Origin of the sequence: Acinetobacter sp. 826659, assembly GCF_000588515.1 — a bacterium.
GTDB lineage: Bacteria > Pseudomonadota > Gammaproteobacteria > Pseudomonadales > Moraxellaceae > Acinetobacter > Acinetobacter pittii.
Map to the genome: position 1 here is coordinate 288,356 of NZ_JFYD01000001.1, position 57,671 is coordinate 346,026.

Consider the following 57,671-nt stretch of genomic DNA (forward strand, 5'->3'; position numbering starts at 1 on the left):
ATCCGTACAGATAAACTGCGAACTGGCTTCTTTTCTCTACCAGAACCATTTATTGTCTAAGGATGATCATGATGAAGCTCTTGATCAGTAACACCTTCATCCATCGTTTGCACTAGCCCCACACCATCCTTAATTTCAGCCGAATAATTTCCCTTCTCGGTAAAAATTTGCATGATCGTATAATGGTCTTTTTGACTTTGAGTAATGGTAAAGAAATTTTGGTTCGGATCGCCCTGATCAAATTTTCCAGTCCACCGAACAATATCTTGGTCAACAGGTTCGATCTCTACAATTTTTCCTGTGCGATTAATGCCATATTCCAACATTTGGAACTTAACAGTGTCGCCCACTTTTTTAAGTTCAATCACATTTGGATCATATTTAATGACCATACCTTCTGCATTTTTAATTAGTGGAAAATTAACATTAGAAGGCAGTTGATCCTTTTCTATTTCATTAAAAACAATCTGTTGCTGAGACAATCTTTCTTTTTCGGACGGACTCAAATTCAGTATATTTTGACGAGCAAATTCATTCTGATTATCTGCCAGTTTTTGCCCAGTCCCTTGCCCATTTTCTGAAGACGACGTTAAAGCAGAAGAGCTTTGCTGTGAAAAGGCAAACCAGAGTAAAACTGCTAACGCCACGCAAGCGATAGCAGTTCCTATTAACAATTTATTTTTCTTCATTATTTACAGCTAAAAATAGAGATTAGTTATATAGAGAAATTTTCTGCGCATTCAGGTTAATGACACTGACAGCATCAATTTTTCCTTCTTCCCCTAAACGTACACCATATTTAGGGTTATACAGATATGGACTCGAATAGAAATTAATATTATTGCCACCCATTGCAGTACTTCCTAACGGATGGGCAAAACCTGAGCCAATATTAGTTGAACCATTATGGTACAGACCAAGATTGTGCCCGACTTCATGACGCATGGCCGCGAAAGAACAACCTGCAATATCATTTGCGCCAATCATGTTATATGCAGAAGCATTAATCCAAGCCCAACCACAACCGCCATCACCTGGTTCATTACCTTGATAATAGATACCATCTGCCAATACACGTTTTCGCTCATTTTGTACCGTCGTGTCATCTCGTCCAGTAGAGATTGCTTCTTTTAAAGTGGCAGCAGGAATTTTGTAAGTTAGGTAACCTACATCTCTTAAGTAAAAACGTGCATTCGAATTTTCAGCAGTTAAATTCGTTAAATTTACGCCTTCAATCATTCTAAGTTTTGCAGCGCTTTCTCCTAAAATTGAGTTTACCTCCGGGCTAGAAACCAACAACATATCAATTGTATAACTATCTACTGTCCAGCCTTGAGCGGTGTATATAAAACGGCGATTTTCACCATTTTTAATTGTAGTAGACAAGCCATTAGGGGCATTAATATAAGTGTCTGCCGATGCATTTGACACAATAACCACCTTATCCCCGACTTGAGCTTTAGCGGGTAGCTGCAAGGTCGGCTGCCAATTTGATGTAGACAGTTTCACCTTTAAAGTAGGCTGAGTCATATTTGGTAAAGTTGCAGGGATTGTTGCGGCTGAATCAATCACCTTTGTAGGTGAAGAGATCAGTTGCCAATATCCTTTGTCGCTTACATACATAAACTCATATTGATCGCCTGTTTTAAGCGTTAAAGTCGCTTGGCTATTAATATTAGTATTATTAATTTTTGCAGACCAAGTTGCAGTAGACTTGATAATAATTCTATCTCGATCACTTGCAGTGGTAGGCAAAGTGAAATTGGAAACCCAGTTTCCATCTCCAAATGAAATTTCTGTAAGTGGACTATTAACTGTCGCTAATGACGTTCCAATTTGCTGAACATTTAGCTTCTGTGGTTTTATATACTCTGGAACCCATTTTCCTAAAGCAGAATAATATTTAAACCAATATTCAGAGCCATTTTTTAATATAAAACTGCTCGGGAATAGTAAGTTTGTTTTATCAATGTCCGAACTTGCACTTGCTGTAGAAACAACTTGTACGGTTGTTCCATCACGTACATCACTCGGTAATGCTATGGTTTGTGCCCATTTGTCATTTTGAATAAGTACTTTTTGCATTGATGCAGTTGTTAATGGAACGACTTCATAGGTCGCACCATTAGTAGGACTCACTGTCGCTAATTGAGCGATCCATTTATTTTGACTACTATTAAAGATGAATTGGTAAACATCACCACTATTTATCTTTAAAACCTCTAACGGAATATTGGTATTAGAAATATCTAGATAACTACTATAGGCAGCACTAGAACGAATTGTAATTTTGTCCAAATTATTAGCGCTTGTGGGTAAAGTGAGGTTTTTGACCCAATTCCCATTTGCTAGATTAAATTCTAAATCTGAATAACCGGATGGAATTGATCCACTATTATTATTCTGATTTGGTGAAAGTACAGTTGCGGCATATACAAGTGAAGACGCAACAATTGCTCCAATAATGAGTGATGTTTTTAATTTAAAATTCACAGCAGCCTCTTTTATTTGTTTTTAGATTTTTCGAATAGCAGGTTAGCAAACCATTTTTACGCAGTCAATTTCACAATAATTATTTTTTCATTAAATTTCAATTACATGACCACTGAATCATTTTGAAATAAAAATATGAACCTTTTTAAAGAATAGTTTATTTATGAGAATTAAATAACCAATTTTTAATATGTAGAAAATATTAAAAAGATATTTAAGGATAAAAAGAAAGGTAGCCTCTCTTTTTATCCTTTAGTTTTAATTTACTTTCTTTGGAAAGCTCAACCAGACAAATACAGTTAAAAGGAAGAAACAAATAGCTGAAATGGTAAGCACCCAACTATGGGCATAGCTAAAAGCTTGCTGCGCAACTGCAATTAATTGCCCTCCCAAAGGATTTTCAAGGTTAGACGCTAATTGTATGGTTTCTCCAATCGAGATACTCGCTTTTTCAATTAAGTCCGTTGGGAGCTGTTCTGGCAAAATAATTGAACGACTATAAAACCAAGATAACATTAACCCAAATATAGCAACGCCCAAACCAGCCCCAAGCTCGTAAGCCATCCCTTCAATGGCACCTGCTGCACTCGCCTTTTGCGGAGGTACAGATGACATAATCGCAGCAGTTGAAGCAAGTAAAGCAATCTCAATGCTAAAGCCTAAAAAGACCATACACGTCCATGCTAAAAAGTGGTCGGTCGAGAAGTTGAGTTGGGCAAGTCCCCATAGACTAAATCCACTTATTAAAATACCAACAGTAGATACAAGTCTAAGTCCCCACTTATTCAAGCAAATTCCAGCTAATGGACCTCCTAAACTAATCGCAATCATGAATGGAATAATAAACATGGCTGCCTGTAATGGTGAAAACCCATGTACAAACTGCAATTCTTGAGACAAAAGTAATTCAAAACCAACCAAAGCAATCATAGAAACAACTGCCATAACAATGCTGGTAGAAATCACTGGATGTTTAAACAATTCCAGATCAATCATTGGCGTCATAGCTCTTTTTTGGCTTCGAATGAAGTGGATTAAAGTACTTATACCAATTACAAACATCACGACTGTAAGTATCGACAAGCTGTACATAGCCGATTTGATTGAATAGATCAGGCTTAAAATGGCTACAACCAAAATTAAAGCTTGCCCTAAATTAATTGGCTGATCAGTCTTCTCTTGTTGTTTAGGGATAATCATCACAATCATGACCAGAACCACTAAAATAATCGGGATATTGATAAGAAATACAGCTCCCCAATGGAAGTGTTCTAGTACAAAACCACCGACTAATGGACCAAAAGCTGCTCCACCACCACCCACTGTAGACCAAAGACCAAGTGCAAAATTTCTCTGTTTTTCTTCGGTAAAGGCATTACGGATGCCGGATAAAGTGGCTGGAATAAGCATGGCTGCCCCTAAACCTAAAACAGCGCGGGAAGCAATTAACGCGTAAGCTGTTGGAGAAAAGGCAGCAGCTAGAGAACCGACACCAAAAACTGCGGTTCCAATAAATAATAATTTTTTAAAGCCAATACGATCACCGAGTGCGCCCATTGGCAAAATCAAACCCGCCATAATCAGTGAATAAATATCAATAACCCATAAAAGCTGATTGGCAGTTAAATTCAATGCTGCACTTAAAGATGGTGTTGCAACATGCATCACCGTTGCATCAATTGTAACCGGTAAATAAATAAGGACGATAATTGTCAGGATTAACCATTTTTTTTGCATAACGCTCTTCAATATCCAAAACTTGGACATGTGTTCAAATCATGGTTATTATATACACAATTGGACACTTGTCCAACTTTTAGTTTTAATGTAATTTGTGTCGAATTCAGTCAGGTGAAAGAAACATGGCCTATCTTAATCGCGATCAACGTAGAGAAATGATTCTGCAAGCTGCCATGCAAGTCGCTTTGGCTGAAGGTTTTACAGCCATGACGGTACGCCGAATCGCAACAGAAGCGCAAACCTCTACCGGACAAGTTCACCACCACTTTTCTTCGGCATCTCATTTAAAAGCTGAAGCTTTTTTAAAGCTGATGGAACAGCTCGATGAAATTGAACAAACTCTCCAAACAACCAGCCAATTTCAAAGACTCTTCATCCTATTGGGTGCAGAAAATATCGACAAACTTCAGCCCTACTTACGTTTATGGAATGAAGCTGAACTCTTGATTGAGCAAGATATTGAAATACAAAAGGCTTATAACCTTGCTATGCAAAGTTGGCATCAAACAATTGTGCAAGCGATTGAGTGTGGCCAAAAAGAAGGCGAATTTAAAAACAGATCAAATTCCACAGACATTGCATGGCGACTCATTGCCTTTGTTTGCGGCTTAGAAGGTATTTATAAACTTGGTTTACAAGGTTTAGCTGAAGAAGACTTCAAGCGCCATACCGAAGCGATTATTCGCCTAGAATTATTATAAATATAGAAGCTGGCATTGATTAGAATGCCAGCTTTAAAATACTAAAATTAGAACCAGCCTTTACGACCTTTTAAAATTTGGTCGGTGCAACGTAAGGCTTCTTGAGTCAGTCCCCACAAACGATAATCACCTGTGATTGAACCAATCTGGAAGTTATGGGTATAAGCAAAGCTGAGGTCACGCTCAGGATCACACCACGCTCCTGAACCATTGTAACCAATATGCCCAAACCCATTTTTAGCGCGTTTACCCATGGTAATAATGCGGTGATAGCCTAAACGCCAATTCATCGGAATTGGCATAACACGATCACGTGCATAACTTTGGATGATGCTGAGCTCTTTAAATACTTCTGGGCGAATAATTTGATGTCCATCCCATTCACCTTGATTTGCTAGCATCGCATAAATTTTAGCAAGACTATTTGCAGTAAATGTGCCGTTTGCTGCTGGAATGACTGCTTGCAACCCCTCGTCACTAAAGAAACTAAGATGTTTCATTCCTTTTGGAATCATGGCATCTTGAAAGTCTTGAGGGTTTTGACCCGTCCACGTAATCATTTTTTCAGAGAGTGAACTCTTGCGTGCTTGAGGCTTTTTAGTTTTTTCAACTTGGGGAGCCGCTGGTTTTTCAGGTTTTTGTTGAATAATTAAACGTGCTACACGATCCAACTCATTTGCAGGCGTCCCAAAATAAGCGCCGTCTAACTGCAACGGTTCAACCAGATATTTTTGCATGAGCTGATCTAAAGATTGACCAGTTGCTTTTTCAAGTACACCACCGACAAGCCAACCAAATGTTAAAGCTTGATAAGCATTACCCTCTCCTGCAAGGAATCTTGGCTTAGTCGCCGCGACCACATCTAACATGTGTGACCAGTCGAGCATTTCTCGCGCACTTTCGATGATATTTCGCACATCAAACATGCCACTTTGATGGCTTAGCACATGACGCAATGTCATTTGCTCTTTTCCATTTTGAGCAAACTCAGGCCAATAAGTCGCAATCGGTTTGTCGTATTCTAAAAAACCTTCACTTACTAAAATATGCGCTAAAGTTGCAAGTATGCCCTTACCTGTAGAATAACAAACTGCCAATGTGTCAGGTTGCCAAGCTTCGGTTTGTGATTTTAGACCCGTGTAGATATCTACAACTTTCTGACCTCTAAAATAAACCGCTAAAGCAGCTCCACCTTGTCCTGTTCTAGCATCTTGAAGACGGCTAAACTGGTGAGCTAAATCAATAAAACGTTCATCTAAAATACCGTGATAGTTATGGGTATCGGCCAGTAAAATCTCTTTAATCACATGAAGTTCCTTGCATTTTTTGTTATTTTGCTCAAAAGCAGCCCAAACCTCTGTTCAGGCTGCTGATATTTTTATAATGCTTTTACTGTTCCTGCAACATGCGGTTTTTGGGATTTCGCATTACGAATTAAGAAATCAGTCTTTTTATCTGTATTGGCAGTTAAAAACTCAACTTTTGACGGTAAGAACATTGGCAGCTTAAACCATACATCTGCTTCATAAGCATTTGGTAATTCAAGGTTTGCTAATGCTTTAGCTTTGCTCCACATACCATGTGCAATGGCTTGCTTAAAGCCAAATGCTTTTGCAGTAATGGCATGAATGTGAATTAAGTTAAAATCACCAGACACTTTCGCATAACGGCGACCTGTGTTTTCTAAAATATTCCACTCTGCCTTTGGAACATAAGCTGGTGCTTGTTCTTCTTTGGCTTTCTCACCTACTCTTTTCTCAACTTTTTGGCGAGATAAATAAGTCGTTAAGCCTTCCATCACCACTTCATTGCCAACTTTTGCCGTGGTAATAAAGTCGAACTGAACACCTTTATCATGCGGTTTTAGTTCCCCAAATTTACATGACAAAGTTAATTTTTCAGTCACAGCAATTGGTCTGGTCTGTTTAATCTGGTTACGAATATGGACTAAACCTAAAATTGGAAATGGAAAGGCTTCTGCCGTCATCATGTGCATTTGCAAACTTTGAGAAAGTACAGCCAAATAAATTGCTGGTACAAAGCCATTATTTTGAAAGCCACATACTTCGTTATAAGCTTTGAGGTGGTTCTGATCAATTTCTAAAGTATCTACCACATATTCAACTTGCGGTAATATTTTTGGACCTTTCGGCTTTTTAAAAATTAAACCTTGCACTACTTTTGGATAAGCCAATGCCGCTTTTGGTAGCTGGCTAAAATGACGAGTATTCATACCTAACCTTTTATAATTTATAGATTCTTGAATAAAAAAGGGATGCACAAGCACCCCCTATTTAGCTAAAAGTGCTTAAGCGCCCAACAAGCTTTGACCACACACTCGTACAACGTTGCCGTTTACGCCTGTAGAAGCAGTTGATGCAAACCATGCAATAGTTTCCGCTACATCAACAGGTAAACCACCTTGTTGCATCGAGTTCATACGGCGACCAGCTTCGCGAATTGCAAATGGAATCGCAGCAGTCATTTGAGTCTCGATAAAGCCAGGTGCTACTGCGTTAATGGTAATACCATTTTTTAAGATAGGCGCAGTAAATTTCACTAGACCAATCACACCTGCTTTCGACGCAGCATAGTTTGTTTGACCAAGGTTACCAGCAATACCGCTAATTGATGATACACAAACAATACGGCCATTTGCATTTAGACCATCGTTTTCTAACAAGTAGTCATTTACGCGTTCAGCAGCAGACAAGTTAATATTAATTACCAAATCCCAAAGCTCTGGCTTCATGTTTGCCAAAGTTTTGTCACGTGTAATACCTGCGTTATGAACAATAATATCTAAACCGCCTTGTTTTGCAGCAGCAGTTTTAATTTTTTCACCCGCATCAGCAGCCGTAATGTCAATTGCCAATGTAGAACCGCCAATATCAGCCGCTACACGGTCAAGGTCAGCTTGTTGTTGTGGTACATCTAGACAAATAACATGCGCGCCGTCACGTGCCAATACATGCGCAATGGCTTCACCGATACCACGGCTCGCACCTGTTACCAACGCAGTTTTACCAGCAAGCGGTTTTGCCCAATCAACATCAACTACATCTGCTTTAGATACACGAATCACTTGACCAGATACATAAGCCGAACGCGGAGAAAGTAAGAAACGTAAAGTTGATTCAAGGTTTGCAGCAGCACCTTCGTCTACATAGACAACTTGAGCAGTAATACCCTTTTTAAATTCTTTACCTACAGATTTGATAAAGCCTTCAAGTGCGCGCTGAGCGATTGCTTGTTTTACAGTTTTTGCAGTTTCAGGAGCTGTACCAATCACAATCACTCGACCAGAAGTCGCAACTTGACGTGCAATTGGGTTAAAGAATTTATAAAGTTCATTTAACTGTTCTGAGTTTTGGATACCAGATGCATCAAATACAACTGCTTTGAATTTTGATTCTTTATCGCCTGCATTGAATGGACGTAAATTTAAACCAACTTTTGCAGCTTCTTGTTGCAAAGCAACGTTATTGCCTACATAGCTATCTGCATGAACATTGCTAAGTACTTGTGCAATCGCACCAGATAATACACTTGACGGCGCTGCGCCAACCAATACTGCACCATTCACTACTGGCTGAGCACTTTCAAAACGCTCTAATACAACTGGCGATGGTAAACCCAGATTTTTAACAACGAATTTACCAATAGGAGATTGTGTAAATGCTTGGTATTGATCAGTCATGATTATTATCTCTCAAAGAAATGAATTTTCTACGACAGGCTTCATTATGTTATGAGATGAATAGCAACAATATGAAAGCAGTCGTTCATTAGAGTTACTCCAAATCATACTTGACTTCATCTTTGGATGTCTTGACCTGAATGCTATCTACAATGTCATTCTAGTCAATACAGGTCTATTTGAATTGTGTTAAGGTAGCTTACAAGAATATCGTTATTATGCTTGGAAAAGCCTTATGAGCAAAACAACTCAAGAAAATCCAGCAGTCGAGAATTCTGCTCAGGAAAAAGTGTCAAATACATCAAAGTCGGCTTCTAACACGGCTAAGCGTAACAACACTACTCCTAAAGCAGCAACTAATACATCAAAAACGACACGTACTCGTTCAACGACTGCACCTGCACGTAGCCCTCGCACTAAGAGCACGGCTACAGCAACTACTTCTACATCTTCAAATGTAGCTACAGCACCAAAAGCAACAAAAACCAAAACTTCTGTTCAACAGGATAAAACCATGAGCCAAAACACTGTTCGCCGCGTTGCAATTATTGGTGGCAACCGTATTCCATTTGCACGTTCAAATACTGCTTATTTCAAAGCGTCTAATTCTGACATGCTGACAGCAGCATTAAACGGTTTGGTTGAGCGCTTTAACTTACAAGGTAAGCGTATTGGTGAAGTCGTTGCTGGTGCTGTTTTAAAACATAGTCGTGACTTTAATATGACTCGTGAAGTTGTATTGAGCACAGATCTTGCTCCTGAAACTCCAGCTTATGACATTCAAATTGCTTGTGGTACAGGTTTACAAGCAGCTTTTGTTGTTGCAAACAAAATTGCACTTGGTCAAATTGACGTAGGTATTGCAGGTGGTGTAGACACCACTTCTGATGCACCAATTGCTGTAGGTGATGGTTTACGTAAAGTTTTACTTGAACTCAATGTAGCTAAAACTGGTAAAGACCGTCTTAAAGCTTTAACAAAAATTGATTTTAAAAAGCTTCTTGATGCACCAAGCAATGGTGAACCACGTACTGGCCTTTCAATGGGTGAGCACCAAGCCATCACTGCTTTAGAATGGGGTATCACTCGCGAAGCACAAGATGAGTTAGCTGCTAGCAGCCATCAAAAACTTGCTGCTGCTTATGAGCGTGGTTTCTTTGATGACTTAATGACTCCATTCTTAGGTCTTAACCGTGACAACAACTTACGCGCAGACAGCACAGTTGAAAAACTTGCTAAATTGAAGCCAGTTTTCGGTAAAGGCGAAACTGCGACAATGACAGCTGGTAACTCAACTCCGTTAACTGACGGTGCTTCTGTTGTCTTGCTTGCTTCTGAAGAGTGGGCAAAAGAAAACGGTCATGAAGTTTTAGCTTACCTTTCTTTCTCTGAAACAGCAGCTGTTGACTTTATTGGTAAGAACGGTCCTAAAGAAGGTTTGTTAATGGCCCCTGCTTATGCGGTGCCTCGCATGCTTAAGCGTGCAAACCTTAAACTTCAAGACTTCGATTTCTATGAAATCCATGAAGCATTCGCATCTCAAGTGTTATCTACTTTGAAAGCTTGGGAAGATGAAAAATTCTGTAAAGAGCGTCTTGGTTTAGATGCACCTTTGGGTTCAATTGACCGTTCTAAACTGAACGTAAATGGTTCATCTTTAGGTGCAGGCCATCCATTTGCTGCAACTGGTGGTCGTATCTTAGCAACTGCTGCTAAATTGATTAATCAAAAAGGTTCAGGCCGCGCATTAATCTCGATCTGTACAGCAGGTGGTGAAGGTGTGGTTGCGATTGTAGAAAAATAATTTCTATAACGACCTAACAAAATAAGCACCCATTTGGGTGCTTATTTCATTTCAATAGATTAGCTTAATGAAGTGATGCAGCTTTGGCATCTGGGAAAAATTTATCTTCAATATGGTCATAGCACCACTGGAAAATAAAGGTATAAACCAAAATACATAAGGTTAAACCAATATCTAAAATAAGTGCATCAATGACACTCATCTGAAGCATATATGCAATCATTGGTACAGTTGCAATCAGCAAACCACCTTCAAAACCAATCGCATGTAAAATCCGCACAGGGATCGTTCTTTCCCAATTATATTTATGCTCTACTTTTTCAAAATAGTGGTTAAAAATCATGTTCCAGAAAACTGAAACCACTGCCATAAACACACCGAGTGTACCGGTTACGTCCATTGGCATATCAAAAATAAAACTTAATGCAATCGCAATGATGACCAATAAAATTCCTTCATAACTGATTGCATGAATGAGCCTTCTCTTGGAAATCAACATTTTTAAATACTCAATAATAACTTGGATAATGTGCATTTTATTTTTATAATATTGATTAATCCAATCAGGTTCTTTCAATTTTTTTGACAGATGAATATTAATCAAGAACAACTACTCATGTTTCAGGCCGTGATTGAGACCGGCTCTTTTTCTGCAGCAGCCCGTAAACTTGGCAAAGTTCCTTCGGCTGTAAGTATGTCTATTGCCAACTTAGAAATTGATCTGGACTTAACTTTATTTGACCGTAAAGGCCGTGAACCTATCCCCACTGACGAAGCACGGGTGTTATACGAAAAGACCTCTCAGCTTTTGATTGAGATGAATCAATGGAAACAGCATGCTCACGCGTTAAGTACAGGGTTAGAAGCTAATTTAACTATTGTGATTGTGTCTGAACTTTTACACACCAATTGGACCGACTATATTTGTCTTTTAGAAAGTCGTTTTCCAGACTTACAAATTAATATTGTGTCTGCCCCTCAAGAAGATGCACTCCAAATGTTATTAGATGGGTCGGCCCAACTTGCACTGATGTTTGAACGTGAGCATCTAGATAACAGAGAACAATTCGTAGAGCTAAAACGTGAGGCTCTAATTCCGGTTATTTCAAACAACCATCCTCTCGCAAGCCAAAATCAGGTTTCTTATGAGCAGATCCTTACTACACGACAAATTGTAGTTGCAAGCCGAGATGAGACTTTAAAACCCGAATTATTATTTTCAAAACATTACTGGCGTACAGATAACCACCACTCTGCTTGTTTAATGATCTTGCGCAATTTGGGTTGGGGTGTTCTTCCTCAAGAAATGTTTAAAGAAAATCCTGAATTAAAAAATAAACTTAAAGTATTGGATTTATTAGATTTCACTCCCCGATTTGAATATTATGTCGACTTGGTATGGAGCCGGGAAAGTGAGCTTGGTGCCGCTGCTAGATTTTTGATTGAACATATCCGTAAGCAACGAATGCAACCGCTGCCTTAAAAATATTTCAAATTTGATGCAGAACCTAAACGTTTTTCTTTGAAATATAACAATTGATATATCGACAGCATGAATAGACTTTGTGCTATAAAGAAAACATAAGATTTATTACTGAAGATGTTGAATATCAATGACTCATACAGCACTTGACCAATTAAAAACATTAACGACCGTTGTTGCCGACAGTAGTGACCTTGATGCAATTCGTAAATTCCGTCCATTAGACGCAACGACTAATCCTTCATTGATTACGGCAGCAGCAGAACAACCAGAAAGTAAAGAGCTCATTGAAGATGCTTATTATCAAGCCAAAGAAGAAGGCTATAGCAACGATGAGTTAATCGAAAGAACCATTGATATTTTAACCGTAAAATTTGGTGTAGAAATTTTAAAACTGATTGAAGGCCGAGTTTCAACAGAAGTTGATGCTGCTCTTTCATATGACACTGAAGCAACCATTCAAAAAGCACATGAATTATGTCAACTTTACAAAGGTTATGGGATTGATCAGTCACGTATTCTGATTAAAATTGCTTCGACTTGGGAAGGGATTCAAGCTGCTAAAGTGTTAGAAGCTGAAGGTATTGCTTGTAACCTCACCCTCCTTTTCGGTTTACATCAAGCTCAAGCATGTGCAGATGCAAAAGTAACTTTAATTTCGCCGTTTGTAGGCCGTATCTTAGATTGGTACAAAAAAGCTGAAGGTGTAGACGCTTACCCTATCGAAAAAGATCCAGGTGTGGTTTCAGTTAAGAAAATCTATACCTATTACAAACAACAAAACATTCCAACTCAAGTGATGGGTGCAAGCTTCCGTAGCATCGACCAAGTACTTGGTCTAGCTGGATGTGATTTGCTAACCATCTCGCCAAGCTTACTAACGCAGCTTGAGCAAGATACGCGTACAGTTGATGCGGCACTTGATGCCTCTCAAGCAAAACAAGCAGAAGCGATTGTTCGACCAGCTCAAGATGAACAAAGTTTTAAAGATGAACTTAACCATGACTTAATGGCATTCCAGCTTTTACAAGGCGGTGTTGATGGCTTTATCAAAGCACGTGACCAATTAAGCCTTTTGTTACGTCAGTCTTTTGGAATTGATGCGGAAATAAAATCTTAAAAAACTGCACTTTTCATACAAAATCACCGATTTTTGTTATCATGACAAAAATCGGTTTTTTATTGGGTTTCTCGTGTTCGGCATAACAGATTTAACGACATATATTATTGGTACATTCCTAATTGTGTTATTGCCCGGACCCAATTCTCTTTATGTGATGTCAATTGCTTCACGTTACGGCATTAAAACCGGATATATGGGGGCATTCGGTATTTTTACCGGTGACCTTATTTTAATGCTGTGTACAGTGCTTGGTGCTGCGTCTTTACTTAAAGCATTTCCATGGGTATTTGTTATTCTTAAATTAACAGGTGCACTTTACCTATCTTATTTAGGCTTTAAACTGTTACAAGGCAGTATTCAACGCTGGAAACAACGTAATCAAACTCAACCAGAAATGGCCGATTTACCCGCTTTAGATAAAATTCATCCTTATAAAACAGCACTTAGTATCAGTTTACTCAACCCTAAAGCGATTTTATTTTTCCTCTCTTTCTTTGTTCAGTTTGTTGAACCCGACTATGCCTACCCAGCTTTAAGCTTTTTAATTTTAGCGGTTATTTTACAGATCATTAGCTTTAGTTATTTAACTGCATTAATCTTCTCTGGAATTAAACTTTCAGCATTTTTTAAAGAGAACCATAAAATTGCAGCGAGCGGAATCTTTCTAGTAGGAATTCTATTTTTTGGGTTTGGTTTAAAACTAGCAACCTCTACAATTTAATTATTTTAATCTGATAAGTTTTGCATTAGAAAGTTAAAATATAATGAACTGCTAAAAGTCCAGCATGCCATCTGTTTTAACTTCATTAAGTACAAAAAAAGTTCTGACTTGTCTTACTCCGGGTAAGGCAATAATCTTTTCACTATGAAATCGGTTAAACGCAGCTAAATCTTTAACACGAATTTTTAGAAAATAATCGACTTCTCCCGCCACCAGATAACACTCTAAAACATTTTCCAAATCACCCGATGCTTGTTCAAATGCTTGAAAGCTGTCAGGGGTTGAACGGTCCAAAACCACACCAACTAACACCACAGTACCACGTTGAACCGTATTGGGATTGATCCGAGCACGAACATCCAAGATTGCTCCAATCTTAAAAAGACGCTGAGTATGATTCCAACAAGATGATGTACTAATACCTACAAGTTTAGCCAATTCAGCATTACTTAAACGCCCATTTTCCTGTAAGGCACGCATAATTTTCAGCTCTAATGGGGTCAAATTTTCAGCCTTATCATCCATAAAATAATATTCTTGATCCATTGTTATTTATGAAATAAATAATAGCATTATTTAATAATTTAAAAAGATTATTTATTTTTTAACCTAAAAATAGAAAGCACCTTCTTAAAAAAAATTGTTAAATTCACCCCAACTGGAAGCAATGGCAGAAGCCTATTAATTTTTCTTGGATTTAGAACACGTATCATGCAAAAAATTCTTCAAGATTTTTCAATTCCAGCAGTATTTGCTGGTTTTATTACCTTTCTTATTGGTATTAGTGTTTCGGCTATTTTAGTGATTCAGGCTGCTCAAGCTTTAGGTGCGTCATCTGAACAAATCACCTCATGGTTTTGGGCTTTAGGCTTAGGTATTGGTTTATCAGGACTCATCCTTTCTTGGAAATTTAAATATCCCGTAGCAACAGCTTGGTCAACTGCGGGCCTCGCTTTAATTATGGCAACAGGTAGTGGATATAGTTTAAATGAAGCGATTGGTGCTTTCTTAGTTGGTGGTTTACTAACAGCGATTTTAGGCTTTTCAGGTATTTTTCAAAAAGCGCTGTCATACATTCCTCAAAGTTTAACAAGTGCCATGCTGGCAGGCGTCCTACTCAAATTTGGTATTTCACTTTTCGCAAGTTTACAAAATGATTGGGCGTTTGTTTTGTCCTTACTTAGCATTTATGTCATTACAAAAAGATTATGGCCGCGTTATAGCATTGTATTTACCGTAATTTCAGGTATTGCCCTATGCCCTATCTTTTTAGAATTTCATATGCCTACAATTCAGTGGTCTTTAGCAAAACCTGTTTGGATTAGTCCTGACTTTAGCTGGTCAGCACTTTTGGGCTTAGCACTGCCACTGTTTGTAATTAGTATGGCTTCTCAATATTTACCGGGTATTGCCATGATCAAAAGTTATGGCTACAAACCACATGTGAATCAACTTATTGGCTGGACAGGTTTAACCCAAGTTGTGCTTGCACCGTTTGGCTGTTATAGCGTCAATATTGCTGCGATTAGTGCTGCCGTAAGCTTAGATGATCAAGTTCATCCTGACCCAAGCAAACGCTATATTGCAGGTATAAGCTGTGGTTTTTTCTACATCTTAATGGGTTTGTTTGCTGCAACACTCACAAGTTTATTGATGTCTTTTCCTCATATTTTTATTGTAGCTTTGGCTGGAATTGCATTACTTGGTACGATCAGCCACAACATTGCGATTGCTTTTGCTCAAATTGAAGAACGTGAAGCTGCATTATTTACCTTTTTATGTAGCGCTTCGGGTATTCAATTCTTCGGGATCGGCTCAGCATTTTGGGGATTGGTTGTCGGAATTATTGTATTTGTTGTGCTCAAATTTAAAGCCAAAAAAAGCTAATAAAAAAAGCGTTCATAGCTCCCTATTTTCAATGCTATGAACGCTTTTCAGTATGGTTTATTATAACTCTCTTACTACGACTGATTTTGCCATTTTGTCGTGCCAGCCTTGTTTTTTAGCGTCAAATGCCACCCAAAAAAGACCAATACCAAATACTAAAATTGATGGAATATAGCCAATATATCGAATAATGCTCTGCATGACTGTGAGCTTATTACCTGTTTTTTCATCTAAAACTTTTAAGCGCATCAAACGTTTGCCGGGTGTACCTGCAAAATACAACCAACATAAAACTGAATATAAAAAAGGAAATGCATAGTTCACAATCAGGTCAAACCAATAGTTTTGTGGCTGACTACTTAAGCCTGTAGCAAATACTAAGTCGTAATCTCCCCGATAAAAAATCCATGCGGCTGGAATAATTGCTAAACAAAGAATAAGACTATCAATAATCATTGCGCCAAATCTTAACCAGAACCCTGCATACTCATACTTATAAGTCATGCCTACCTCACTTTGTTATTGTTTAATAGCTAAAATGGTCTTACTACTTTACTTTTATCCTAATTGAAACTTTTTTATTTTTAAATACTTAAATAAATTTTAAATTTCTTACTTTTATATTTTATTGTAATTATTTTGATCAAAAAACATCATTAACCACATATCTCTACAAAAATTTAATTTAATCTTTTAAAAACTGACATATTTTATGTCAGTTATATCGAAATACGTTTATAAATAAATTAAATTACAAATAAATATTATATTTATTGCCAAAATAAAATATCTATTTTAAATTCTTTTTTTAATAAAAGTGCTGCAAATAATAGAGCCAATCCGATTGTAATTAAAAAAACACTTAAACTGATTAATCCATAAACAATTGTTATACTGCCTAATATAGCTAAAATATAAAAAATAATTACACTGATTGTTGGCATTTCAATTTATTCCACTACTTAAAATAAAAGCAATTTATTCTATCGAGTTTATAAACGATTGCTGTTTTCAAATGTTGATTACACTATTAATTTGTATCATCACACATTAATAATGTTATTAAACTTATTTAATGTTAATTTAGTTTAATAGACAGTGATAAAGTTCACATAAGTTTTATTTAATTTCAAAATAATGCTTTTCAGTCACAAGTTTAATTTTTAAGTTTTTATATAAGCGTTCTTTTGAGTCTTCTAGTGAAGGAACAACTTTTTCCGCAAATTTATCTTCAGTCATCAGTCTTGCATAAGTTTTGTAGCCAATGATTAATTTTTGAGGTTCTTTACCTGTTTGACTAAACTCTTCAATGAGTTTATTGACTTTCTTTGCTGTTAAATCTGCCATCTTTCTTAGCCCCCCTTTAATTTACTATTTTGTTATACGGCTTCTTTATGACAGAAATATGAACCGTAATTTTTTGTAATTTTCATGTAAATATTAACAATTATTGGTCTACAGCTTACTTATCAGTTCAAAATCAGCAAAGCAATCAATTCAATTATTTGATTTATATATAATTTATTTAATTTCAATTACTTTTAATTGAATAGATATCTCCATAGAATGAAATATGTTAATCTTTAATTAATAAAAGCTTCATACATATAACAACTGTAAATAAGAGGAATAACATCATGAATTACCAACATATTATTGTACCAGTAGATGGTTCTGAGATTTCTTTAGCAGCAGCTCGACAAGCAGCTCACATTGCAAAAGCATTTGGTAGTAAATTGACCGCCATTAGTTTGGTTGCGGTAGATCCTTTTAGTGGCGTAGATTTTTATTACATCTCACCTGTTGTAAAAGATTATTTTGTTGAAGCACGTGCTAATGCAGAAAAAACTCTCGCAAAAGTTAAAGCTTTATGTGCTGAAGAAGGCATTGATGCAGAGACTCAAATCATCCAAGGTGAAATTTCTTCAGATGGTATTTTGAAAGCCGTAGAAGACTTAGGTTCTGATTTGATTGTGATTGGTTCGCATGGTCGTAAAGGTTTCCAAAAACTAATTTTGGGTAGCTTTGCTCAAGATGTTTTAAATAGCACCAAGATTCAAGTTTTAGTCGTAAAAGAGTAAAATACTTGAAAGATAAAAGCCCAATCTAATAATTGGGCTTTTTAATAAAATAACTTATAGAAATTTTACACCCACTAAAAAACCCTATAGAATAGTTCACTATTCCATCAATTTCGTGAGTCACGCCAATGAAGTAAGTCTTTTTTCTCATCAATTTTTTCTTTTTTTGATGTGCAAAATAGACTATTTTTGTGATTTACCGTCTCTATTAAAAATTATCATTCTCCTATTTTGTACATCCTGTATTTATGAGGTTTTTTATGACTCAGCAGGCATGTGTAATATCGCAACTTACCTTAGAGTTCCCTTCAAAGGTAATGTTTAAGCATTTAAATTTTAGTCTTGAATCGAATCAGATCTCTGCCCTAATTGGTCGTAACGGTCAAGGCAAATCTTTGCTTATGCAATTGTTAAATGTGACGCTTGCATTAGATTCAGTTGTTACATCAGGGCAAATATCTTGGCATGTAAAACATGCGTATTTACCTCAATTGCATCGTTTGACAGCACTGACGATTGCTGAAGCTTTAGATATCTTAGATATTTACGGAGCTTTTAAAAGAGTTGAACAAGGTAGTGCCGACTTCAATGATTATGATTTATTAGAAGGTAAATGGGACCTGCCCACTTTATGGAACAACCTCTTAGAATCTGCTGGTCTACCAATAGATTTAGATTTCCCAGTTAAAAATTTAAGTGAAGGTCAAAAAACCAAATTGGCTCTAAGCTGTTTATTTTTAAAATCAGACCACTATCTATTACTTGATGAGCCTAGTAATCATCTAGATCAGGAATCTAGACAATGGTTAATCGATCATTTAAAAAAACACCCAGCAGGTAGTCTTATCATTAGCCATGATCGGACTTTATTAAATGAAGTCGACCATATTTATCATTTAAATGAACATGGTCTACATCACACCACCGGAAATTATGAAAAATTTTATGGGCAGTATCAAACCAATATTGCAGCTCTAGAGCAATCTATTCAACAGAGCCAACGTGAAGTTAAGCACATGAAGCAAAAGCAACATGATGTATTAATGAAAGCTCAAAAACGTGAGCGTGCTGGAAATAAATTAAGAGAATCAAATTCTCAAGCCAAAATTTTGCTCGACTTTAAAAAGGAACAAGCAGGCCAAAGCATTGCTGCTATACAGTCTCAACACCAACGTCAGATTTCGAACAGTCAAAATGATTTAAAAGATAAGAAATTGCTTCTCGAAACGGTTAAACCTCAACAGTTTTTCTTCCCGTCTTTTCATAAGAAATCTGGTGAAATTCTGCGGATTAAAAAATTGAAACTGAAACATGGTACTCAAAAACCCATCGATCTAGCTGTACAAGCAGCTCAAAAAATTCATATAACAGGACAAAATGGTATTGGAAAATCAACTTTACTTAAGGCAATTCATGCACACAACAATCGACCCTGTGACAGCATTCACTTATCTGTAGAGTGTTTCTATCTCGACCAGAACTTTAGCTTTTTGTGTGATGAAATGACTGTTATTGAAAATTTATCTCACATGAATAATGAACTTTCAGAACTCGAATGGAGAAATTTGCTAGGTCAACTTCGAATTCGTGGGGATAAAGGTACCCAACTATTGTCTCAGCTTAGTGGTGGCGAAAAATTAAAAGTAGCTTTATTGGCGCTTAGCCGAATAAGCCCTACTCCTGAACTTCTATTACTAGATGAACCGGAAAACCATTTAGATATTGAATCTAGAGAGCTACTTGCTAATGCTATTCAGAGTTATGAAGGTGCGGTATTGCTCGTTTCACATGATCAACTGTTTGTTGAAAGCTCAGGCATTCATGAGTCATTTTCTTTAATGTAATCGTTAGTAATATACCAATTTTCAAATTTACTAGTTCTCATTTGAGAGCTAGTAAATTTCATCAGTTATTATTTTTTCACTTTGTTTAATAACTCGAGGTCTAAAGTATATTTGACAGTTTTATTTTTACGAGCACTATTACGCATTTGATAAACTTGAATAATATAATCACCGTCAACTGGTAAAGTAAGCTCTCCCTTAAAACCAGAGCTAGAACCAATTAATAATGCATTATCTTTACCTGGCTTCTTACCAGGTGCAAAAATATTAATGTAGGCTAAATTCCCCAGACTATTGATATCAAATTTTAATATTTGGCCTTTTTTTGCATAAACTCTATACCTTACATCATCGTAGCCCTGAAATTTTCCAGTTAAAGTGGTATGTGGTGAACTTTGTAAAAAATTAACTTTTTGCTCAGTATTTTTGGCATAGACAGTGAACGAAGTAGCTGAAATGAGCGTTGATAGTAATAATATTTTAATGAATTTTCTCAACTTATTAACCCTCAAAATTATTTTTAAAGTAATTATATTAAAAATGATTTTTATCAAATTTTATTTTATGTATGAGTTTGATGAGTAGTAGTTGCTTTTTATAAATAGTAACAAGTAAGGTATCTCAAAGACTTAATATTATTAATTTTGAGATACCTTTTTTAAAACTTAAAATCGATATCCTACCCCTAAATAGGTAATCAACGGATCAATATCAACTTTGGTGGTTGCATGTATTAAGCGAGTTCCCGTATTTTGATTGACTACATCAATTTGTGCTTTGTTGTTTAGTTTTGCATAAGATACAGAAGCAACCGTGTACCATGAGTCATTAAAATCATAGGTAAAACCAGCAGTAAAAATAGGGGCTATTGTATCATCTGCATCGACATTAACCACCATTTTTCCGCTTGACTCTTTTCGATCTAAAGCCGCTCCAGCTTTGCCATCCAATACATTTTGAATCATATGACCAGCAGAGACTAAATCAGAGTGAATTCCATCATTAAGTTTAATGTCATTAAAATGAGCATACATTAAGCCCGCACCAATATAAGGTCTAAACTTATTTACTCCACTTCTACCAAATTGATATTGTGCTTCTATCGTTGGTGTCCACGCTCGAATAGATGCAGCTTTAGATTTATTTCCTAAGTTAGTAATTGGAATCGCTTGACCGAGCGTAAAGCCGTCAGGGAATAGATATTGAACTAGTCCATTAGGAGACATAGCGACTCCACTTAATGGTGCTAAGATTTCACCTTTACCTTTTATATCAACTTTAGGGGGGATACCGCCAATAAATTGTAAAGACACATTGTCATTCAGATAATAGTTAAAAGTTAATCCCAGTGTATCAACATCATCAACTTCTAGTCCCGCATCTTGCTGCTGCCAGCTTTCCAATCCCTCAATTCGGGCTGTACCAGCAACATCAGCTAGAATATTCCCGTTACCGTCTGTAAGTTGATCTTGGATTTCGGGTTGAGCTAAAAACTCAGTAAGAGATTCTTTTAAATTCCAAACCTGTCCTCCCATATCAGTCATAGTAGCATTGGGATCAATTGAGTTTAAAAAGCTTGTTGTTGAAATAGTACCAACTTTAGCTACGGACTCATTTTTAACAGCGGTATTAATATTAAACGGATTAGCTTTACCTTGTGGCATTACATGTAACCAACCAGCAGAGACAGAGAATCTTTTAAATTCCTGCGCATAACTCATGCTTGTGATTACAGATAATGAGCTCAATATTGCTATTTTTATTACTCTTTTTTTCATTTTTATTCCATCCTAGAAATATATTGCTGATTTTGCAATATATGTATGGAATATAGTCAAGTTGCCTTTTTTATCAATCAGTATATTTTTTAAACAGAATTAATTTAGATAAATCTATCAATATATCTCATTAATTACATGAAATATTTATCTAATTTTTCTGACGAATGACATAATTAAAATTAAAAAAAATTTAACGAATGGTAAAATAAAGAAATAGAAGTAGCCTATATAGACTAGCTGTTGTGACTGAGTTATTTAAATTAGAATCTAATTTGATATTTAATTTTCCTTAGTGGATATTTCTATAAAACCAATGAAAGGATCTTACCTAAAAAGTTAAACCATATAACTAATCAATAAAATGGAAGAATTTTTAATGAATATTATTATTCGTGATGAGCAAGCCGAAGATATTGAAGCCATTGAAGAATTGACAAAAGCAGCTTTTCAAAATGCTGAGCACACAAGTCATACCGAGCATTTTATTGTTAATAGTCTAAGAGCTCACGGACAACTTACTATTTCTCTAGTTGCAATTGAAGATGAGTCTATTATTGGACATATTGCTATTTCTCCGGTTGAGATTAGCTCAGGCGAAATAGGTTGGTATGGTTTAGGTCCTATCTCAGTTCATCCAAATAAACAAGGATGCGGTGTTGGCTCTCTTCTCATCAATAAATCACTAGAAAAATTAAAACAACTTGGCGCTCAAGGATGTGTTTTATTAGGTGATCCAAATTATTACAGCCGATTTGGTTTTAAAAATTATCCTGAGCTAATTTTGCCTGATGTACCAAGTGAATATTTTCAGGCTCTAACTTTCTCGGGCAATATTCCAAAAGCTAATGTCAAATACCATGAGGCTTTTAATGCAACACAATAATAAAAACTTACTATCTTCAAAAGAAAACTCCTAAAAATAGGAGTTTTCTTTTTCATTGTTTTTGAACAATATTTACTTAAAATATTAGCTTTTATTTAACACGCTCAATTTGGAAAACTTCAATATCGGTAGGCTTAACTCTATGCTTATCTACCTCACCAACGACACGTACTTTATCCCCTGCTTTTAGTTCAAGAGGTTTCCATAAGTCATCATCGATATCAATTATGATTGAACCCGTAGCGTCTTTTAACTCAAAATGATCCCCAGCAATATGCTTTACGATCGTACCAGTTAAAGTTACTCCAGATTCATCAGCCAAAGTTTTTACTTTGGACACTGTGACTACATTTTTTGTTGCTTCGTTTAATAAAGCAGCATCTGGTTTAGCTATCACAGCACTACTTCCTAATAAAGCAAATCCAGCCAATGCTGTTAAAAGTATTTTTTTCATGACGATTACCTACTTTTTAATATTCTTAGTTATATAAACAAATTCTTTTAAAGTTATAGATTTAGCTTTTGTGGCTTTTTGTATCTTATTAAGTTCTTTGTTTAATGAGAATAAATAGTAACATTAAAAAATTTCTTTAAGTTCTCTTTTCCAACAACTATTTTATGGCCTTTATTTTTTCGTGAATTTACTTAAGAAAGCTTTTTCTTAAGTAAATTAAACTCAGCATTAAAATATCACTTCATTGTTAAGCAACAAGTTGTCCTAAATTCAATAAAATATTTATGGCTTCTGTCTCGTCCTCAGTTTGCATAACAATCATTCTGTCATAAGAAATTCCACCAACCTCAATATAAATTTTTGGATGTGGAAGCTGAGGAATATAGACTTTTAGTGGTTGATAAAGAGCAAGAAGATAACCAAATGAATCATAAGGATAATGATCATCTTTTAATGTCTTCTTTATAACAACATAGTTGTTCAATATATTTAAAATAAAACCATATTCATTTTCAGAATGAAATTTAGCGTCCATACCTACCTCCTTGATTAGTTAATATTTTTATAATCAAACTTAAAGGTTAAATTTCTGATCTGAGGATATTTGAACCAATTTATTTTAAATATAGAGTTCTATTTAAAATAATGAGTTTCTAATTTAAATATATTTAAAACCAAGTGTATTAGTCAACATATTTTGAACAGCACCATTAAAAATAAATATTTTGTGTTACAAATCACGCTTTAAGACAAAAATAAAAAGATATAAAAAAAACCCATCTTACGATGGGCTTTGAGCATTCAACTAGATTATGAATCTTTATCCATTGAATGAGGAGTTGTGGTTTTATCTTGCTGTTTTGTGTCGTTTTCACCTTGGCAAGCACTCACACTCAAAGAAATAAAGGCGGCTAAACCCAAGGTCGCTATAATTTTTGTCATGTTTCACCTCATGAATTGTTTAGATTGATGAGTTAATAAATACTTTTTATTAGTTTTACGATCAGCATAGGTTTCTAGGCTTTTTTGTAGATTTAGCGCAAAAATGTAAAGCTATTTAGTTTTGACTTTAAGCGCTCATTTAAATTTAACTCAACAAGTTCAAAGCCGAGCACCTAACATAAACTTAAATTAAATATTAACTGAATGCCTGAGCGTTTTGAGGAGTAAGTCATATAAGTGATCTACAGCTTTAGACTCCAAAGATGCCCGACTCCGATAAACAGCGACCTCCATAGGTTCTAAAGGTCCTAGGCCATGATCAGCACTTAAAATAGTTAAATGCTCAGGCGCACTACACTGTGTGAACACGGCAATTGCTAAACCACTTTCCACCGCTGCAATTTGACCAGCTAAACTTGAACTGTTGTATACCACCCGATAACGGCGTCCCTGTAAGGCCAATGAATTAATAGCGCTCTTTTTGGCTTGACTAGTACTTTCATAAACTGCAATTGGGAGTGGATCTTCTCGCCAGAGTTCAAACTGTGGAGAGCCTACCCACACCATTGGTTCATGAAATAAAAGTGTTCCTTGACGAGCGTTATCTCTCGAAATTAATGCCAAGTCTATATCCCCAGTTTCTACCCGTGGTATTAACGAAGTAGACTGCTCACAAATTAATTCAATTTCAACACCTCCATAACGTGGAGCAAAACGCTTAAGTACAGGTGTTAAATATTTCGCTGCATAATCATCGGGCACCCCAAGGCGTATACGCCCCTTCAGCTCATCTCCGTGAAATGCCATTTGGGCTTCTGCATGTAAGTCAAGAATACGGCGCGCATAACCTAAAAGTAGCTGTCCTTGAGACGTTAATTCAATTTGTCGGTGTGTTCGTATTAAAAGTTGGCAATGTAGAGCTTCTTCAAGTTTTTTTAGTTGCATGCTAACAGCTGACTGTGACCGATATAACTCAGGTGCTGCGTTTGATAACGAGCCTGTATCTACTACGGTGACAAAACACTTTAGCCAATCAATCTGTAAATTTTTTAAAGTCATTAGAATTTATCTATTCGATTTTCAAATAGTATATAAAAGAATTATGCGCTTTTCTTTATTTATTGTCTCTTTCATACTGAACTTATAAGAAGTTAAAACAGTTCATTTTTAAACGTCCCTAACGATGAATTGATTAACAACTGAATAACTCGTTAATCACTGTCCTTACTAACAATTTTATCACTTCGTATTTCTTAGGTATTACGCACTAGGAGGAGGTTTTATGCGCCTAAATAAACAGATGCTTGCGTCACAAAGTGCGACATCCACTTTCGTTTTACTTTGGGGTAGTGCTGCGATTTTTACTCGATGGGGACTCGACAATGCCTCACCTATAGCATTATTAATTCTGCGCTTTGCCACAGCTTTGTTTGTTCTGTTGTTAATTGCTATTTTTAGAAAAAGACTTTTACCTAAGCATGGAACTCGAAAGCAAGTTTTATTAACTGGACTCCTCATTATTGCAGGTTATTCAATTTGTTATTTTAAAGCCATGGCTCACGGAGTCACCCCTGGTTTAATGGCCACAATCATGGGAATACAGCCAATCTTGACGCTTTGTCTTTTAGAAAAGAATTTACAAAAAGAGAGATTATTAGGTCTATTGATTGCTTTAGCCGGACTCATACTTTTAGTGTGGAAAAGCTTAACTATGTCTTTTATCGCTCCAATCGGAATATTCTTTGCCTTAGCAGCACTGATCTGTATAACTTTTGGGGCCATCATGCAAAAAAACATTCAACAAGCCCCAACAGATGTCTTACCGCTCCAATATATAGTTAGCCTTCTAGTTTGTTTATTTATAGTTCCGTTTGAACATTTTGAAATAACGTGGAATTCACAACTCATTATTTCGGTCTTATTCCTTGGAATTTTAATTTCTGTAGTTGCTCAACTTTTACTTTACCGTCTTCTAAATCAGGGCAATCTTGTAAATGTAACAAGCCTATTTTATTTAGTACCTGTCGTTACTGCACTTTTAGATTTTTTAATTTTAAAAAACAAGTTGCCGCTTGCAGGCTTAATAGGAATGATTGCAATTTTAATAGGCTTAACGCTTGTATTTAAAAAGAAATAACTCATTTAAGGTACATTATAAAACCCTCGAATGAGGGCTTTATGCTGAGTTAAAGACTATTCTAAACTTTTCCAATCTTTACCAATTTGAGCTAATGCTGGCAGTTCATCGCTATTAAAAACATTAGAATTACGATCAATAGCAAATCGATAGATGGGCACAGAATCAGCTTGAGTTTTTTTATAGAAGCTGAAATTTTCAGTAATATGGTAATTGCCGGCTTCTGTAGATTTTACAGCTATTCCTGATGGAATATGAATATAACTTTCACATTCCACTTCAATATTATTTCCAGCAAGATCTTGGTAGGAAAATTTCATGTTTTGATCCTTTCTAAATTTTTATGATTGAGAAAAACTTAACATGCTATCTGGCTAGATTATTGAAACTTTTTTCAACTAATTGTTTAAGTGTGTGTATTTAGTTAAAACTAAAAATATTATCTCTAATATTTCTACTCTATCTCACAATCCCAATACTTTAAAAGCTCGCTCATCAAGTTCTTTAAGCTCCTCAAGTGTATATAACCGTCCTTCTGGATCAAAAAACTTATCAAAATCAAATTCCCCTTCTTTATATAATTGATATCTTTTAGGCCCTAACCACTCTTTTTGAAAGAAATCATCTGTTAGTTTAAAAAACTCTTTAAATGACATATTTGCATCTAATTGGCCAATTAACTGTTCACGTTCATTTTTAGGAATATCCCTAAATTTTCTCTCATCCATAATGAAGGCTCGGCTGCCGACTAGCTGACCGTCCTCATGAGTTGGAACTAGAATACTGCGGCAATGAGGATGCAAAGGCGGAACTTTTTTTGTAGGATCATTGATATTCCACACACGACTATCAAGGGCTGCACATACTTTTGAGGTTCTACCATCAAGAACACTTACAAATCTGACATGTTCAAACTTTAACTGTTTATAGCTGTTTAAATAGGCCTGATTGGATATATGACTTCGAATCGTACGTACAGTTCGTTCAATATCAATCTTAGAGCTATTTAGTAATCCATCTTCATATTTAAGGCGTTTAGTCCCTAGAATCCTTTGAATAATTTGTTGATTCGTCGCTCCAGTATTGAGGCCATCCCGAATTGCATACTCAACTCTTTGACGGGCTACCTCGGCAATTGTAGAAAGTAACTCATCCACCAATGCTCCACCTGCTAAAGGAACACGTTTAGCAGCTTTATAGAGCTGTTCACCTTTTAACTCGTTATGTTTACCACCAAAAATTTTTGACATATATCTGACTTCATAGACAGCCAATGCCACAGCAGAGATGGTAAAAGTTTCAATGAGCATATTGTTAGTAGTATTAAACCACTGAAAATCAGTGCACTTTTTTCTTTTAAGGGGGCTGTTGAGTAAACCCCCCCCGCCAATGCGGTTTTTTCCTTTTCATTTAGCTCATCTAACAGCTTACTTAGTTTGGTAAGCATATTAACTGTTTCGGAATTAAATAAATTAAGAAGTTCATTAACCGATCTTGAAGATGCTCGATATAGATAAGCTTGATGTTGAGTCAGAACATCAAAAAGTGATTTCTGATGAAGATTAACCATAAAAATTACCTCTACAGAATTGCCCTTTTTTGTTATTTTCTATTTTCTGTCTTACCTTATGTAATTTGCTTATTATTAATATCTCTAGAATAAGTTATGACTAACAAGTGTACCTACGTAAAGTTATTTAGCTAATAGCTTATCCTTGTAATTTATATCTTTATAAACTTGGCTCGTGTCTAAACTACACAATCTCTTTAATGCTGAGTAAAACAGCATTACTCGGAATATTTTTAAGTATTTTCTTTTGTTGTTTTCGCCATTCTTTATGAAATTTTTTATCAGATTGTTCGGAAAAACTATCTCTATGCTTCTGACAATCAGTATCTTCTAAATTTGGTGATTGTATACATGGCCAATTGTTTAATTGAGGTGTTAAAACCGCATTACTCATCAATGATAATTCTTCTAATCTAATTAAATTCATATTTACTTCCTTGCTTATATCTGGCTCCTGATGTCTTCAATATGTTCAAAACTTTATATTGAACCTTTAAAAGATAGCTATTGTTTTATTTCCTAAGCCAATCAGAACCTACACAAATACCACACCCATAAAAATGCAAAGTGCAAGTTTTGTGTATTGATTTACCAATGATGTAACTTGCTATACGCCTGAATAAAATAAGTTTAAATAGAATAAAAAAAGCTATTTATAAGGTTTTCTTCTCAGTTGCTCCAATTTCAGATATACTGACCTTAGTATGAGATGAGCCTTATATAGTTCATTGGTAGATCAATGAATGACTAAGCCCTTCGCTTTCGAGCAAGGGCTTTTTTAATGCGTGTAATTTAGGAAAAATTACTTTGATCTGACTCAGCAATTCAAGCCTCGGTTTGCCTTTACTGAACAGGTCTGTTAGATTGGTCTTGTTCATCAACTCCTATTGTCGATGAATACTGAAGCCTGATTCGTAGCATCAGGCTTTTTTTATGCCTAGATTTTATAAAGATAGCCCGTTAAATTCATCTAGTACTAGTGAAACGTTATCTAAAAATAATTTTATTATCTTGCTTTTAACCAAGTACCCACTTCTTTTAACGTCTCGACTAAACCGTTTAATTTCTTACCATCTTCAGTTAAAGAGTACTCAACTTTAACAGGAACTTCCGCAAAAACTTCTCTATTAATGAAGCCTTCTTCTTCGAGAAAACGTAATTCCAAAGTCAACATTCTTTGAGAAATATTAGGGATTGCGCGTCTTAACTCATTAAAACGCATAGGTCCTTCAATGAGAAATGAAATAATTAACATTCTCCAGCGACCACCCAATACTGTCATTGCTTCTTCTACAGAACAGCCAGAAATATTATCTTTCATTGATTAGTTAGGTATAAAAAATATACCTATATAACAAAATAGTGCCTAATTTACAATCTATACCTTGTAGTAAATAATAAGTTTTTAATACGAAAATGCTGGTCTATTTTATGGAATATAAAGAAGTTGCCAAAAAGACGATTAATCATTTGTACTCAGCACATGCCTCAATTCGAAGCTCTGGAATTGATCCTCAATTAATTGCTTTAGCTGAATTGTATGTGTCACAAATTAACGGCTGCGCTTATTGTTGTGCTTTTCATGCACAAGAATTAAGGGATATGGGTATAAGCCAAGAAGTCATTGATAAAATCCCAGGCTATAAACATTCAAACGTTTTTTCAAAAAAACAATTTCTCGCTCTTGAACTTGCAGAAGCAGTCACTTTTCTATCTGAAAAAATTGAACCCGTAAAAACTCACTTGGCCGAGTATTTTAGTGAAAGAGAGATTGTAGAGTTAACAACTAGCATTTCACTCATGGGAGCATTAAACAGGCTCAGAATTACCTTAGGGGATAAAAGTTAATACATTTAATTTCCATATGAAAAGCCCAGACTATTTGAGGCTTTTCATAGCCTCTGACTAAACGAAATAAAAAATTAAAAAGACTATGATCCTAAAAACAATTTCTTTTCAATAGCACGGCGTCTAACCAATCCAGCCAAACGCTTACCGCCTGCGTTTATCCATACATCAAATTGGTTTGCGGCCCCTTTGTAATCACCTGAATTTAATTTTTTTAATAAGGTCGACTTTTTAAAGGCTCCTGCCCCGATGTTATAACTTAGTGAGACTAATGCGTCGAATTGATTTTGCGTTAAAGGAACTTTTACAGCGCCATTGACTGCACGCTCAAATATTTTCAAATCATGCTGCATATATACTTTGGCCTGCTCAAGAGTACATGTGTCACCTTTTTGAACGTTCAAACCATTTGGGTATCTGGTTGTGCCATAACCAATGCTCCAGACACCTACGCCATCATCATAAGCACTGAGTCTTAATCCTTCAAAATTACAAATATGGTTTACCCCTTCCTGACTCAGAGACATCTCATCTACCGCAAAACCAATTTCCTGATCGCCATTGTCTGTTGCTGTAGCAATCGAGCTATTTGTAGCGGCACGTAACCGAGACTGAGTAGTAAAAAGCTTACAAAGATAATCCAATATTTTTTGCATCTAATCCTCTGTCATATTACTTGTTCTAGAAACATACAACCTCATATCTCTAAACTTCTTGCCTAGCTCTCATTTTTTAATTCATTCATGATAATTTTTGAATAATATCTAGAGTTTGTTGTTGTTCAACCAAATACGCTAGAAATTAAAATGCCCAATATAAAATTGGGCTATAGATTATTCTTCGACTTCTATAGGATCGCCATCTTCAGGTCGAATATGCCGCTCACCATCATCTGCTGGATCGACACTAGAGCCATCTTTGGTAATGGTGTTATACAACTCATCCTCTTTTTTATCATCGATGAATTCTTCATCTGCAAAATCAAGAGGCTCTTCATCATCATCAAAATTTAAGGGTTTTTCTTCATCTATCATGAGATTTATCCTTTACTTCATTTGTGTCATTTCATGCTCAAATAATTAACAGATATATTCAACATGAAACAATCATCATTTATGTAACAGACACTTTAAGATACATATAACAAAGAAAACCGCCTTCAAAGGCGGTTACTAAGCTCTAAATTGTTACGGATAATTGGCTTATATATTTTAAGAAGGTAGTTTATTATTTTTAATATAATCATCTGATTTAAAATAATTAACAATCATTTCTGCATTTTCTTCTTTTACAGGTAAAGTAGTTACTGGAATATTTTCATTTACCATACTAAAGCCTTGAGGGACCAACTGAGAAATAGGAGGAAATTTAGCTTTCCCTCCTTCTGTGATTCTTTCAATAAATCCTGCAAGCCATAAAATAAACTCACCTTCATTATCACACTTAGGCATAAGACTAAAATCAATTTTTACCGAGCATTGCTCGATGGGTTTGGTTAAGCAGTCTTCAAAATTAATAAAATTATATTTTAATTTGAATTCAGTACCTTTTATCGCATTACGAATAAGCCCAACCAAACAATTTAAATTTTCTATTACATCATCAGAAAACAAGTTGTCATTTTTAATTTTTTTATAAACCTTATCTGCTATTGCTAGATATTTTGGCATCTTAACCTCCTATCTTCTCATGCGTATATTTATATACTTCTTTAAACTATTATTTTTTTATGTAAGATAGGGTAAAACTCATAAACTAAATGTAAGAAATACAAGGTTTTTGAAATTTAATCGTCAATTAAACATCAAAAACATTTAAAAATGTGAAGTAATTAACATAAATAATCTATATATAAGAAGATTTTGAAAAATTTTCTTTCAATTTTTCATATCATTGAGAAGTGCTTTAAATAAAATCTTAGCTCTATTTAATATTTGAACTGAATTTATTCAAAGAAATTCTAGTTTTTATTATTTTCAAGGTGGTTCAAAATACTACTAATTTTTAAAAGTAAATAACCGAACAGCAAACCATTAAATATAATAAAAAGACCAACTGTGACCATTTGTGTAGACCACACTTGAATAATGTCTAAATTATCATTTCGAGTTTCAACTTGCCCATATGACAAAATAAAGGCTATTCCTAAAACAATTCCAAATATAATTAGACACCACGCTACAACTTTCGTTGCTTTACTTTCAGTATGAGGCTTCTTTACTTCACTCATATTTTTACTTACAACTATTACGAAATTATTTATTTTCTATAATAATTTTTCATTCTTTTAAAGTTCTGTTTATGTTACCTTTTGATATTAATGTAACAAATTTTTATATTTTTTTAATATATAAATAAAATGTCTTATTTTCTGACTACACTGAAATGTTAGCATTCTACTTTTGAATTTAGCTCTTAAAGATCAGTTCAATATAGCTAAAACCTACTATATCAATACTATAAATATCTAAAGAGCAGATTTAACTTACTCAAAATTATAAATCTGCTCTTAGTATTCAAACATAACTGATTTATTTTACCTGAAACTTAATATTGAATTTTCTTGCTTGCTTTCTTACCTCTGGATTAGAGGGTAAAACAAATGGACTAGAACGCCAGATAGCTTTTTCAATACTTGTTTTAAATTTTTGCTCTTCTTTATCTAAAAAGATAATTTGCTCAATTTCGCCAGTATCCGTTAAAAAGACTTTAACACTTGCACTCATACCTGTAGAAGACTTGGGAATATCCCAGGTTTTATAAATTTTCTTTTGATATTGTTTTTTATATTTTTCAGCCTCTGAAATAATTTTATTATCAGCCACTTGCGTAGGAGTGACTTGTTTGTGACCTGTAGCACACCCAACCAATAAAAATAAAGAAGCAACAATAGTGAAGTTTTTCATTTAAAATACCTTGTTTTCAATAACTAAAATTTAACAGTTTAAAATTTAAAAAACCACCCAAAAGGTTGTATTAATCATTGATTATTATGAGTTAACAAAGGTGTTAAACCACCTTTGCTCCGTCCTTTTTAGTTAATATTTTATTTTTCTTTAAAAAGGAACTTCATAACGAAAATTTAGATTAGAATTTTCTGATATATTTATATTATAGACATCTCGATCAGTGAAAATCCCGTGTTCAGATGTTTTAAAACTATTAAAAGCTTTATTCTCTGGAACTATTGGAGGTTTATTCAAATAATTTTCTTGAGAATTATATGGAGATGAAGCACAACCAATCAGCCCAAAACCCAATAAAGATATAACTAAAAATGACTTCATAAATTTTGTCCACTTTGATAAAAGCTACACAATTTAACAAATTGAACTGCCATTGTCACATCAGAATAATTTAGTTTAACTTAACAATAAATATATCGTATGTATTTTAAAAACAAAAAATTAATTCCAACTTCGATAAAAACAAATAAAGCTGGCCCATATAAGTTTTCAAAACTGGATGTATTAAAGGCCCTATTCTACTTTTAATATTTCCTTGATTTTTAACCAATGATCGACCTATTAATGTTTAGATTTTAAGGATTGTTATGCGGTTACATTTTATTGTTCATGAAGATTTTGAAGCGCCTGGCGCATATGAAATTTGGGGCAAAATGAATAACTTCAAAATTACCTATTCAAGAGTGTATTTAAATGAAGTTTTGCCAAGTTCTGTTGAAGATATCGACTTTCTTATTATAATGGGTGGCCCACAAAGTCCTGATACTACATTAGATATGTGCCCTCACTTTAATTCATTAGCCGAACAAGCAATGATTAAAAAAGCAATTCAAGCAAATAAAGTGGTTATTGGGGTATGCCTAGGATCTCAATTGATCGGTGAAGCTTTAGGTGTCAAGTTTGAACATAGCCCTGAGCGAGAAATTGGTAAATTTCCAATTATGCTTACAAAGTATGGAATAACGCATTCTAAGTTTTCTCACTTAGGAAAAATGACTGAAGTTGGCCATTGGCATAACGACATGCCAGGCTTAACTCCCAACGCAAAAATTATTGCTTTTAGCGCAGGCTGTCCAAGACAGATTATTGAATATTCCAAATTAGTTTATGGCCTACAATGTCATATGGAATTAACTTCAGAAGTAGTTGAATTACTGATTCAACATTCAGAAGTCGAGTTAAATGATGCTCACAATTATAAATTTGTGAATACTCGTGAAGAATTACGGAAGCATGACTATCAAGAAATGAATCAAAACCTCTTTATTTTTCTGGATAAATTGAAAGAAGAATATTCAAAACGATCTTAAAAAAATGAGTGTAAAAAGCCTTTTTAAATTGGCTTTTACGCTCCACTACAGATCTTATTATTTACCAGTTGATCAAGCACTCTTGAAGTCAAACCTTCAAAAATCAAATTTTAATGTTACAATACAGTGATTTATTCAATTTCAATTGGACTCCCAAAGAAATGAATAGATTTTTATTAACTTTTTTATCTTTAAATATTGGGCTTTTTTCTTCTTCCACTTTTGCTGAAACAAACACATTTCAAACGAAACAAGAATATAACCGCCCTAGATTTAATCAGCATAAAAGTATGCTTGAAATAAATGCTAACACTCAGAACCCTCAGCTGACTGAACAGCAAAATTCATTTAATTCTCCTCATTCCCAAAACGTAGATTTTTTTGAAATTGCAAAACAATATCAAGAAAATGAAGCAAAGCCTTCTTCGTTTACTGATGAAACAGTGAATATGAGTGATCATGAGCGTAGCCTTTACTACATGAGACATCATGATAATGTGGGTATTCAAAGAGAAATTCGTGGTCAACAGTTTAAATCGCTAAAACAACAGCGAGATAAAGGTGTTATTTCTAATGATGTATATAAAGAAAAGGTCTACAAAATCTTAAATCAACCTAACTTTAAATAAATTTGAAGCCCTCTTCGGAGGGCTTTTTATAAGAATTAAACCAGAGTACTAACCAATCTAAGCGAGCGTCGACATAAAATATTCTAATAATTTATCTCTTTCATCGATCTTATTTGCACTTAAAAGCTGAATCATTGCCCCATCAATCACAAACAAAAACATGTAGGCATCTTCAACTGTAGCGTTAGCTTTTACAGTTAAAAGGAATTTATGAATTTCTTTAATGAACCAGTTCCGGTAGTCAATCACGATTTTATAGGCCGCAGGATAAAGCTTTTCAATTTCAAAAATGGCTTTAAATGGCAAACGATAAAAGCCTTCTAAGTTTGCATGTAAAAAGAAAACTTTCTTGAGCTTATCAAACATCATAAGTTCACGGTACGAATGAATAATTGAAAACACCTCATGTTTTAATACATCTGTTTGAAAAGTTAAGCTCATCTGAATGAGCCTTTCTTTGGAATGAAAATAGTTATAAAAAGTGGCTTTGGGAATTTTGGCTTCCTCAATAATTCGGTCAATCCCGATGTAAAACCCATATTGTTTAAACAAATCTCTTGCCGCATGTAGCACGCGAAGTGCTCTAAATGATGCTTCTAAATTTGGCATTTTTATACCGTTTAAAATAATTTTTTTGTTGTAAGTAAATGAGATAGAAATGCTGTCACTCTTAAATTGTGCGCTAAAAACAGGCATACAAAAGCGGCACAAAAAAGGTGTGCTCGCCTATCTCAGGTTTATTGTTGCTATGATTTTTTAGTCGTAACGATTCTTAAGATGTAGAAAACCTAGAGCCGATTAAACCGTTTGAAAGACTGTTTAAGTGGAATGAATAGAGAGATTTTGGCAGAGGCCAATAAAGAATAAATAGTACGCATAACGGCGGACTCCTTTTGATTTAGAAGAGTCTTACCAATTACTGTCAAATAATGGTGGCAAGACTAGAAGGGTTGACAGACTGGTACAAAAGGAAACCAGCGCACGCAAGCGTGCCCCTCCTAGCCTCACCATAAAGGCGTGACTTAGGAGAACGCACAAAACGAAATAATACGTTGTTGTGCGCCTTTTGTACCAGCTCTGTCAAAAGCTGACTGGCAATGTGGCCAGCAGGCAAAGGATAATCGGAGAGGTTTTGGGTGTCAATGTTCTAAACTGAAGAAGTAAGAGTATTGAATATAAAAAGATCTTTAAATAACAAGAGCTTTAAATATTGAAACTTACTTAGTCTCTTTTACATGAAATGACTGTATAAGCCGAGTTAAATTATTTTCTATATTCTGCCAATCAGCTAAATGTATATCACTGTAATGTGCGGTAATACTCATCGGCAGTCCCTTCACATTAAAAGTATGTCTACAATAGTATTGCTGATTTGGTCTAGCATAGTCTTCTAGAATAGCCTGTTCAGGATCTGGTTTACTTAATAAATAAGTACGAGCAAAAGTACTACAACTAATATAAGAAACTATATTTCCACCAGCGTCTTTTTTAAAATAAATCTTATAATGATTATAATCCTCTGTTACATCCTCAGGATATTTCTTTTGCCAATCCTTATAAACAAGAACTTTATAGAACCCGCCTGGTAAATTAGGATCTAGTGATACCACTTCTGTTAAGCCTAATTCTGGAGCTGGTTTAGTTTGTATATATTTAATTAATTTTGGCGTTTCAAAATACTCTTTCGGATGAAACACTGAACTTAAATTTATACCCATTGTAATTTCTGCATCACTAGCATTCACTTTATGATTCTTAGGTATCCAGCTATTTAAGGAAAACCAAATTACATACTTATGAAACTCTTGCCAGTCTTTAGGTATTTCATAATCAGCTCTTACTGATTCAGGATTAAAAATATGTAAATTTTCTAATGTTTTTCCTTTGTACTCAGGTAAAAGAACTTGAAAAAGTTCAGTACATTGAAATCTATCACATAAGGCTTTGCTGCTCTCATACCTTTGCTTTTCTCTGAATTCTAGATCTTTCTTTCGTGAAGATTCAGAAATAGCAGTTGCATCCATAAGATAGTTTGCTGGAATATCTAATATGACTCCATTAGGGTCAAATTCAGATGGCCAAATCTCTCTATACAATGGTGGATGTAAATAATATTCTCTAAATAAAATCTTTTCTTTGTAATTTTGATATTTGCCATAACTAAAGATTGCAACTAACAAAAGTATCAGTAAATACCTCTTCTTAAAAAGGAAAGATATTGAAGAGGTTTTTTTCATAAAAACTCTCCTGATAAAAAATTCAATGCTTTAATTATCTTAAATAAATTCATTTTCTTAACTTAATTTTATTTAATGTCATACATAAAGCTTTTTTGTCAGCGTCTTTAAGTTGAGAATGCTGAACAGGCCACATATAACTACAGCCATGAGGTGCTTTGTTATGATTTTTCTTAAGTTCATAAGCGATATTTTTTAGAAGTTCAGTGTTTAGAGAACTAATTTTTAAACGTACTTCTGCTAAATCTTGTGGCTTCCAATTGCTTTCTGGACTCGATAACCAATCTGCGCGATAGCGATACTGAATGGCCTTGGCAACATTCATTTGCGTCACAATAAATGGTTTTACCGTTTCGCTATTTAAACCAAAAGATTCGGCTTCAGAAAGTGATTGATCCAAAACTTTCTTTTCTTGAGTTAAATCTTCAATCGGCAAATGCTGCTCTGCTTTATAACCTGCTACATCTTTCATATAAGATAAACGCTCGTTAACTAAACGAGCAGTTTGATCATATTGATATGCTTGGGCGAGTGAAGAAATATACATAAAAGCTGCCAAGGTCGACACGATCTGAACAGTTCGCTGAAAACTCTTTATATTCACCATTTAAAACCTACCGAAATTATTGTTCTATGATCATTTCAGCTCAGTACTGTATTTCAAGAACATGTGAAAGTAAAACTTTAAGATAGGCTAAGCTCTTGGCTCCATGCAGAATCAGGTTGTTGATAGATGTGTTGGCATACTTGCTTGAGAGATGAGCTAAAGTGCTGGTCTTGCCCTTCCCATTTTTCAACCATGCAATAGGTAACATGGATGCCTTTAGGTTGAAACTCTCTCGCCAATGACTGCGCTAAAGCACGAATGCTTGCAAACATGCTTTGACTTAACACATCGTAATGGAGTGAGTTATTAAATGGAGCTCCAAGAAAAATAACTGTGCCCCGCTGTTGTTTAAGCATAGGTTTAATCACAGCTTGAGCGACACTCACGGCACTTAAACCTGTGGTCTGCCAACTGTGTTCAATCTCTTCTAAAGATAAAGCTTCGATATTTGATGAAGATGAAAAACTCGGCTGAAATACACAAAGCTCAATGATATGTCCATGACTTGAAATATAACGCAACAAGCATTTTAAATGATCTACATTCACTAAATTTAAGTGAACTACTGTCACACCATCATTTAAAGAATGAACTTGCATTTTTTTTACAGCTGAATCATGTACAACTTGATAAAGATGTAAAGGGAAATGCGCGTTTTTATCTAAAATTACAAAATCACGCTCAATCAGTTGAAGGTCATGACCAGCAACGACAACACAGCCCTGCTTTTTTTGAAATCTTTGAAATATTTTTTTTAGCATTTTAGTCTCTCAAAATTTTTCTTGATAAGGGCGTAAATCTAGCTCATGTGTCCAGAGTTGTGGAGTTTGTTGGTAAAGCATCCAATAATTTTCTGCAATGGCATCAATATTAAGTCCGCCAGTGCCACGCGTAAGACGAACTAACCGCCCCAGACCAAATAATGCTTTATTCACTCTATCGCCATCGACCATGCCATCAATAATCACATGAGCAATATGGATGCCTTGTGACTTATAGATTTGGGCTAGATTTAAGGCATAAGCTCTTAAGGCAGATTTCCCCATCGTAAAAGCTGCGAAAAAAGGTTTGCCGCGTAGAGACGCACTCGCTCCAGTAAAAATAAGCGTACCGTGATTTTGATCTTTAAAGATTTTTAGACAGCTTTGAGAAACTAAATAGGCCGATAAAAAAGTGGATTGCCACATTTGAGTAAAAAACGACAATGGGCTGCGTAAAAAGATGGAAGGAATATTTCCTCCCACATTATGAATTACAGCAGTAATGCGCTCATTTTGACTTGTAATGGTGTCAAACAAGGCTTGTACTTGATGTATATCTTCTGCATCTAAACGAAACGCTACAGCATCTCCACCATTGGAATGGATTTGGGCAGCCACTGCTTCAATTTTCTGGAAAGTACGTCCAGCAACATAAACTTTTAAGCCTTCTTTGGCGAAAAGACGACACACCGCTGCACCAATACCTTGTGATGCCCCGACGCCAATAACAACCGCACAATCTTGTTTTTTATCTAGTGTTGCTGATGTCATAGACGTTTTATCCTGTTTGTTTTTTATACCATAATGCAATAAACGGACGATTCAAAATTTCTTTACTAAATTTTTTACTGGTACGGATCACCTCACCGAGTTGAGCAACCACAGCAATGTCTGCAATGGTTTGGCTGTTTCCAACTAACCATTCACTTTGTGACAAAACCTGCTCAATACGGTCGAGATGTCGTATAAATTCTTCTTCAACATTTTCAGCTTTCATACGTCCTAAGCCTTGAAAGAATAGCTGCGTTTTTAACTCGGCTAAAATAAAACCTTTTACCATGGGCTTTTCATAAGCTGGACGACCAATGCTACTAATGCGAATCGCTTCTTCTAAAGCTTCTGAGTCATTTACGCGTAAATAGACTTCATAAAAATAAAGAGATTCATCTGCCCAATCTTCCCACAGCTCTGCAAGTGCTTTTTGATTTGGATCTTCAGGGTAAAGCCGAGGTGTGTCTGGAAAGGCTTCATCTAGATAGCGCGCGATTCGAGTGCTGTCTTGAATCCTCTGACCATTATGGTCAATGACAGGTACTTTACCCACCTTACTTAGCAGAGGAACTTTCGCTCCAAGAATGCCGTTGTAGTTAATTGTTTCGTATGGAATTCCCTTAAATCTCAAAGCCCTTGAAATTTTTTGACAAAATGGAGAAATTTCCCATTGATGTAAAATAATATTCGACATTTATTCACCTTTATTTTTAATTGCCTTTTATCTAGTTCTCTTTTAGAACTAATCAATAAATATACAGAATGTTTTTTTAAGTCAAACTATTTTTGATGACGAATAAGTTCCGAAAGCTAAGAATTATTTGATTTTTACTACTTATTTCAGAACATTTTTCAAGCGATATAATTTGAATTATAGGAAGCTCTGCCTTAAAAAGAACTTCCTATATAATAGATTAGAAAATTAATAAGTCACTGTAACAACAACACTATCAGAATAGACGCCAGGTCTACTTGCAATGGCGGTACCTTGCGGAATCTTTCCATAAACTGTAGTCGTTTGAGCGCTTCCTGTACCTGTTTTTGAGACTCCCCCTGTTCCCCCAACATTTGTTACGCCTCCCGTGGCATCCCATACCGTACTATAGTTAGAATCTTTATATAGCTGATAGGGAATAAATTCATTATTACTATTGATCATACGCCTAAAGCCCCCAGCTATACGGTTGTTTCCATCCCCTAAATAAATACTATATGGCGTTCCAAAATTACAGGTCGTATTCACTGCTCCTTGCGCTGTGTAATCACGACTCGTTGTACTAATATCATTGATATTTCCAAAATCAACAGTTGAGGTTGAGTTTAATTGGCAAAGACTTGGGACCACAAAGTTTGCTGTTAGCAATGTATCGCCTGAATCCCAGCCACCAAGTAAATCACCACATGACAAACCCAAAAGATCCATATCCCAATACAACCGAACCGAAGCCGTATATGTTCCTTGAGGGTATGCAATGAGAGACCCCGTTCGAGCTGGTACTTTTATATTTACCGAGTAACTCACAATATTATTTGATGCGACTGTTGCTACTGGGCCATACCACACATTGGAGGTTTGGTTTGTGGTAGAAGACCCAGCTCCACCTACAGTTGCAGTAACCGTATACGGTAATGAAACACTGTTAATTGCATTTGTGGTTCCCGTAAATACGGTTTTCATACACATGAAATTAGAAATCTGGGGAAGTCCTAAATTCGTACAAGTAATTGTTCCTGAAAGGTTTACGGTTGCATCACTATTAATATTTGCTGCTGTGTAGGTAAAAGTGTTATTTGTGGTCCCACTTACCGTACAAGCTGCATGTGCCGGACTAAAAAATGCATAAACGAGATAAAATAAGCAAATGCCTACAAAATATTTTAAAAACAATGGAAAAAACTTATAGCTCTCTATTTGAGCCTTATTCATAATATTTAATGACATACATAAGGTCCCAATTTTTTAGTTGAGTACTGATTACTGTTATAGGTGAAGTCAACTTGGCAGGAGCCATGATCAAGAAGATCGACTTCAAGTTTGTTTTGCTTTAAAAGATTTGGAATAAACACTTCACCGTCGTAGCCAACCACCCCATCTTGCTGACCATTAATTCGAACGGTATAACCCGGCATTAACGGTGAGTTGTTTTGATCAACCAGTTTCACTAATCCCGAAATGACCCGATGAGCACCGAAGTCAACCAAAGTTCCTTGACGGTAACCCACCACTGTTTTTTGATCTGTAGATTTAACATTCCAATTCAGAGGAAGATACGATGGATCTAAATAAATATGGTTCACTTGATATGGCATGAGACTAGGAATCAGAAACCTTCCAGACTTGTCAGTTTCTCCCAGATTAACACCGCCATTTATAATTTGACTTTGCGGCCCTGCATTGGTTACGACCGCATAGCCCTCTCCTATTTCATTGGCCGCAAAGATGCGTCCCGCTGCCGCAACCAATGATCCTGTCGCCGAAACTGCAACCTGATCATTATCCCCAAATCGGTTATATCGCCCTGTCAGGTAAGCTGCTCGGGCACGGTAAGAGGCATAGACCGATGCATTGTTTTCATTGGCATCCTGATCGCGCTCAACATAGCCACCCCAGCCAAATGAACCAATTTGGGGTTCTGACAAACCGAATATTTCTTGGCGGTACCGTAGGCTACCGCTGTCACTAGATACACTCGTGATCGCATTCACTTTACTGGATGGTGTATATCTCAGCGCAAAGTAAACTCCATAGTCCTTATGGTTTTCATAATCTTTATAAGCTGATGCATAAAAACCCCAGTTCTTGTCCAGACTTCCACTTAAATTGGTAGACAGTAATTTATAGGAGTTGTCACTATATTTGATCTGGTTATAGCCCAGATAAACCCCATAGCCTGCATAAAAGTTATAATTAATCCCTGCCCTAAAAATCTCATCGGCCAGTGCACTGTAGTTCAGGTAGTTCTGTGACTCGGCATTGATCTGGTTATCTTTTAAATATCTCACTTGAGATACACGGGCTAGGTCAAAATAGTTATCAAATACTTTACGGTAACTGGTGTTAAATGAAATATTTTTACTGATGCGCCCTTCTAAACCCAGCAAGGTAGAATAGCCGTTTTCATCTTTATATTGGCTCACTGCAATGTCAGCATTGATCACCCCAGTCCCCAAAACATTCTTGGCAAATCCTGTGCCGAGGTTCGACAGGCCATCTGTCGAAGTCTCTGCTCCACCGCTTAAGGTCAGTGAGTTACTGTAGCCGTATCGGATCGCACCCGAGGCAAAGGTGGCATCATCATAATCGTTTGAATCGAGTCCATAGTTATAACGTGGAACCCCCACATCTACTGAAAACTCATTAATACCTTTTGCCAGAATCTTGGATGAAAAATAGTAAGGCTTTTTGGTAATGCTCTGCTGTCCCGTTGCATCGGTGGTCACAAGGGTGACTTCATTTCCTGAAATAAACGGAAGCTGTTTAATATCAAATGGACCAGATGGGACTAACCCTGAATAAATCTTTTGCTGGTTGACGTATAAATCCAGTGTTGAAGGCAGTGCTGCCGAGCCGGAAAATTGCGGGAGTGCTGAGGTGACAATATCACCGCGTTGACTATAAGCACTCGACCACTGAAAACCGGCAAGACGGACACTGCTTCCCCAATCCGGGCTATTGGAAATAAAGTCCCCTAGGGTATATATCCTGATCTTTTCAGGGTCTACATACTGCCACTTACTTTCCAGTCGTACCCATTTTTCATGACTATAACTATTTTCACTACTACCGTTATATAAAACCCCTGATGAGAAGTTACCGATTGAGCTATTAAAGATCCCCTCAGCCGTACCTGAGAAAACGTTCTCGTCATTGGTTATGGTGTTATACAGACTGTAGTTCAAAATAGCCGCGTTTAAGGGTTTCATCTTTAGCAATTGTGGGCTAGTGACCTGCTGGCCACTTAAGTCGACGGAGTAACCCGTTAACATGTTCGACGGAACTTTTAGGTTTAAAGACTGCTCATTTTCGATATATTTAAACTGGATTCCGTTTAGATCATTAATACACACCCACTGGTTATCTGGGATATGTTCATCCATTTTTAGTCTTAAAGTTTTTAAGGCACTAGAACGAATATATAGTTTTCCATCCTTAGATTGCTTTACAGCAACCAAATCTTCAGAAGCATTTGAGTTAATCGAAATATTTAAAAATAGATGAATGAAATTAAGATATTGCTCCTGCTCATTCGTTCCTACGTGTTTATATTTATTATCGTTACCAACAGATTTAGGAACACTCGGAACTGCAGTATTCGTATGATCTAATAACTGTTCGGCAAAAGAATACGTAGGAAAATACGCAACACATAAGACACCTATAATGTATTTCATATAAGCCTCTTAAAGTGTGGTTTTCTTACCATTAACTGTTAGAGATACGCTGTATTTATGATTTGGTTGATAGGTAAAGTTACTAATCGAGTAACTTTTCGACTTCTCCGCAAGAATATAACCATTCACAGTATTTACTTTAATGGGATAACTTTTATTCGCAGTTGTATCAACAAGCGTTAGACTATTTAACAGCGCATGTCGGTTACCTATATTGCTAATATTTAAAGAAGGTGTATTCTGGTTAACATCAATTTTCCAACTCAGTTTGGTAATTGCATCTTTATTGACAATAAATACAGGTAATGATGAGCGAAGTAATACATTTACTCCCTGAGCTGCTTTACGGCTATCAATTGGTTTTGGTAACTCATCAATAATAATACGATAAGTTTTTTCACCAGAAATAGGTTCTGGATTAATCCTAACTACACGCAAGTTATAAGAATCATTAGGTTGTAGTTTTAAAAATGGTGGACTAACTACAATCTCATCCGTAGAGATTAATTGATCTTGCCCAGCATTTTGTCTCCACTCAAATACACGCACCTGTAAATCAGCACTTTCATTTGACTGATTATATAAACTAATTGAAGCAGCATTTTGATTACTTAATATTTCTACATTTACAGGTGAAAGACGGATTGTTGCGGCGTTAATAGAGCTAGATAAAGATAAGAATAGTCCCGTAATAATAAAAATATTTTTTTTCATGATTTGCTCAAATATAACTTTTTAATGTATTAGCCCTTTCAAAAGGGCTAACGTAATTCTAATTTATGCAAATTAATAAGTTACTGTAACAGTCACACTGTCAACATAGCTACCAGCACTTGGTAAAGTTGTTCCTGCAGGAATACGACCATACACATTTACAGTTTGAACATTACCCGTTCCGGTCCCACTGTAGGCAGTCGTTGCAATACCAATTGCTGTGGCACGTCCTGTGTCAGAGAAAAGGTTGTAAGGAATATATTCATTGCTAGTCGCCCCACCGATCATGCGACGTTGGGTTGATAAAACATTCTGACCACCATCAAATGACAAAGTCCATGGTACAGTATTATTACAAAGGACTTTAATTGAGGTACCACCAGTCGTTGTGGTATCTGCATCAACATTACCAGCAAGTGAACTTAAAGTGCCAAAATCTAAAACGGCATTTGTTGTCGTGCCAGTTGCAGAGGTATTCAATACACAACTATTCGTTACTGTTGCTCTAACAGTTAATGTACCTGTTGCTGTAGCTGCATTTGCCGCATTGAGAGAAAATACTCCTGCAACAACTGCTGATAAATAAATAAAAGTCTTTTTCATGGCCAAAACCTTTTAAACTAAATTGTCGAATTAATAGATATAAAAAATTTAACCCTTATTCTTACAATCATTTTTATTTGACTGCTCTTTTAAAGCTTATTTTTTTATCCTACTTTCCAACATAATACATAAAAATAAATAAAATGCATGTTCACATTATTATTTTAATTTCTAATCAATAAAACAAATTTACCTAAACCTATCTTACGGATACAAAAAAACAATATTTACAAAATATAAATATTTGATTTAAATAATTTTAATAAAAACACTAGAAAAAATATTAAGATAAATTTAAATAAATATTTCAAAATTTAGCTAACTTTAAAAAATTAAATAATTTTCAAGAGCCAATTTATTTTTTATATTATTTATCTCTTTAATTTTCATTTTACATTATTTCTTAAAAGTGCACCTTCAGAAAATTATTAGAGATTATAATTTATATAAAAATAAAATGATAAAACTTGATCTACAGATGAACTATAACAAGGATAGTTTTATTTATTTTAAATCTTGAAGAGCTATGAGATATAAAAAAATAAAGGCCTCTTTAGAGACCTTTATTTAGTAAGTTTAAATAATTAAACGGTCAGCATGCTATTTAAAGTTTCAGAAACATTTTTCGATTTCACTTTAGGCTGCAATGCTTGTAAAGCTTGTTGCACTTGAGTACGCTGAGGCTCGGCAAGCGTATACCAACGTGACAATACCTGTAATAGACGCGAACCTAAAATTGGGTTCTTTTCATCTAGATATTGTGCAAGGTTAATAAAGTGAGCGACACCAAAGCCCCAAGTATTTTCAGGGTTATTTGACAAGCCCCCACTTACGGCGCGAATACGGTTTGGCGTCGTGAGGTCATAATCAGGATGCTGAGTAAGATATTCAATCGTCTCAACAGTGGCATTTGGATTTGCTGCCTGAATCATAAACCATTGATCTAAAGACAATGCTTCATCTTTAAAACGGTCATAGAAATCAGCTAGGGCAGCTTGAGCTTGAGGTGCATTTTGCCAAACTAATACACGTAACGCACCTAAACGTTCAGACATATTGCCTGTGTTTTGATATTGGACATGTGCTAATTCAAATGCAGTTTGGTCGCCCTGACGAGCCATCATCATCAACATGATATTTTTTAATGCACGAACGCCCATGGCTAAAGAGAATTCTTTTTGCAAGTCTGGGTCAAGTGTAAGGTAAGTATCTTTCCAGAATGAACCCAACTCTTGTGCTAAACGATTAAGCAAGGCTTCACGTTTTACATGAATATCTGCTGGTGCATAGTTCTGATCAATACGACTACCCAAATAACCTTCACTTGGTACATCAAACAAACGTGATGCTAAAAGCGGGTCACGACCAACCAACTCAGGCAATGTGCTTTGAATAGCTTGAATGTAAGCATCTGCAGAATGGTCTTCTAGCAAAATACGTTCAAGTAAGGTTTGTGTTGCTTGCCATTGGTTGAAACCGTTTGTTTCATGTTGAATTAAGAATGCTAATTCTTCATCACTGTAATCAAATACAAGATTTACAGGTGCAGAGAAATTACGTAGTAGTGAAACAACAGGTTGCTCAGTTACCCCTGTAAACTCAATAGTTGCCTCATCTTGGTCAAACAAGTACACGCCATCTTTAACATCATTTACGAATAGACTGTTACTGTGCAATGTATATTGCTCCCCTGTTTGAGCGTTAAAAAGCGCTAAAGCAACAGGAATTGGAACAGCTTTTAAGTTTGGATATTTCGGATGCGCTTTTAGGCTTTGTTTAAAGCTTAAACGGTATGTTTGTGCCGCTGCATTATATTCACCTTTTGCTTCAAGCTTTGGCGTACCAGGTTGGTTGTACCAAGTTAAAAATGCTGATAAATCGACACCTGAACCTGCAGATAATGCAGCAACCCAGTCTTCTACTGTTACGGCTTGTCCATCATGACGGCGGAAATATTCATCGGTTCCTTGACGGTATTTTTCTTTACCGAGTAAGGTCGACATCATGCGGTTAATTTCCGCACCTTTTTCATAGACTGTAGCTGTGTAGAAGTTATTAATTTCTACAAAGTGATCTGGACGCGGTGGATGCGACAATGGACCAGCATCTTCAGGGAATTGATGCGATTTAAGTACCGCAACATCATCAATACGTTGAACCGCAGCAGATTGTAAATCTTCAGAGAAAGACTGATCACGGAATACCGTTAAACCTTCTTTTAAGCACAGCTGGAACCAGTCACGGCAAGTAATACGGTTCCCTGTCCAGTTATGGAAATATTCATGCGCAATCACAGACTGTACTCGCATAATCGCTGCATCAGTTGTATATTCTTCATCGGCAAGCACACATGAAGTATTAAAGATATTTAAACCTTTATTTTCCATTGCACCCATGTTGAACTGGCTCACCGCAACAATCATATAGTTGTCGAGGTCATAAGCACGGCCATAGTGTTCTTCATCCCAACGCATTGAATGCTTTAATGCTTCCATCGCGATATGGCATTTTGGAATGTCTTTCTCGATTGCATAGATTTCTAAAGCAACATCGCGCCCTTCAGACGTGGTATAGCGGTCTTTAAGAACAGCTAAATCACCAATAACACAAGCAAACAAGTAGCTTGGTTTTTTAGTCGGGTCTTGCCAGATCGCAAAGTGGCGGTTTTCACCCACCTCACCTGTTTCAAGCAAATTACCATTGGCAAGTAACACTGGATATTTTTTGTCTGCTTCTACACGTGTCGTAAAGACTGAAAGAACATCTGGACGGTCTGGATAGAATGTAATTTTGCGGAAACCTTCAGGTTCATTCTGGGTTACAAACAATTCATCTGCTTTATATAAACCTTCAAGCTGAGTGTTGGTTTCAGGATGAATAATCACTTGAGTCTGTAAAATGACTTCATCTGGTGCATCAGTGATCACCAGTTGTTCACTGTCGAGTGAATATTGTGCAGGAGTAAGATCTTGACCATTGAGCTGAATAGATTGCAATTCAAGATCACGGCCCAATAACACCAAGTCTCCAGCAGTTTGACGCTTCATGACTAATGTTGAATCAACAATTGTTTTATCGTCATATACTTGAATATCAAGATTAATGGATTCAACCAAGAATGAAGGTTTTTGATAATCTTTTAAATAAACTGTTTGATCTGCCTGAACTGGAGGCTGCGCCGCAATATTCATCTTTATTCCTTATATACTTTTCGGAAACCGTTGTACGAATTTTATGAACTTGATCATACACATTCATACATACCGTGTTTGTTTACCTTTATAAAATTAATGGGACTTCATTTATACATTTCAAATTAGAATCGTCTTTTATTAGCACAGATTAGACCAAATTTACGATAATCGTTGCTTATATAATCAATCTATACAATAAAAATAAAACAACTTCAGCTTTTAACATTTTTTAGAGTCAGCTTACATTTTGGGCATGGTTCTTGCCTTCATTAATACACCAATATAAATATTTCAATCAGAACAAGAGGTGTCAGTATGGAATTAAAAGCACATTTTCATCGTTTAGAAAATATTAAAGCGATTCATGATCTAAACGCAGCAGGTCTCGATCACCATGTGATTGCGGTGTTTTTATCTGCAGAAGGTATTTCAATGACTGCTCAGGAGGTAACTTCTATCGTCAATACTTACGACGCTTTAGGTAAAGTAAAATTACCAAGTAAAAAAGTGCAGGCCCTTATTAATGCCAAAAAGCTTGGACAGAATGATGAGAGCTTGCCGTGCCCTGTTTAATTTTAAATTTTAACCCCTTATGAAAACCTAAAGTTAAGACAAAGATTTTAGGTTTTCTATTTTTGCATCAAACAAAAAGACAATCTCAGCTATCGGCAATGCGGCTGTGTATAATAAGTCAATCATGATAGTTTTAAACGTTCGGAGCAAAATGGTCTTACAAATTCTACAGAAACAGCTAGATGAAAGTAGCCATTGTCCTCTCTGCCAAGCTTCAATGTACTGGGTAGATGCCGAGCAATTTGAACAAGACATTCAGTTTCATGAATGCAGTCATTGTCAGCACCGTGTATTTAAAGATACGAAAATGACTTGTCATTGTGAAACATGCACAAAACAACGAAAAAAGCTTTTACAGCAAACACGCCTACAAGAACAACGCCAGTTCAAGTCAAAAGAGCAACCACAACGTAGTTTGGAACAACTTAGTTTTTTGCATAAACTTTTTTTACTCAGCCTGCTCGACGATTATGCACGAGACGATGTTGCTCATGATGAATACATTCACTGGGACCAAATTAAATATCAGTCCATTACTCCGAACTGGATGTTTCAAAACTATCTGATTAAGCAACTCCATAAAGATGGAATTTTAAATGCCCAAGATCAAGCGGATGAACCTCAGTGCTTTTATTTAAACATTCGCTTGGACGGTTATAGTGACCCAAGTTTATTTAGTGTAGCCCAGCAACTACGCTACTGGTTTTATGAAAATTTAAGTCTTGGTATCCCGTTTCGTAGTGCCGATGAAGTAAAAGACGTACTTTTTCAGGTGCTCTATCAAGAGATTATTCAGTTTATGCAGTTCTATTGCCGAACTTGGGGCATTCAAATTGCAGGAAGCTCTAATTTTCAAACTTTTTGCTATCGTTTAATGGATTCATTGGCAATTGGTCAGATTTATTATTTAATTCAAACCGCACTTGAGTATCTTTATAAACAGAAAGCCCTACAGCCGCGTAATGAAAAATTTATTAACACCAATTTGTTAAAGAAAACCTTAGAGCAATATCGTGAGAGAGCCTTAGCTGAAAAGTGGGAAACCTCAATGTTGCCTCGTCCTCACAATATTCCCTACAGTAAAATGAGTTATATTTTACTTAACCGCTTCTTAGGTTACGACGAACAGATCTTTGTACAACCTGTCTGGAAAGCATGGCGAAAAATTGAACCTCGATTAAACTTTTATTCAGTTAAACGTTGTATGCATTGTGGTTCAAACGATTTAAGTGTTGATTATGATGCGGCAGATTATGTTTCTTTGATTTGCCAAAGATGTAAGCATCAAGATCATTATTTTACTCACTAAATCTACAATCACTTTGGCTTAATAAGGATAATAATATGACATCAGCATCGACTTTGATTGAGCAGGTAATTGACGCTTGGCAAAACATGCAGGCAAAAACTCCTCTTGTGCAATGCATTACCAATAGTGTTGCGGCCAACTATACAGCCAATGTTTTACTTGCTTCTGGTGCTTCCCCTGCCATGATTGATAATCCTTATGAAGCAGAAAGTTTTACCAAAATTTCATCGGCTTTAAGCATTAATTTGGGCACACCTACTTCAGAGCAAATGCAAGCCATGCAAATATCTGCCAAGACTGCACAGCTCAATGGCATTCCATGGGTGCTTGATCCAGTCGGCTATGGACCAATTTTAGCTTGGCGTAGTCAAATGACAGACGAGCTTTTACAGTTCAAGCCAAGCATTATTCGTGGTAATGCCTCAGAAATTAGTACGCTTGCAGGCAACCAAGTTCAATCTAAAGGTGTCGATAGTACTTTAAGCAGTGATCAGGCCTATCAACAAGCCTATGCACTATTAGCACATGCGGACTGTATCGCTATTTCAGGTGAGTCAGATTATATTTTATCTAAAGAATTAGACACCGTTATTCAAGTAAACGGCGGAAGCCCTTTACAGCCCAAAATCACAGCAACAGGATGCGCTTTAGGTGCGTTAATCGCAGCATATAGCGCTGTGACGACGCCAACAATTGCTGCTCTTTCAGCTCATGTTCATTTTGCGATTGCGGGTAAACTTGCTGCAAATCAAGCGCAAACTATGGGAAGTTTTAGCACCATCTTCATGGATTACATCCACATGCTAGATGACAACTTGATTGAGCAATATGCAGATATTAAGCTTTTAGAGATACAGGCATAATCTAGGTTATACCTGTATCACGCTAGACTCACTTTAAAAGTAAGTAGATGTCTGTTCATTCGATAGCACTACTTTACATAGTGCGAATCTCTATTCTTAATCGAAATTGCGCTTTTTAATGTTATACAACTTGCTTGAAATAATCTTCTCTTGGCATATCTACAAGCTCAACGCACAATTGAATTTCTTTATTAAACTCTTGTTGTAGATATTTTTTGTTGCTGAGTGCCGCTAATAACTGCTCACCCATAAGCTGTTTTTGTTCAGCCATTCTTCCTGACAAAATGTAGGCTTTTACATGGATATAAGCCTGTTCCTCTCCCAAACCTATGAGGAAAACATCATCTTTACGCGCACGGCTTTTAATGTCTTCTGGACTAAATAGCTCTGTTTCAATCAGTGTGGTATTAATTTCTTCAAGTAATTGTTTTGCGTTTAATCCAGTTAAGTTTTCTGAATAATCAACTACAACGTGCGGCATAGCCACCTCAATTTATATAATAAGTCATTAAGCGAATTAAACTTTATTCAATAAATAATAAAGCTAATCGGACCTGATCATATCCCATTCGAGGACTGGTTGCTTCAACAATTGGTCTTAGTTTGATCGAACCATCATCAGAAAAATGATCTGGATTTTGGCGCTTTTTCAACTTCTTATAAATTTTGCGAATTTCTTCGACCACCTCTTCACCCGGATGGGCAACCGAAATATCTAACTTTTGCTCTTTATGCAGTCGAGCCAAGTGATTAATAATTGTCGCTGGGGTTAAACCACGTTCATGCGCGATGTCTTCAATCTCATAGCCTTCTTCAAACAAAACACGTGTCTCGTCTAGCGTTGCCGTAGCGTAATTTTGCTTGCCACCTTTTGCGAGTTTCTTCTCATTACGAGAAATCTCAGTTTCATTCAAGGTGCCACCACAGTGACGAATAAACGCTTTATGCTGAGCAGTTAAATCTACATCTGCAAAGTTGTCTTCGGCCTCTTTTGAAAGTTCTTGGAAACGGCGATCGGCTTTGACAGCTAAACTATCTAACTCTAAAGCTTGCTCGTTAATCCCTAATAGCTTTAACCCAGTTAAAGATTTTAAGCGCGACAATGCAACATAACCCTGACCTTTTTCAAAGGTATTCATAAGGTTAATTTCAGCGGCTTCTAAAGTCATCCCTTGGCTTTTATGAATAGTAATCGCCCACGCCAAACGAAGCGGAATTTGCTGAAAACTTGCAATCACTTTGCCTGCTTCATTTTCAACGGACCACGTTTCAGGAGCAACCAGCAAAGTCGTGCCATCAGTCAGTTTTACTTTCGGCAGTAAGCCATTTTCGTCATCTTCCTCAAAGCCGATGACTTCACCCAAACTTCCGTTGATATAGCCCATATCAAAGTTATTTTTTACAAACATGACTTTGGCATGCTTTTTAAGTGTGAGTTCTTCTGGCGCACGTACTGAAGATTTTAAAGTTTCTAATAATTTTTCATTACCATCTAAAACAGCATTGAATTGATGCCCTTCATTATCAATTTCATTTAAATGCTGATAATTGATATTGTCGACATCCATATTGTGTGTATAAAGACGAGTAAAGGTCTCACCAATATCGTGCGCACGTGATTGACGCAGTGCTTGCAAATGATCGGGTTGAATATTTTGCGCGCGAATAGCGTTTAAAATCTGATTCAGAATTTCATCATCTTGACGGTGTTGTTCTGTTAAATAACATACGCGGAATTTGGCTTCGACCCATGCATCTGACATAAAGCAGAACTTGTCACGATTGGCTTCACCATTACGTCCTACAGGCGGTAACTGGAAGAAATCTCCAGCCACAATGACTTGAATACCACCAAATGCTTCGTCGCTTTCTTTAAAATATTTTAGGACTTGATTGACCAGATTAAGCTGCTTCGCATGTAGCATCGAGATTTCATCAATCACAAGAACTTGCGCATTTTCAAGGTGTTCCTTGAGATATTTACGCTCTTTCATGCGTTTTAGATCATCGTCAGTTAACAGATCTTTAATGCCAATGCCAGCCCATGTATGAATGGTCATACCGTTCATATGTGTTGCTGCAATACCTGTAGACGCCGTAATTGCCACAGGCACTTTACGTGCTTTGAGGTATTGGATGTACTGATTAAGTGTATAGGTTTTCCCTGCACCAGCCGAACCGGTTAAAAAGACATTTTCACCTGCTTTAAGCAGTTTAAGCGCAGTTTCCTGTTTCATAATCTCATATGTACATCTTCAACAGCCCATAGCTTAACGATTTTCCCGAAAAAATTAAATGAATGTGCCAAACTTTCTAAAAAGTACTTATAAATCAAAAATTAAAAGCAAAATAACATTTGGTAGGTTTTTGGTAGGTAGGAAAATAAACTTCACATCACAATACTAAGGCCATGGTGAGGCTCACCTGTAATAACAAACAATGGATTTATGGAAGAAGGAATCACTCCATGGCTTTTAAAAATATTGCAGATCAAACAAACGGTTTTTATATTCCATGCGTATCACTCTTTGGACCAGGATGTGCTAAAGAAATTGGTACAAAGGCACAAAACCTCGGCGCAAAAAAAGCATTAATTGTGACCGATGAAGGCTTATTTAAATTTGGTGTTGCAGACCTTATCGCGAACTATTTAACTGAAGCAGGCGTTGCAAGCCATATATTCCCAGGCGCAGAACCTAACCCAACCGATATTAATGTTCATAATGGCGTAAATGCCTATAACGAAAATGGCTGTGACTTTATTGTCTCTCTAGGTGGCGGTTCATCTCACGACTGTGCAAAAGGGATTGGTTTAGTCACTGCGGGTGGTGGTCATATTCGCGACTACGAAGGTATTGATAAAAGTAAAGTCCCGATGACGCCATTGATTGCAGTGAATACAACGGCTGGTACGGCATCTGAAATGACTCGTTTCTGTATTATCACCAATACCGATACTCACGTGAAAATGGCGATTGTTGACTGGCGTTGTACCCCACTCATTGCGATCGATGACCCGAAACTCATGATTGCAAAACCGGCTGGTTTAACCGCTGCAACAGGTATGGATGCATTAACCCATGCAGTTGAGGCATATGTTTCTACGGCGGCAAACCCAATTACTGATGCGTGTGCAGAAAAAGCAATTACGATGATTAGTCAATGGTTACAACCTGCTGTCGCAAATGGTGAAAACATCGAAGCGCGTGATGCAATGAGCTATGCACAATATTTGGCTGGCATGGCATTTAACAACGCATCTTTAGGTTATGTTCACGCAATGGCGCACCAGTTGGGCGGTTTCTACAACCTACCTCACGGCGTATGTAATGCAATCTTGTTACCACACGTCTGTGAATTTAACTTAATTGCTTGCCCAGATCGCTACGCAAAAATCGCAGAGTTAATGGGTGTAAATACTCACGGACTCACCGTAACAGAAGCTGGCTATGCCGCAATTGATGCCATTCGCAAACTTTCTTCATCAATTGGTATTCCATCTGGTTTAACCGAGCTTGGTGTAAAAACTGAAGACCTTGCAGTGATGGCAGATAATGCTCAAAAAGATGCATGCATGCTCACCAACCCTCGTAAAGCAAATCATGCACAAGTTGTAGAGATTTTCAAAGCAGCACTTTAATACTGATGTAATGGCATATCCCTCTAGTAAGTCAAATCCCTCCGACCGTTGACTTACTTTTTTGGGGAATATTTAGCTCCAGCGGTATTCCCTTTTTTTTAGAACCTATACTCCAACCTTCTCTAAACCTGATTGACAATTCGCCCATTTCATTGAAGGATACTCTGCATGTCTTAATTACAATAGCTCGATAAAAATGAATACATCTTTAGCTAATCAAACTTATGTTCCAGATATTTTAGGCACGGGTTACGAACAGCTCACACTTAGTTTTCCTAATGATTATGAAGGGAAAGTTGTAGCCACCTTAGTGCGTAAAAAAGCCTCTCAATCTACTCAAAAAGCCGTGCTGTATATTCATGGTTTTTTAGATTATTTCTTTCAAACCGAAATGGCTGAGCAATTCAATGCTCATGGTTATGACTTCTATGCACTTGATTTAAGAAAATATGGCCGCTCAAAGCTGCCTCATCAAATTTTCTATAATGTGCTTGATTTAAAAGAATATGATGCCGAAATTACTCAAGCATTAGAGATTATTGGCGAAGAGCAACACGCTCAGGTTTTACTCGCAGGTCATTCAACTGGTGGTTTGACAGCAACACTTTATGCTGCCCATCATCCAGATCATCCTCTTATTAAAGCGCTCTGGGCGAATAGTCCATTTTACGATTTTAATTTAAGCTTAGTCGAAAAGAAATTTGGTATTCCAATGCTCAGTCGAATAGGAAAATATCTGCCAAAAGTTAAATTTCCAAGTCAATTAAATAAATGGTATACCACCAGTCTTCACAAGCAACTCAAAGGCGAATGGGAGTTCAATCTTGACTGGAAACCGACCTCTGCCCCTACAGTTCAGCTCAGCTTTGTACATGCGATTCATACGGCGCAAAAAGAGATTCACCGCGGAGTTAAACTGAACGTTCCCGCACTGATTATGCATTCGCATCAAACTAAAAATCCAAAAAAATGGGGAATAGATGCGACTCAAAGTGATGTGATTTTAGATGTTAAAGACATTGAAAAACATGGTAAAAAAATTAAAGGCGATGTTTCTATAGTCTCTATTCACAATGGGTTGCATGACTTAGTCCTTTCGGCCCAGCCAGTACGAGAACAAGTCTATCAACAATTGTTCCAGTGGCTGGATCAAAAAATTACTTAACTAAGCTTAGGTGAGTCAAGGTATTTCACCAGCAGTTGATGCGCAGGATGTTCGCTCGGTAATAGCTCCATAAGGCGTTCTACCGCATCAATTGCTTCAGGGAAATGAGCTAAATGCTTTAACAGTAAATCTGTTTCTTGGGTTTTAAAAATTGCATCGCTCAAGCGTGATTCAAGGCAGTCGCGCCATGCGCATAAAAATGGACTTTCAGTTTTAGCCAGAAATACACCTGTGTAAAGCTGTAAAGCAGAGGCTGCATATCCCGCATCGAGTGCTTGTTCAGCTTGTAAGAAATCAGCTTCAACATGCACAAGCAGACGATATGGACGTGAACCAAGCAAACCACCCAAAATATCTCGTAGTTGAGACATTTCAGCTTTAAGCGTACCCATACTGACTTTACGTTCGCCATAGAGTGCCTGATAAAGATGCTCTAAAGTTAAACCATGCGGACATAGTGCCAATATGGTTAAAATTTCAATTTGACGCGGCGTTAATAATAAGCTTTTGCCGTTAAATTTAACTTGCGGCGTCGAAAATGCACGAATATGTAACTGTTGACGCTGCTGCTCTAGCAAAGCAGATTGAATAATGGATGCACAACGTTCAGCAGCCAGAATTCCTAAACTATTATGGTTCTTCCATGTGGTTGATAAATCAACAACACCTAGCGTTTGTTTTGAATATGGATCGATAATCGGCGCGGCATAACACACCCAATCATGAATCGACTCCATGTAATGTTCATTTGAAAAAACACAGCTTGATTGTTGAGTTTTTAAAGATAAAGCCAAGGCATTCGTACCAACAAATTCTTCACGCCATTGACCACCCTGTACAAAATGTACACGCTCAGCAGCACTTTGCATTTGTGCACTTGGTGCCGTCCAGATAATGGTACTGCCGATATCACCGACAGCAATTACCATTGAAGATTGCTCTGCAATATGACGTAAGTCGTCGGCACATTGGCTTAAAGCCATATCTAAAGCATTTTGTGAAGCAGTTTTTTTCTCGACTAATGGAGCCGCAAAACGCTCTTTAGGAATCGCGGCAGAAGCCGATCGTTCCCACGAGCTTGCAATACTTTGGCCGAGTTTGGCAGCGTTCTGAGGAGAGAGACTATTTTGCGTGCGCAGTTGATCAATCAACGTCCGTTGCTGCAATAAATCCTTTTTTGTGAACATTTGTAAATTCCTTATATATCCACATTTCTATTCCAACCTTTCTCCAACCTTCTTATTTATATCCTAATTATACAAAGTACGAAAGTACCTACTGACAGGGTTCTTGTTAGTCTTTAGTCCTAAAAAGCAAAGGAATATTTATATGCGCTATATCGATCCAAATCAACCAGGCTCAAAAGTTCAATTTAAATCACAATACGAAAATTTTATTGGCGGTGAATGGGTGGCACCTATAAAGGGTGCATATTTTGATAATGTATCTCCTGTTGACGGAAAAGCTTTTACACGTATTCCACGTTCTAGTGCTGAAGATATTGAACTCGCTCTAGATGCAGCGCACAAAGCAAAAGCAACATGGAATAAAGCATCACCAACAGTACGCTCGAATATCCTTTTAAAAATTGCTGATCGTTTAGAAGCAAATCTTGAAATGCTTGCTGTTGCAGAAACTTGGGATAACGGTAAAGCAGTCCGTGAAACTTTAGCAGCGGACCTTCCACTTGCGATTGACCATTTCCGTTATTTCGCTGGATGTATTCGTGCTCAAGAAGGCGGCATCTCGGAAATTGATGAAGATACCATTGCTTATCATTTCCATGAACCACTCGGTGTAGTTGGTCAAATTATTCCATGGAACTTCCCGATTTTGATGGCAGCATGGAAACTTGCACCTGCTTTAGCAGCAGGTAACTGTGTCGTGATTAAACCAGCTGAGCAAACTCCAGTGGGTATTTTGTTGGTGGCTGAACTGATCCAAGATATTTTACCGCCGGGTGTACTTAATATTGTCAATGGTTTCGGTTCAGAAGTCGGCCGTCCTTTAGCGACAAACCCACGTATTGCAAAAATCGCATTCACAGGTTCAACTCAAACTGGACAAATGGTGATGCAATATGCGACCGAAAATATTATTCCAGTGACATTAGAACTTGGTGGTAAATCACCAAACCTTTTCTTTGAAGATATCATGGATAAAGAAGATGACTTCTTAGAAAAAACGCTTGAAGGTTTTGCCATGTTTGCCTTAAACCAAGGTGAAGTATGTACTTGCCCTTCTCGTGCTTTAGTACAAGAAAGCATCGCTGATCAGTTCTTAGAGATGGCTGTCGAACGAGTAAAACGTATTAAGACTGGTCATCCACTTGATACTGAAACGATGATTGGCGCACAAGCATCTCTACAACAACAAGAGAAAATCTTACGTTGTATTAACACTGGTCGTGAAGAAGGTGCAGAGCTCTTACTGGGCGGTAGCGGCCGTAAAGAAGTAGGCGATGGTTACTATGTCGATCCGACTATTTTTAAAGGTCACAATGGCATGCAAGTTTTCCAAGAGGAAATTTTTGGACCTGTACTTGCTGTGACAACGTTCAAAGACTTTGACGATGCAATTAAAATTGCCAATGACACCATGTATGGTTTAGGTGCAGGTGTATGGTCACGTTCAGCTCACATTTCTTATCGTGCTGGTCGTGCTATTGAGGCGGGTCGTGTCTGGACAAACTGCTACAACATCTACCCTGCACATGCTGCATTTGGTGGCTACAAGAAGTCTGGT

59 protein-coding genes and 2 pseudogenes (1 of these 61 cut by a window edge) are annotated in these 57,671 nt (G+C 36.4%); 19 read left to right on the forward strand and 42 right to left on the reverse strand.

Annotated elements, in window-relative coordinates:
- Nucleotides 1–56: 56 nt before the first annotated feature.
- From cpaB to amvA, 3 genes are all read right to left on the reverse strand, one after another.
- Nucleotides 57–689 (reverse strand): metalloprotease secretion chaperone CpaB, encoded by a 633-nt coding sequence (cpaB, locus tag J663_RS01375; RefSeq protein ID WP_033847378.1) that lies wholly within the window; start codon nucleotides 687–689, stop codon nucleotides 57–59.
- A gap of 22 nt (nucleotides 690–711) precedes the next feature.
- Nucleotides 712–2,493, reverse strand: coding sequence for a metalloendopeptidase CpaA (gene cpaA, locus J663_RS01380; RefSeq protein WP_033847379.1), 1,782 nt, complete (start codon nucleotides 2,491–2,493; stop codon nucleotides 712–714).
- Nucleotides 2,494–2,751: 258 nt separating this feature from the next.
- A complete protein-coding gene (gene amvA, locus J663_RS01385; protein WP_033847380.1) occupies nucleotides 2,752–4,230 on the reverse strand; it encodes a multidrug efflux MFS transporter AmvA in 1,479 nt (492 codons plus the stop codon).
- A 125-nt stretch (nucleotides 4,231–4,355) separates the two neighbouring features.
- On the opposite strand from amvA, the gene J663_RS01390 reads away from it, so the two are divergent.
- On the forward strand, nucleotides 4,356–4,934 hold the full coding sequence (locus J663_RS01390) for a TetR family transcriptional regulator (protein WP_000323814.1): 579 nt from the start codon (nucleotides 4,356–4,358) through the stop codon (nucleotides 4,932–4,934).
- Between the two features lie 47 nt (nucleotides 4,935–4,981).
- Here J663_RS01390 and J663_RS01395 read toward each other — a convergent pair whose 3' ends face one another.
- The 3 genes from J663_RS01395 to J663_RS01405 form a co-directional block, all read right to left on the reverse strand.
- On the reverse strand, nucleotides 4,982–6,241 hold the full coding sequence (locus tag J663_RS01395) for a serine hydrolase domain-containing protein (protein WP_033847382.1): 1,260 nt from the start codon (nucleotides 6,239–6,241) through the stop codon (nucleotides 4,982–4,984).
- Nucleotides 6,242–6,312: 71 nt separating this feature from the next.
- Nucleotides 6,313–7,167 (reverse strand): MaoC family dehydratase, encoded by an 855-nt coding sequence (locus tag J663_RS01400; protein ID WP_032038164.1) that lies wholly within the window; start codon nucleotides 7,165–7,167, stop codon nucleotides 6,313–6,315.
- Nucleotides 7,168–7,242: 75 nt separating this feature from the next.
- Nucleotides 7,243–8,634: a 3-oxoacyl-ACP reductase gene (locus J663_RS01405; protein WP_033847383.1), complete on the reverse strand. Its 1,392-nt coding sequence runs from the start codon at nucleotides 8,632–8,634 to the stop codon at nucleotides 7,243–7,245.
- 235 nt (nucleotides 8,635–8,869) lie between these two features.
- Between J663_RS01405 and J663_RS01410 the strand changes: the two genes are divergently transcribed.
- Nucleotides 8,870–10,438, forward strand: a complete 1,569-nt coding sequence (locus tag J663_RS01410) for an acetyl-CoA C-acetyltransferase (protein WP_033847385.1) — start codon at nucleotides 8,870–8,872, stop codon at nucleotides 10,436–10,438.
- Between the two features lie 64 nt (nucleotides 10,439–10,502).
- Here the strand turns inward: J663_RS01410 and aceI are convergent, their stop codons facing one another.
- Complete coding sequence (aceI, locus tag J663_RS01415) at nucleotides 10,503–10,937, reverse strand: chlorhexidine efflux PACE transporter AceI (RefSeq protein WP_005073799.1); 435 nt, start codon at nucleotides 10,935–10,937, stop codon at nucleotides 10,503–10,505.
- A gap of 90 nt (nucleotides 10,938–11,027) precedes the next feature.
- Here aceI and J663_RS01420 point away from each other — a divergent pair, with 90 nt between their 5' ends.
- From J663_RS01420 to leuE, 3 genes are all read left to right on the forward strand, one after another.
- Nucleotides 11,028–11,921: a LysR family transcriptional regulator gene (locus J663_RS01420; protein WP_033847386.1), complete on the forward strand. Its 894-nt coding sequence runs from the start codon at nucleotides 11,028–11,030 to the stop codon at nucleotides 11,919–11,921.
- Nucleotides 11,922–12,051: 130 nt separating this feature from the next.
- Entirely contained in the window at nucleotides 12,052–13,041 is a 990-nt protein-coding gene (gene tal, locus J663_RS01425) for a transaldolase (protein WP_033847388.1), read from the forward strand.
- A gap of 73 nt (nucleotides 13,042–13,114) precedes the next feature.
- A complete protein-coding gene (gene leuE / locus J663_RS01430; RefSeq protein ID WP_025466523.1) occupies nucleotides 13,115–13,765 on the forward strand; it encodes a leucine efflux protein LeuE in 651 nt (216 codons plus the stop codon).
- Nucleotides 13,766–13,816: 51 nt separating this feature from the next.
- Here leuE and J663_RS01435 read toward each other — a convergent pair whose 3' ends face one another.
- The gene (locus J663_RS01435; RefSeq protein WP_033847389.1) at nucleotides 13,817–14,290 is read right to left on the reverse strand and encodes an Lrp/AsnC family transcriptional regulator; all 474 of its coding nucleotides are present in this window, start codon (nucleotides 14,288–14,290) and stop codon (nucleotides 13,817–13,819) included.
- Between the two features lie 186 nt (nucleotides 14,291–14,476).
- On the opposite strand from J663_RS01435, the gene J663_RS01440 reads away from it, so the two are divergent.
- Nucleotides 14,477–15,652: a benzoate/H(+) symporter BenE family transporter gene (locus J663_RS01440; RefSeq protein WP_033847390.1), complete on the forward strand. Its 1,176-nt coding sequence runs from the start codon at nucleotides 14,477–14,479 to the stop codon at nucleotides 15,650–15,652.
- A 60-nt stretch (nucleotides 15,653–15,712) separates the two neighbouring features.
- Here J663_RS01440 and J663_RS01445 read toward each other — a convergent pair whose 3' ends face one another.
- The 3 genes from J663_RS01445 to J663_RS01455 all read right to left on the reverse strand — a co-directional run bounded on the left by J663_RS01445 (nucleotide 15,713) and on the right by J663_RS01455 (nucleotide 16,999).
- Complete coding sequence (locus J663_RS01445; RefSeq protein ID WP_005068725.1) at nucleotides 15,713–16,156, reverse strand: RDD family protein; 444 nt, start codon at nucleotides 16,154–16,156, stop codon at nucleotides 15,713–15,715.
- 266 nt (nucleotides 16,157–16,422) lie between these two features.
- On the reverse strand, nucleotides 16,423–16,596 hold the full coding sequence (locus J663_RS18670) for a hypothetical protein (protein WP_033847392.1): 174 nt from the start codon (nucleotides 16,594–16,596) through the stop codon (nucleotides 16,423–16,425).
- A gap of 175 nt (nucleotides 16,597–16,771) precedes the next feature.
- Nucleotides 16,772–16,999 carry a hypothetical protein gene (locus J663_RS01455; protein ID WP_002115208.1) on the reverse strand — a complete coding sequence of 76 codons (228 nt, stop codon included), beginning with the start codon at nucleotides 16,997–16,999 and terminating at the stop codon, nucleotides 16,772–16,774.
- A gap of 290 nt (nucleotides 17,000–17,289) precedes the next feature.
- On the opposite strand from J663_RS01455, the gene J663_RS01460 reads away from it, so the two are divergent.
- Entirely contained in the window at nucleotides 17,290–17,733 is a 444-nt protein-coding gene (locus tag J663_RS01460; protein WP_002115225.1) for a universal stress protein, read from the forward strand.
- 260 nt (nucleotides 17,734–17,993) lie between these two features.
- The gene (locus J663_RS01465) at nucleotides 17,994–19,577 is read left to right on the forward strand and encodes an ATP-binding cassette domain-containing protein (protein WP_033847393.1); all 1,584 of its coding nucleotides are present in this window, start codon (nucleotides 17,994–17,996) and stop codon (nucleotides 19,575–19,577) included.
- A gap of 68 nt (nucleotides 19,578–19,645) precedes the next feature.
- On the opposite strand, the gene J663_RS01470 is transcribed toward J663_RS01465, so the two are convergent.
- The 3 genes and pseudogenes from J663_RS01470 to J663_RS01475 all read right to left on the reverse strand — a co-directional run bounded on the left by J663_RS01470 (nucleotide 19,646) and on the right by J663_RS01475 (nucleotide 21,355).
- On the reverse strand, nucleotides 19,646–20,074 hold the full coding sequence (locus tag J663_RS01470) for a PPC domain-containing protein (protein ID WP_033847395.1): 429 nt from the start codon (nucleotides 20,072–20,074) through the stop codon (nucleotides 19,646–19,648).
- 37 nt (nucleotides 20,075–20,111) lie between these two features.
- Nucleotides 20,112–20,198: pseudogene (locus J663_RS19525) on the reverse strand (hypothetical protein); the annotation flags it as partial.
- A gap of 44 nt (nucleotides 20,199–20,242) precedes the next feature.
- On the reverse strand, nucleotides 20,243–21,355 hold the full coding sequence (locus tag J663_RS01475) for an OmpW/AlkL family protein (RefSeq protein WP_033847396.1): 1,113 nt from the start codon (nucleotides 21,353–21,355) through the stop codon (nucleotides 20,243–20,245).
- Nucleotides 21,356–21,734: 379 nt separating this feature from the next.
- Here J663_RS01475 and J663_RS01480 point away from each other — a divergent pair, with 379 nt between their 5' ends.
- Nucleotides 21,735–22,241: a GNAT family N-acetyltransferase gene (locus J663_RS01480; protein ID WP_005803527.1), complete on the forward strand. Its 507-nt coding sequence runs from the start codon at nucleotides 21,735–21,737 to the stop codon at nucleotides 22,239–22,241.
- A gap of 91 nt (nucleotides 22,242–22,332) precedes the next feature.
- Here J663_RS01480 and J663_RS01485 read toward each other — a convergent pair whose 3' ends face one another.
- The 4 genes from J663_RS01485 to J663_RS01500 all read right to left on the reverse strand — a co-directional run bounded on the left by J663_RS01485 (nucleotide 22,333) and on the right by J663_RS01500 (nucleotide 24,696).
- A complete protein-coding gene (locus J663_RS01485) occupies nucleotides 22,333–22,695 on the reverse strand; it encodes a NirD/YgiW/YdeI family stress tolerance protein (RefSeq protein ID WP_005073765.1) in 363 nt (120 codons plus the stop codon).
- 247 nt (nucleotides 22,696–22,942) lie between these two features.
- Nucleotides 22,943–23,230, reverse strand: coding sequence for a hypothetical protein (locus tag J663_RS01490; protein WP_017398397.1), 288 nt, complete (start codon nucleotides 23,228–23,230; stop codon nucleotides 22,943–22,945).
- Between the two features lie 275 nt (nucleotides 23,231–23,505).
- Nucleotides 23,506–23,637 (reverse strand): hypothetical protein, encoded by a 132-nt coding sequence (locus tag J663_RS18675; protein WP_002114618.1) that lies wholly within the window; start codon nucleotides 23,635–23,637, stop codon nucleotides 23,506–23,508.
- A gap of 189 nt (nucleotides 23,638–23,826) precedes the next feature.
- On the reverse strand, nucleotides 23,827–24,696 hold the full coding sequence (locus J663_RS01500; RefSeq protein WP_005073761.1) for a LysR family transcriptional regulator: 870 nt from the start codon (nucleotides 24,694–24,696) through the stop codon (nucleotides 23,827–23,829).
- A gap of 223 nt (nucleotides 24,697–24,919) precedes the next feature.
- Here J663_RS01500 and J663_RS01505 point away from each other — a divergent pair, with 223 nt between their 5' ends.
- Nucleotides 24,920–25,774, forward strand: a complete 855-nt coding sequence (locus tag J663_RS01505) for a DMT family transporter (protein ID WP_033847399.1) — start codon at nucleotides 24,920–24,922, stop codon at nucleotides 25,772–25,774.
- A 56-nt stretch (nucleotides 25,775–25,830) separates the two neighbouring features.
- On the opposite strand, the gene J663_RS01510 is transcribed toward J663_RS01505, so the two are convergent.
- From J663_RS01510 to J663_RS01525, 4 genes and pseudogenes are all read right to left on the reverse strand, one after another.
- Nucleotides 25,831–26,094, reverse strand: a complete 264-nt coding sequence (locus J663_RS01510; RefSeq protein WP_033847401.1) for a hypothetical protein — start codon at nucleotides 26,092–26,094, stop codon at nucleotides 25,831–25,833.
- Between the two features lie 144 nt (nucleotides 26,095–26,238).
- Nucleotides 26,239–27,344 (reverse strand): annotated as a pseudogene (locus J663_RS01515) (minor capsid protein).
- Nucleotides 27,345–27,528: 184 nt separating this feature from the next.
- Nucleotides 27,529–27,771, reverse strand: a complete 243-nt coding sequence (locus J663_RS01520; RefSeq protein ID WP_005073752.1) for a hypothetical protein — start codon at nucleotides 27,769–27,771, stop codon at nucleotides 27,529–27,531.
- Between the two features lie 579 nt (nucleotides 27,772–28,350).
- Nucleotides 28,351–28,665: a winged helix-turn-helix transcriptional regulator gene (locus J663_RS01525; protein WP_002114620.1), complete on the reverse strand. Its 315-nt coding sequence runs from the start codon at nucleotides 28,663–28,665 to the stop codon at nucleotides 28,351–28,353.
- A gap of 110 nt (nucleotides 28,666–28,775) precedes the next feature.
- Between J663_RS01525 and J663_RS01530 the strand changes: the two genes are divergently transcribed.
- A complete protein-coding gene (locus tag J663_RS01530; protein ID WP_002114624.1) occupies nucleotides 28,776–29,192 on the forward strand; it encodes a carboxymuconolactone decarboxylase family protein in 417 nt (138 codons plus the stop codon).
- Nucleotides 29,193–29,275: 83 nt separating this feature from the next.
- Here J663_RS01530 and J663_RS01535 read toward each other — a convergent pair whose 3' ends face one another.
- From J663_RS01535 to J663_RS01560, 6 genes are all read right to left on the reverse strand, one after another.
- A complete protein-coding gene (locus J663_RS01535; RefSeq protein ID WP_033847402.1) occupies nucleotides 29,276–29,848 on the reverse strand; it encodes a lysozyme in 573 nt (190 codons plus the stop codon).
- A 177-nt stretch (nucleotides 29,849–30,025) separates the two neighbouring features.
- A complete protein-coding gene (locus tag J663_RS01540; RefSeq protein ID WP_005073749.1) occupies nucleotides 30,026–30,226 on the reverse strand; it encodes a hypothetical protein in 201 nt (66 codons plus the stop codon).
- A 177-nt stretch (nucleotides 30,227–30,403) separates the two neighbouring features.
- Nucleotides 30,404–30,862, reverse strand: a complete 459-nt coding sequence (locus J663_RS01545; protein ID WP_033847403.1) for a hypothetical protein — start codon at nucleotides 30,860–30,862, stop codon at nucleotides 30,404–30,406.
- Between the two features lie 290 nt (nucleotides 30,863–31,152).
- Entirely contained in the window at nucleotides 31,153–31,422 is a 270-nt protein-coding gene (locus tag J663_RS01550) for a hypothetical protein (RefSeq protein ID WP_033847404.1), read from the reverse strand.
- A 301-nt stretch (nucleotides 31,423–31,723) separates the two neighbouring features.
- Nucleotides 31,724–32,098: a TonB C-terminal domain-containing protein gene (locus tag J663_RS01555; RefSeq protein WP_005073742.1), complete on the reverse strand. Its 375-nt coding sequence runs from the start codon at nucleotides 32,096–32,098 to the stop codon at nucleotides 31,724–31,726.
- Nucleotides 32,099–32,248: 150 nt separating this feature from the next.
- Entirely contained in the window at nucleotides 32,249–32,479 is a 231-nt protein-coding gene (locus J663_RS01560; RefSeq protein WP_033847405.1) for a hypothetical protein, read from the reverse strand.
- Nucleotides 32,480–32,745: 266 nt separating this feature from the next.
- On the opposite strand from J663_RS01560, the gene J663_RS01565 reads away from it, so the two are divergent.
- Both J663_RS01565 and J663_RS01570 read left to right on the forward strand, forming a co-directional pair.
- Nucleotides 32,746–33,468, forward strand: a complete 723-nt coding sequence (locus tag J663_RS01565) for a type 1 glutamine amidotransferase (RefSeq protein ID WP_033847406.1) — start codon at nucleotides 32,746–32,748, stop codon at nucleotides 33,466–33,468.
- Nucleotides 33,469–33,581: 113 nt separating this feature from the next.
- Nucleotides 33,582–34,097, forward strand: coding sequence for a hypothetical protein (locus tag J663_RS01570; RefSeq protein ID WP_033847408.1), 516 nt, complete (start codon nucleotides 33,582–33,584; stop codon nucleotides 34,095–34,097).
- Between the two features lie 57 nt (nucleotides 34,098–34,154).
- Here J663_RS01570 and J663_RS01575 read toward each other — a convergent pair whose 3' ends face one another.
- From J663_RS01575 to pepN, 11 genes are all read right to left on the reverse strand, one after another.
- Nucleotides 34,155–34,706 (reverse strand): TetR/AcrR family transcriptional regulator, encoded by a 552-nt coding sequence (locus J663_RS01575; protein ID WP_033848020.1) that lies wholly within the window; start codon nucleotides 34,704–34,706, stop codon nucleotides 34,155–34,157.
- A 608-nt stretch (nucleotides 34,707–35,314) separates the two neighbouring features.
- Nucleotides 35,315–36,334, reverse strand: coding sequence for a hypothetical protein (locus J663_RS01580; protein ID WP_033847409.1), 1,020 nt, complete (start codon nucleotides 36,332–36,334; stop codon nucleotides 35,315–35,317).
- A gap of 49 nt (nucleotides 36,335–36,383) precedes the next feature.
- The gene (locus J663_RS01585) at nucleotides 36,384–36,941 is read right to left on the reverse strand and encodes a chorismate mutase (RefSeq protein ID WP_033847410.1); all 558 of its coding nucleotides are present in this window, start codon (nucleotides 36,939–36,941) and stop codon (nucleotides 36,384–36,386) included.
- Nucleotides 36,942–37,018: 77 nt separating this feature from the next.
- Nucleotides 37,019–37,702: an SDR family NAD(P)-dependent oxidoreductase gene (locus tag J663_RS01590; RefSeq protein WP_033847411.1), complete on the reverse strand. Its 684-nt coding sequence runs from the start codon at nucleotides 37,700–37,702 to the stop codon at nucleotides 37,019–37,021.
- A 9-nt stretch (nucleotides 37,703–37,711) separates the two neighbouring features.
- On the reverse strand, nucleotides 37,712–38,473 hold the full coding sequence (locus J663_RS01595; protein WP_033847413.1) for an SDR family NAD(P)-dependent oxidoreductase: 762 nt from the start codon (nucleotides 38,471–38,473) through the stop codon (nucleotides 37,712–37,714).
- A 7-nt stretch (nucleotides 38,474–38,480) separates the two neighbouring features.
- Nucleotides 38,481–39,167, reverse strand: coding sequence for a glutathione S-transferase family protein (locus J663_RS01600; RefSeq protein ID WP_033847414.1), 687 nt, complete (start codon nucleotides 39,165–39,167; stop codon nucleotides 38,481–38,483).
- A 228-nt stretch (nucleotides 39,168–39,395) separates the two neighbouring features.
- A complete protein-coding gene (locus J663_RS01605) occupies nucleotides 39,396–40,415 on the reverse strand; it encodes a spore coat U domain-containing protein (RefSeq protein WP_033847415.1) in 1,020 nt (339 codons plus the stop codon).
- Nucleotides 40,406–42,865, reverse strand: a complete 2,460-nt coding sequence (locus J663_RS01610) for a fimbria/pilus outer membrane usher protein (RefSeq protein ID WP_033847417.1) — start codon at nucleotides 42,863–42,865, stop codon at nucleotides 40,406–40,408. The genes J663_RS01605 and J663_RS01610 overlap by 10 nt, the downstream gene beginning before the upstream one ends.
- Nucleotides 42,866–42,874: 9 nt before the next feature.
- Nucleotides 42,875–43,579 (reverse strand): molecular chaperone, encoded by a 705-nt coding sequence (locus J663_RS01615; RefSeq protein WP_033847419.1) that lies wholly within the window; start codon nucleotides 43,577–43,579, stop codon nucleotides 42,875–42,877.
- A 72-nt stretch (nucleotides 43,580–43,651) separates the two neighbouring features.
- Nucleotides 43,652–44,188, reverse strand: coding sequence for a spore coat U domain-containing protein (locus J663_RS01620; protein ID WP_014207080.1), 537 nt, complete (start codon nucleotides 44,186–44,188; stop codon nucleotides 43,652–43,654).
- A 578-nt stretch (nucleotides 44,189–44,766) separates the two neighbouring features.
- Nucleotides 44,767–47,373 (reverse strand): aminopeptidase N, encoded by a 2,607-nt coding sequence (gene pepN / locus J663_RS01625; RefSeq protein ID WP_033847422.1) that lies wholly within the window; start codon nucleotides 47,371–47,373, stop codon nucleotides 44,767–44,769.
- Between the two features lie 318 nt (nucleotides 47,374–47,691).
- Here pepN and J663_RS01630 point away from each other — a divergent pair, with 318 nt between their 5' ends.
- The 3 genes from J663_RS01630 (at nucleotide 47,692) to thiM (ending at nucleotide 50,121) form a co-directional block, all read left to right on the forward strand.
- Nucleotides 47,692–47,949: a hypothetical protein gene (locus J663_RS01630; RefSeq protein WP_002119338.1), complete on the forward strand. Its 258-nt coding sequence runs from the start codon at nucleotides 47,692–47,694 to the stop codon at nucleotides 47,947–47,949.
- A gap of 151 nt (nucleotides 47,950–48,100) precedes the next feature.
- Nucleotides 48,101–49,258, forward strand: coding sequence for a hypothetical protein (locus tag J663_RS01635; protein WP_033847424.1), 1,158 nt, complete (start codon nucleotides 48,101–48,103; stop codon nucleotides 49,256–49,258).
- A 35-nt stretch (nucleotides 49,259–49,293) separates the two neighbouring features.
- Nucleotides 49,294–50,121 (forward strand): hydroxyethylthiazole kinase, encoded by an 828-nt coding sequence (thiM, locus tag J663_RS01640; protein WP_033847425.1) that lies wholly within the window; start codon nucleotides 49,294–49,296, stop codon nucleotides 50,119–50,121.
- 121 nt (nucleotides 50,122–50,242) lie between these two features.
- On the opposite strand, the gene J663_RS01645 is transcribed toward thiM, so the two are convergent.
- Complete coding sequence (locus J663_RS01645; RefSeq protein ID WP_033847426.1) at nucleotides 50,243–50,602, reverse strand: 5-carboxymethyl-2-hydroxymuconate Delta-isomerase; 360 nt, start codon at nucleotides 50,600–50,602, stop codon at nucleotides 50,243–50,245.
- Nucleotides 50,603–50,645: 43 nt separating this feature from the next.
- The gene (locus tag J663_RS01650; protein ID WP_019767620.1) at nucleotides 50,646–52,358 is read right to left on the reverse strand and encodes an AAA family ATPase; all 1,713 of its coding nucleotides are present in this window, start codon (nucleotides 52,356–52,358) and stop codon (nucleotides 50,646–50,648) included.
- Nucleotides 52,359–52,588: 230 nt separating this feature from the next.
- On the opposite strand from J663_RS01650, the gene mdh reads away from it, so the two are divergent.
- Together mdh and J663_RS01660 are read left to right on the forward strand one after the other, a co-directional pair.
- Nucleotides 52,589–53,761 (forward strand): iron-dependent methanol dehydrogenase, encoded by a 1,173-nt coding sequence (gene mdh, locus J663_RS01655; protein WP_033847428.1) that lies wholly within the window; start codon nucleotides 52,589–52,591, stop codon nucleotides 53,759–53,761.
- Nucleotides 53,762–53,957: 196 nt separating this feature from the next.
- Nucleotides 53,958–54,926, forward strand: coding sequence for an alpha/beta hydrolase (locus J663_RS01660; protein WP_033847429.1), 969 nt, complete (start codon nucleotides 53,958–53,960; stop codon nucleotides 54,924–54,926).
- On the opposite strand, the gene J663_RS01665 is transcribed toward J663_RS01660, so the two are convergent.
- Nucleotides 54,923–56,113 carry a helix-turn-helix domain-containing protein gene (locus J663_RS01665; protein ID WP_005068630.1) on the reverse strand — a complete coding sequence of 397 codons (1,191 nt, stop codon included), beginning with the start codon at nucleotides 56,111–56,113 and terminating at the stop codon, nucleotides 54,923–54,925. The genes J663_RS01660 and J663_RS01665 overlap by 4 nt on opposite strands.
- A 142-nt stretch (nucleotides 56,114–56,255) precedes the next feature.
- Here J663_RS01665 and J663_RS01670 point away from each other — a divergent pair, with 142 nt between their 5' ends.
- A protein-coding gene (locus J663_RS01670) for an aldehyde dehydrogenase family protein (protein ID WP_002119354.1) crosses the window boundary here: on the forward strand, nucleotides 56,256–57,671 show its 5' portion. 96 nt of this gene lie beyond the right edge of the window; only the first 1,416 of its 1,512 coding nucleotides appear in the window; its start codon is at nucleotides 56,256–56,258; the stop codon falls past the right edge of the window.

Excerpts from the sequence above, each read along its gene's own strand:
- J663_RS01410 (WP_033847385.1), top strand. The coding sequence starts at position 8,870 with ATGAGCAAAACAACTCAAGAAAATCCAGCAGTCGAGAATTCTGCTCAG.
- J663_RS01520 (WP_005073752.1), bottom strand. The coding sequence starts at position 27,771 with ATGAATTTAATTAGATTAGAAGAATTATCATTGATGAGTAATGCGGTT.
- J663_RS18675 (WP_002114618.1), bottom strand. The coding sequence starts at position 23,637 with ATGACAAAAATTATAGCGACCTTGGGTTTAGCCGCCTTTATTTCTTTG.
- J663_RS01530 (WP_002114624.1), top strand. The coding sequence starts at position 28,776 with ATGGAATATAAAGAAGTTGCCAAAAAGACGATTAATCATTTGTACTCA.
- J663_RS01630 (WP_002119338.1), top strand. The coding sequence starts at position 47,692 with ATGGAATTAAAAGCACATTTTCATCGTTTAGAAAATATTAAAGCGATT.
- J663_RS01480 (WP_005803527.1), top strand. The coding sequence starts at position 21,735 with ATGAATATTATTATTCGTGATGAGCAAGCCGAAGATATTGAAGCCATT.
- J663_RS01635 (WP_033847424.1), top strand. The coding sequence starts at position 48,101 with ATGGTCTTACAAATTCTACAGAAACAGCTAGATGAAAGTAGCCATTGT.
- J663_RS01525 (WP_002114620.1), bottom strand. The coding sequence starts at position 28,665 with ATGAAAGATAATATTTCTGGCTGTTCTGTAGAAGAAGCAATGACAGTA.
- J663_RS01485 (WP_005073765.1), bottom strand. The coding sequence starts at position 22,695 with ATGAAAAAAATACTTTTAACAGCATTGGCTGGATTTGCTTTATTAGGA.
- pepN (WP_033847422.1), bottom strand. The coding sequence starts at position 47,373 with ATGAATATTGCGGCGCAGCCTCCAGTTCAGGCAGATCAAACAGTTTAT.
- J663_RS01445 (WP_005068725.1), bottom strand. The coding sequence starts at position 16,156 with ATGACTTATAAGTATGAGTATGCAGGGTTCTGGTTAAGATTTGGCGCA.
- J663_RS01615 (WP_033847419.1), bottom strand. The coding sequence starts at position 43,579 with ATGAAAAAAAATATTTTTATTATTACGGGACTATTCTTATCTTTATCT.
- J663_RS01420 (WP_033847386.1), top strand. The coding sequence starts at position 11,028 with ATGAATATTAATCAAGAACAACTACTCATGTTTCAGGCCGTGATTGAG.
- J663_RS01535 (WP_033847402.1), bottom strand. The coding sequence starts at position 29,848 with ATGCAAAAAATATTGGATTATCTTTGTAAGCTTTTTACTACTCAGTCT.
- J663_RS01475 (WP_033847396.1), bottom strand. The coding sequence starts at position 21,355 with ATGAAAAAAAGAGTAATAAAAATAGCAATATTGAGCTCATTATCTGTA.
- J663_RS01510 (WP_033847401.1), bottom strand. The coding sequence starts at position 26,094 with ATGAAATTTTCCTACCAAGATCTTGCTGGAAATAATATTGAAGTGGAA.
- cpaB (WP_033847378.1), bottom strand. The coding sequence starts at position 689 with ATGAAGAAAAATAAATTGTTAATAGGAACTGCTATCGCTTGCGTGGCG.
- J663_RS01555 (WP_005073742.1), bottom strand. The coding sequence starts at position 32,098 with ATGAAAAACTTCACTATTGTTGCTTCTTTATTTTTATTGGTTGGGTGT.
- J663_RS01460 (WP_002115225.1), top strand. The coding sequence starts at position 17,290 with ATGAATTACCAACATATTATTGTACCAGTAGATGGTTCTGAGATTTCT.
- J663_RS01610 (WP_033847417.1), bottom strand. The coding sequence starts at position 42,865 with ATGAAATACATTATAGGTGTCTTATGTGTTGCGTATTTTCCTACGTAT.
- J663_RS01605 (WP_033847415.1), bottom strand. The coding sequence starts at position 40,415 with ATGTCATTAAATATTATGAATAAGGCTCAAATAGAGAGCTATAAGTTT.
- J663_RS01455 (WP_002115208.1), bottom strand. The coding sequence starts at position 16,999 with ATGGCAGATTTAACAGCAAAGAAAGTCAATAAACTCATTGAAGAGTTT.
- J663_RS01575 (WP_033848020.1), bottom strand. The coding sequence starts at position 34,706 with ATGCCAAATTTAGAAGCATCATTTAGAGCACTTCGCGTGCTACATGCG.
- J663_RS01565 (WP_033847406.1), top strand. The coding sequence starts at position 32,746 with ATGCGGTTACATTTTATTGTTCATGAAGATTTTGAAGCGCCTGGCGCA.
- J663_RS01570 (WP_033847408.1), top strand. The coding sequence starts at position 33,582 with ATGTTACAATACAGTGATTTATTCAATTTCAATTGGACTCCCAAAGAA.
- J663_RS01545 (WP_033847403.1), bottom strand. The coding sequence starts at position 30,862 with ATGCCAAAATATCTAGCAATAGCAGATAAGGTTTATAAAAAAATTAAA.
- J663_RS01550 (WP_033847404.1), bottom strand. The coding sequence starts at position 31,422 with ATGAGTGAAGTAAAGAAGCCTCATACTGAAAGTAAAGCAACGAAAGTT.
- J663_RS01595 (WP_033847413.1), bottom strand. The coding sequence starts at position 38,473 with ATGACATCAGCAACACTAGATAAAAAACAAGATTGTGCGGTTGTTATT.
- J663_RS01660 (WP_033847429.1), top strand. The coding sequence starts at position 53,958 with ATGAATACATCTTTAGCTAATCAAACTTATGTTCCAGATATTTTAGGC.
- J663_RS01440 (WP_033847390.1), top strand. The coding sequence starts at position 14,477 with ATGCAAAAAATTCTTCAAGATTTTTCAATTCCAGCAGTATTTGCTGGT.
- J663_RS01505 (WP_033847399.1), top strand. The coding sequence starts at position 24,920 with ATGCGCCTAAATAAACAGATGCTTGCGTCACAAAGTGCGACATCCACT.
- J663_RS01590 (WP_033847411.1), bottom strand. The coding sequence starts at position 37,702 with ATGCTAAAAAAAATATTTCAAAGATTTCAAAAAAAGCAGGGCTGTGTT.
- J663_RS18670 (WP_033847392.1), bottom strand. The coding sequence starts at position 16,596 with ATGCCAACAATCAGTGTAATTATTTTTTATATTTTAGCTATATTAGGC.
- J663_RS01405 (WP_033847383.1), bottom strand. The coding sequence starts at position 8,634 with ATGACTGATCAATACCAAGCATTTACACAATCTCCTATTGGTAAATTC.
- tal (WP_033847388.1), top strand. The coding sequence starts at position 12,052 with ATGACTCATACAGCACTTGACCAATTAAAAACATTAACGACCGTTGTT.
- J663_RS01500 (WP_005073761.1), bottom strand. The coding sequence starts at position 24,696 with ATGACTTTAAAAAATTTACAGATTGATTGGCTAAAGTGTTTTGTCACC.
- J663_RS01650 (WP_019767620.1), bottom strand. The coding sequence starts at position 52,358 with ATGAAACAGGAAACTGCGCTTAAACTGCTTAAAGCAGGTGAAAATGTC.
- mdh (WP_033847428.1), top strand. The coding sequence starts at position 52,589 with ATGGCTTTTAAAAATATTGCAGATCAAACAAACGGTTTTTATATTCCA.
- J663_RS01645 (WP_033847426.1), bottom strand. The coding sequence starts at position 50,602 with ATGCCGCACGTTGTAGTTGATTATTCAGAAAACTTAACTGGATTAAAC.
- aceI (WP_005073799.1), bottom strand. The coding sequence starts at position 10,937 with ATGTTGATTTCCAAGAGAAGGCTCATTCATGCAATCAGTTATGAAGGA.
- thiM (WP_033847425.1), top strand. The coding sequence starts at position 49,294 with ATGACATCAGCATCGACTTTGATTGAGCAGGTAATTGACGCTTGGCAA.
- J663_RS01585 (WP_033847410.1), bottom strand. The coding sequence starts at position 36,941 with ATGGTGAATATAAAGAGTTTTCAGCGAACTGTTCAGATCGTGTCGACC.
- J663_RS01400 (WP_032038164.1), bottom strand. The coding sequence starts at position 7,167 with ATGAATACTCGTCATTTTAGCCAGCTACCAAAAGCGGCATTGGCTTAT.
- J663_RS01465 (WP_033847393.1), top strand. The coding sequence starts at position 17,994 with ATGACTCAGCAGGCATGTGTAATATCGCAACTTACCTTAGAGTTCCCT.
- J663_RS01390 (WP_000323814.1), top strand. The coding sequence starts at position 4,356 with ATGGCCTATCTTAATCGCGATCAACGTAGAGAAATGATTCTGCAAGCT.
- J663_RS01435 (WP_033847389.1), bottom strand. The coding sequence starts at position 14,290 with ATGGATGATAAGGCTGAAAATTTGACCCCATTAGAGCTGAAAATTATG.
- J663_RS01540 (WP_005073749.1), bottom strand. The coding sequence starts at position 30,226 with ATGATAGATGAAGAAAAACCCTTAAATTTTGATGATGATGAAGAGCCT.
- J663_RS01600 (WP_033847414.1), bottom strand. The coding sequence starts at position 39,167 with ATGTCGAATATTATTTTACATCAATGGGAAATTTCTCCATTTTGTCAA.
- J663_RS01665 (WP_005068630.1), bottom strand. The coding sequence starts at position 56,113 with ATGTTCACAAAAAAGGATTTATTGCAGCAACGGACGTTGATTGATCAA.
- J663_RS01560 (WP_033847405.1), bottom strand. The coding sequence starts at position 32,479 with ATGAAGTCATTTTTAGTTATATCTTTATTGGGTTTTGGGCTGATTGGT.
- J663_RS01490 (WP_017398397.1), bottom strand. The coding sequence starts at position 23,230 with ATGGACGCTAAATTTCATTCTGAAAATGAATATGGTTTTATTTTAAAT.
- J663_RS01580 (WP_033847409.1), bottom strand. The coding sequence starts at position 36,334 with ATGAAAAAAACCTCTTCAATATCTTTCCTTTTTAAGAAGAGGTATTTA.
- amvA (WP_033847380.1), bottom strand. The coding sequence starts at position 4,230 with ATGCAAAAAAAATGGTTAATCCTGACAATTATCGTCCTTATTTATTTA.